Source organism: Peribacillus folii, assembly GCF_030271255.1.
Classification (GTDB): domain Bacteria; phylum Bacillota; class Bacilli; order Bacillales; family DSM-1321; genus Peribacillus.
Genome location: NZ_JASJOM010000020.1, coordinates 1 through 47,021 on the forward strand (window position 1 = coordinate 1; position 47,021 = coordinate 47,021).

36 protein-coding genes are annotated in these 47,021 nt (G+C 45.0%); 23 read left to right on the plus strand and 13 right to left on the minus strand.

Annotated features, from left to right (window positions below; all coding sequences use genetic code 11):
* The first annotated feature begins 301 nt into the window (after nt 1-301).
* Nucleotides 302-697 (plus strand): transposase, encoded by a 396-nt coding sequence (locus QNI08_RS21490; RefSeq protein ID WP_285769395.1) that lies wholly within the window; start codon nt 302-304, stop codon nt 695-697.
* Nucleotides 698-851: 154 nt separating this feature from the next.
* On the opposite strand, the gene QNI08_RS21495 is transcribed toward QNI08_RS21490, so the two are convergent.
* The 4 genes from QNI08_RS21495 to nagA form a co-directional block, all read right to left on the minus strand.
* Nucleotides 852-1,574 carry an SIS domain-containing protein gene (locus tag QNI08_RS21495; RefSeq protein WP_285769396.1) on the minus strand — a complete coding sequence of 241 codons (723 nt, stop codon included), beginning with the start codon at nt 1,572-1,574 and terminating at the stop codon, nt 852-854.
* 80 nt (nt 1,575-1,654) lie between these two features.
* On the minus strand, nt 1,655-2,377 hold the full coding sequence (locus QNI08_RS21500) for a GntR family transcriptional regulator (protein WP_285769397.1): 723 nt from the start codon (nt 2,375-2,377) through the stop codon (nt 1,655-1,657).
* Between the two features lie 15 nt (nt 2,378-2,392).
* The gene (nagB, locus tag QNI08_RS21505; RefSeq protein ID WP_285769398.1) at nt 2,393-3,127 is read right to left on the minus strand and encodes a glucosamine-6-phosphate deaminase; all 735 of its coding nucleotides are present in this window, start codon (nt 3,125-3,127) and stop codon (nt 2,393-2,395) included.
* Entirely contained in the window at nt 3,127-4,305 is a 1,179-nt protein-coding gene (gene nagA / locus QNI08_RS21510) for an N-acetylglucosamine-6-phosphate deacetylase (RefSeq protein WP_285769399.1), read from the minus strand. Before nagA ends, nagB begins: the two co-directional genes overlap by 1 nt.
* 292 nt (nt 4,306-4,597) lie before the next feature.
* On the opposite strand from nagA, the gene nagE reads away from it, so the two are divergent.
* Entirely contained in the window at nt 4,598-6,508 is a 1,911-nt protein-coding gene (gene nagE / locus QNI08_RS21515) for an N-acetylglucosamine-specific PTS transporter subunit IIBC (protein ID WP_285769425.1), read from the plus strand.
* A 52-nt stretch (nt 6,509-6,560) separates the two neighbouring features.
* Here nagE and QNI08_RS21520 read toward each other — a convergent pair whose 3' ends face one another.
* From QNI08_RS21520 to QNI08_RS21535, 4 genes are read right to left on the minus strand one after another with little or no spacing between them, the layout of a single operon-like run.
* A complete protein-coding gene (locus QNI08_RS21520) occupies nt 6,561-7,391 on the minus strand; it encodes an ABC transporter ATP-binding protein (protein WP_285769400.1) in 831 nt (276 codons plus the stop codon).
* 15 nt (nt 7,392-7,406) lie between these two features.
* Nucleotides 7,407-8,429 (minus strand): FecCD family ABC transporter permease, encoded by a 1,023-nt coding sequence (locus QNI08_RS21525; RefSeq protein ID WP_285769401.1) that lies wholly within the window; start codon nt 8,427-8,429, stop codon nt 7,407-7,409.
* Nucleotides 8,422-9,429, minus strand: a complete 1,008-nt coding sequence (locus tag QNI08_RS21530; protein WP_285769402.1) for a FecCD family ABC transporter permease — start codon at nt 9,427-9,429, stop codon at nt 8,422-8,424. The genes QNI08_RS21525 and QNI08_RS21530 overlap by 8 nt, the downstream gene beginning before the upstream one ends.
* A gap of 23 nt (nt 9,430-9,452) precedes the next feature.
* Nucleotides 9,453-10,430 (minus strand): iron-hydroxamate ABC transporter substrate-binding protein, encoded by a 978-nt coding sequence (locus QNI08_RS21535; RefSeq protein ID WP_285769403.1) that lies wholly within the window; start codon nt 10,428-10,430, stop codon nt 9,453-9,455.
* Between the two features lie 458 nt (nt 10,431-10,888).
* Here QNI08_RS21535 and QNI08_RS21540 point away from each other — a divergent pair, with 458 nt between their 5' ends.
* From QNI08_RS21540 to QNI08_RS21590, 11 genes are all read left to right on the plus strand, one after another.
* Complete coding sequence (locus tag QNI08_RS21540) at nt 10,889-11,758, plus strand: alpha/beta hydrolase (RefSeq protein WP_285769404.1); 870 nt, start codon at nt 10,889-10,891, stop codon at nt 11,756-11,758.
* Nucleotides 11,759-11,975: 217 nt separating this feature from the next.
* Nucleotides 11,976-12,761 (plus strand): 2,3-dihydro-2,3-dihydroxybenzoate dehydrogenase, encoded by a 786-nt coding sequence (locus tag QNI08_RS21545; RefSeq protein ID WP_285769405.1) that lies wholly within the window; start codon nt 11,976-11,978, stop codon nt 12,759-12,761.
* Between the two features lie 56 nt (nt 12,762-12,817).
* Nucleotides 12,818-14,038, plus strand: a complete 1,221-nt coding sequence (gene dhbC / locus QNI08_RS21550; protein WP_285769426.1) for an isochorismate synthase DhbC — start codon at nt 12,818-12,820, stop codon at nt 14,036-14,038.
* Between the two features lie 21 nt (nt 14,039-14,059).
* A complete protein-coding gene (locus QNI08_RS21555; protein WP_285769406.1) occupies nt 14,060-15,682 on the plus strand; it encodes a (2,3-dihydroxybenzoyl)adenylate synthase in 1,623 nt (540 codons plus the stop codon).
* Between the two features lie 31 nt (nt 15,683-15,713).
* Entirely contained in the window at nt 15,714-16,610 is an 897-nt protein-coding gene (locus tag QNI08_RS21560; RefSeq protein WP_285769407.1) for an isochorismatase, read from the plus strand.
* A gap of 37 nt (nt 16,611-16,647) precedes the next feature.
* On the plus strand, nt 16,648-23,838 hold the full coding sequence (locus QNI08_RS21565) for an amino acid adenylation domain-containing protein (protein WP_285769427.1): 7,191 nt from the start codon (nt 16,648-16,650) through the stop codon (nt 23,836-23,838).
* Nucleotides 23,838-24,059: an MbtH family protein gene (locus tag QNI08_RS21570; RefSeq protein ID WP_285769408.1), complete on the plus strand. Its 222-nt coding sequence runs from the start codon at nt 23,838-23,840 to the stop codon at nt 24,057-24,059. Before QNI08_RS21565 ends, QNI08_RS21570 begins: the two co-directional genes overlap by 1 nt.
* Nucleotides 24,059-25,513 carry a DHA2 family efflux MFS transporter permease subunit gene (locus tag QNI08_RS21575; protein ID WP_285769428.1) on the plus strand — a complete coding sequence of 485 codons (1,455 nt, stop codon included), beginning with the start codon at nt 24,059-24,061 and terminating at the stop codon, nt 25,511-25,513. Before QNI08_RS21570 ends, QNI08_RS21575 begins: the two co-directional genes overlap by 1 nt.
* A 92-nt stretch (nt 25,514-25,605) precedes the next feature.
* Nucleotides 25,606-26,322: a 4'-phosphopantetheinyl transferase family protein gene (locus tag QNI08_RS21580; protein WP_285769409.1), complete on the plus strand. Its 717-nt coding sequence runs from the start codon at nt 25,606-25,608 to the stop codon at nt 26,320-26,322.
* Between the two features lie 115 nt (nt 26,323-26,437).
* Complete coding sequence (locus QNI08_RS21585) at nt 26,438-27,799, plus strand: MFS transporter (protein WP_285769410.1); 1,362 nt, start codon at nt 26,438-26,440, stop codon at nt 27,797-27,799.
* A gap of 44 nt (nt 27,800-27,843) precedes the next feature.
* Nucleotides 27,844-28,095, plus strand: coding sequence for a hypothetical protein (locus QNI08_RS21590; protein ID WP_285769411.1), 252 nt, complete (start codon nt 27,844-27,846; stop codon nt 28,093-28,095).
* 78 nt (nt 28,096-28,173) lie between these two features.
* Here QNI08_RS21590 and QNI08_RS21595 read toward each other — a convergent pair whose 3' ends face one another.
* On the minus strand, nt 28,174-29,907 hold the full coding sequence (locus QNI08_RS21595) for an AAA family ATPase (protein WP_285769412.1): 1,734 nt from the start codon (nt 29,905-29,907) through the stop codon (nt 28,174-28,176).
* A gap of 246 nt (nt 29,908-30,153) precedes the next feature.
* On the opposite strand from QNI08_RS21595, the gene def reads away from it, so the two are divergent.
* Nucleotides 30,154-30,732: a peptide deformylase gene (def, locus tag QNI08_RS21600; RefSeq protein WP_285769413.1), complete on the plus strand. Its 579-nt coding sequence runs from the start codon at nt 30,154-30,156 to the stop codon at nt 30,730-30,732.
* 90 nt (nt 30,733-30,822) lie between these two features.
* Here the strand turns inward: def and QNI08_RS21605 are convergent, their stop codons facing one another.
* The gene (locus QNI08_RS21605; protein ID WP_285769414.1) at nt 30,823-32,328 is read right to left on the minus strand and encodes an MDR family MFS transporter; all 1,506 of its coding nucleotides are present in this window, start codon (nt 32,326-32,328) and stop codon (nt 30,823-30,825) included.
* A gap of 129 nt (nt 32,329-32,457) precedes the next feature.
* Here QNI08_RS21605 and QNI08_RS21610 point away from each other — a divergent pair, with 129 nt between their 5' ends.
* The 4 genes from QNI08_RS21610 (at nt 32,458) to QNI08_RS21625 (ending at nt 37,014) form a co-directional block, all read left to right on the plus strand.
* Complete coding sequence (locus tag QNI08_RS21610) at nt 32,458-32,937, plus strand: MarR family transcriptional regulator (RefSeq protein WP_285769415.1); 480 nt, start codon at nt 32,458-32,460, stop codon at nt 32,935-32,937.
* A 102-nt stretch (nt 32,938-33,039) separates the two neighbouring features.
* Nucleotides 33,040-33,885 carry an iron uptake system protein EfeO gene (gene efeO, locus QNI08_RS21615; RefSeq protein WP_285769416.1) on the plus strand — a complete coding sequence of 282 codons (846 nt, stop codon included), beginning with the start codon at nt 33,040-33,042 and terminating at the stop codon, nt 33,883-33,885.
* Nucleotides 33,886-35,172: an iron uptake transporter deferrochelatase/peroxidase subunit gene (gene efeB, locus QNI08_RS21620; protein WP_285769417.1), complete on the plus strand. Its 1,287-nt coding sequence runs from the start codon at nt 33,886-33,888 to the stop codon at nt 35,170-35,172. It begins immediately after the preceding gene.
* An 87-nt stretch (nt 35,173-35,259) separates the two neighbouring features.
* Nucleotides 35,260-37,014 (plus strand): FTR1 family iron permease, encoded by a 1,755-nt coding sequence (locus tag QNI08_RS21625; RefSeq protein WP_285769418.1) that lies wholly within the window; start codon nt 35,260-35,262, stop codon nt 37,012-37,014.
* A gap of 10 nt (nt 37,015-37,024) precedes the next feature.
* Here the strand turns inward: QNI08_RS21625 and QNI08_RS21630 are convergent, their stop codons facing one another.
* Entirely contained in the window at nt 37,025-37,450 is a 426-nt protein-coding gene (locus QNI08_RS21630) for a DUF4395 domain-containing protein (RefSeq protein ID WP_285769419.1), read from the minus strand.
* 521 nt (nt 37,451-37,971) lie between these two features.
* Here QNI08_RS21630 and QNI08_RS21635 point away from each other — a divergent pair.
* From QNI08_RS21635 to QNI08_RS21655, 5 genes are all read left to right on the plus strand, one after another.
* On the plus strand, nt 37,972-38,403 hold the full coding sequence (locus QNI08_RS21635) for a MerR family transcriptional regulator (RefSeq protein WP_285769420.1): 432 nt from the start codon (nt 37,972-37,974) through the stop codon (nt 38,401-38,403).
* A gap of 162 nt (nt 38,404-38,565) precedes the next feature.
* Nucleotides 38,566-39,882: a hemolysin family protein gene (locus QNI08_RS21640; RefSeq protein WP_483313808.1), complete on the plus strand. Its 1,317-nt coding sequence runs from the start codon at nt 38,566-38,568 to the stop codon at nt 39,880-39,882.
* Between the two features lie 304 nt (nt 39,883-40,186).
* The gene (locus QNI08_RS21645; protein WP_285769421.1) at nt 40,187-42,988 is read left to right on the plus strand and encodes a response regulator; all 2,802 of its coding nucleotides are present in this window, start codon (nt 40,187-40,189) and stop codon (nt 42,986-42,988) included.
* Nucleotides 42,989-43,016: 28 nt separating this feature from the next.
* On the plus strand, nt 43,017-43,850 hold the full coding sequence (locus tag QNI08_RS21650; protein ID WP_285769422.1) for a CheR family methyltransferase: 834 nt from the start codon (nt 43,017-43,019) through the stop codon (nt 43,848-43,850).
* Between the two features lie 265 nt (nt 43,851-44,115).
* A complete protein-coding gene (locus QNI08_RS21655; protein WP_285769423.1) occupies nt 44,116-45,258 on the plus strand; it encodes a PP2C family protein-serine/threonine phosphatase in 1,143 nt (380 codons plus the stop codon).
* Nucleotides 45,259-45,336: 78 nt separating this feature from the next.
* Here the strand turns inward: QNI08_RS21655 and QNI08_RS21660 are convergent, their stop codons facing one another.
* Together QNI08_RS21660 and QNI08_RS21665 are read right to left on the minus strand one after the other, a co-directional pair.
* The gene (locus QNI08_RS21660) at nt 45,337-45,510 is read right to left on the minus strand and encodes a CsbD family protein (RefSeq protein ID WP_483313807.1); all 174 of its coding nucleotides are present in this window, start codon (nt 45,508-45,510) and stop codon (nt 45,337-45,339) included.
* Nucleotides 45,511-45,568: 58 nt separating this feature from the next.
* Complete coding sequence (locus tag QNI08_RS21665) at nt 45,569-46,345, minus strand: alpha/beta hydrolase (RefSeq protein ID WP_285769424.1); 777 nt, start codon at nt 46,343-46,345, stop codon at nt 45,569-45,571.
* Nucleotides 46,346-47,021 lie beyond the last annotated feature (676 nt).

Genomic DNA, 47,021 nt, shown 5'->3' on the forward strand with positions numbered 1-47,021 from the left:
GGAAGGCATCCATGCGGATGCCTTCTTTCAGACTGTAGACAAACTCGATAAGAATCGAGTTTGTCTATTTTTATGGGTTATACAATGTGGCCGTTGGTTTCCTCTCCAGGCACTCGCTTTCCGCGGGCGGTCCGGGAGCCTCCTCAGCTTTCAGCCTCCGGTGTCTCCCGTGACTCGCACTTCCCGCAGGAGTCTCGTACCTTACGTTCCAACCAACTTTGTTTTACCTTTTAGTTTGAACTCTTTTGCCTAGAGTCATTTTTGTTTTAAAATAGAACGAATAAAACTTGAGGTAATGAGGATGCCTTCTGAACATGATTCTATTCAGCGAGATCAACTTGAAATGATTACGTTAGATCAACTGGTGCCACCGAACCATTTGGTTCGTAAAATAGAGGCTGCCATTGACTTCACTTTCATTTATAACTTGGTGAAAGATAGGTATTCAGAGGTAGGACGCCCAAGTATTGATCCCGTTATATTATTGAAACTGACTTTCATTCAATATACCTTCGGTATCCGTTCCATGCGTAAAACGATTGAGCGTGTATTCGCAGATGCAAAAGAAAAGCATGGTATGCGTTGGACTGTTTTAAGGGGACTTAAAAAATTGTCGATGCAGGCGATGCTTACTTTCGCTGCCATGAATGTAAAGCAGATGGCCAATTGGACATGGAAAGGTCCAAAAATGGCCTAACATAGTGGGCTCGTAGAGCCCACATCTTTTAACTATAGGAGAAAATTCAAAGGGAATTTCAAAAGGGGTTCGGAATTTTTTAATTCCGGCCCCCTTTTGTCTACATGTGAAAAAAGGCATCCATGCGGATGCCTTCTTTTACATGTATTCCATTTTATAATTGGGGAATTCTTGTTTTATATTTCGCGATGAGGCGTTGATTGTGTTCATCGGCTCCTTCAATATTGCTGCTGAGGAATACCGGGGGGGTCACTCCTGTATCGATGATCGTTTCAATGACTTGCGTGAAGATCATGTTTAGGAGGACGGCACCAGTTACAGTCGATCCAGATCCAAATGTAATATCGTTTGATTTGAGCAGGGTATCCCCTTTGGAAATATGATTGTCTATGACCAAATCCACGATATCATGGAGGTAAAGCTTATCTTTATGCCTGGAAGGGCAGCTGGAAGCATAAGCCGGTGAAGTCAACCCTATGACAAAGGCGCCTTTTTCCTTGGCGATTGCAGCAACATCAATCGGTACGGGATTGACACCAGAGGAAGAAATGACGATGCATACATCACCAGGTCGGATATCTTCATCCTGCATGAACTTTTCTGATAGGCCATTTTGCCGTTCAAGTTGCGATGCTCTTGATGCCCCTTTGAAAAGCATTAAATCTTCAACGAAGATGGGACGGATGGCGGCCAATCCGCCAGCCCTGTAAAATACCTCCTCCGTCAAAATGTGGGAATGTCCACTTCCGAATAAATGGACGATTCCGTCTGACATGATGGAAGCTGAAATCCTTTCCACAGCGTCATCCATGGCTTGCTTTTCCTTTTCTACAACAGAGGAAAGCAAAGCCTGTACTTCTTTGAAATATGAGTTCATATAAATCACTCTCCAATTACCTTTTGCATTGTTTATATGGATGGAATGTCCTTAATCTTTATTAGCCAAAACAAACGAGGTCATCTTGTGATGGTGATGGTGAACTTATACCTATCTGCCCGATATGCTGACCTGACAAATTCAAGAGGAGTTCCATCGATCAGGTACGTATTCCGTTGAATGAATAATATGGGCGAGTGTTTGGGAATAGCCAAATGGGCGATTTCCAAATCGGATGCAATAGATGATTCCAACGTCTGTGTCGCATAGTCTATTTTAAGTTTAACGTAATTCTCGACGTATTGGTAAAGGGAAAGGTTAATGATTTCTTCCGTTAACCCTTTAATTAAATTCGCTGACATGTAGACCGTCTCAAGTGCCATTGGGACATCATCAGCCAATCGGATCCGTTTGATTTCATAAACGGGAGCATATAGGGAAATATGCAATTCCTTGGCGATTTTCTGATTAGCGGGAATGATTTCGAAACTTAGCAGCCTGCTGCTCGGATTCAGGCCCCTTGCCTTCATATCCTCTGTAAAGCTAGTCAGCCCATTAAGCTGCTGCTCCAGCTTCTTATCTGCGACAAAGGTCCCCCGGCCTTTTTGCCGGTATAGATATCCATCATTAACCAAGTTGTTTATCGCTTGCCGCACGGTCATCCGGCTGATTTCGAATTGCTCGGCATATTCACGTTCGGACGGCAGGGCACTGTGCGCTTGGAACTCACCGTTTTCTATTTGTCTTTTAATTTGTTCTTCGATTTGAAAATAAATCGGAAGAGGTGAGTTTTTATCTATCATCCATCCTCGCTCCTTTTAGGGCATTACCACGCCTGATAATGCTTTTTGGTCTGCGATAATTGTAACATTATTATGTGTTTTCAGGATAGAGGCAGGGAATTGCTCCGTAATCTCCCCATCCATTAGCCTTTTCAAGGTTTCGGCTTTTTCTTCACCCGATATTAACAAGAGGATTTCCTTGCTCTTCATGATCGTGGAAATGCCCATTGTCACTGCATGAGTGGGAACTTCGTCAATGGAGTCGAAATAACGGGCATTCGCCTGGCGAGTCGAGTCCTCGAGTGTCACGACATGGGTACCTGAAGTGAAAGAAGTTCCAGGCTCATTAAACCCGATATGACCATTTTTGCCAATGCCAAGTATTTGAAGGTCAATTCCTCCCAAGGAATTGATTCTTTCATCATAACGTTTGCATTCTTCATCGGTGTTTTCCGGTGTGCCGTTTGGAACGAAGGTTTGCCCTTTATTGATATCAATATGGTTGAATAGGGAATCATTCATATAAAAATGATAACTGTTGGGATCATTTGGGTTTAACCCGATGTACTCATCAAGATTAAATGATGTTACCCGTTCATAGGATGTGCCTGTTTGGACATGGTCCTCGATCATGGAATCGTACATTCCCTTAGGTGTACCGCCCGTTGCCAGGCCAAGGATGATTTCCGGATTCTGTTTGACCTTTCCGGTAACGATTTCTGCAGCGGTCCGACTCATTTCTGTGTAGTCCTTTACTTTGATGATATTCATTATGCATTCTCCTTTTTATAAGCTAATTTCCCTCTGCAAAACGTCATTTCAACGTTCAATTCTTCATTAAGGATGACAAGATCTGCATCTTTCCCGACTTTAATGCTGCCTTTCCTATCAAAAATTTGAAGCTGCTTGGCAGGGTTTTCTGCTGTCATTTTTATGATGTCAGTCATGGAGCATCCCGTATACTGCAAAGTGTTCTTAATGGCATCGTTCATTTTCAATATGCTGCCGGCAAGTGTCCCATCTGCAAGCGTGGCTTTCGTTTCATCCACATTCACATCCTGGCCGCCCAAGTCGTAGGTGCCCTTTTCAAGCCATTTGGCCCGGAGCGAGTCGGTTATCAGGATCATGCGCTCACTTGTGATTTGGTCAAAAGCCAACTTTACCATTTCCGGTCGGCAATGGATGCCGTCCGTGATAAGTTCAACGTATAACTCATCACGAAGATAAGCGGCGCCCAATACGCCAGGCTCACGGTGATGGAGTCCTCGCATCCCGTTATAAAGGTGTGTCACATGTGTCGTGCCTGCTTCGATCGCTTCACTTATTTGGTCATATGTTGCATCGGAATGTCCAATGGAGGCGACGACGCCAGTTTCCTTTAAGTGTCGTGCAAGCTCCAAACCGTTTGGCTGTTCAGGAGCAAGCGTTACAAGCTTGATATGGTTTTGGGCAAGCACCTGCCATCGCTTGAAGAGGGATACATCAGGATCGACGATGAAATCTTCAGGCTGTGCCCCTTTACGGGCTGGTGAAATGAAGGGGCCCTCCAGGTGAATTCCGACTATTTCAGCAAGATCATTGTCTTGTTCTTCAATATAAGTCCCCGCATTGAGCAGTGCTGATTCGATGGCATCAGGGGATTGGGTCATTGTGGTTGCCAGGAAGCTGGTCGTTCCTTCTTTAGGAAGAGTTTTTGCCATCGTTGTCAATGCTTCGCTAGTGGCGTCCATTGCATCGGCCTTGGCAGCACCGTGGATATGGACATCGATGGCGCCGGGAATGATTTGATATCCGGATGAAAGAGTAATTACCTCGTCTTCGTCATCATGTGTACATTGACTGGCTGGGCCGACTTCGGCAATTTTTCCGTCCACAACTTTAACATACCCATCTTGGTAGGTTTCCTTTTCGCTATGGACCATTAGATTATTAATAATGAATGTTTTCATACATAATCTCCTTTATGAAAGTGAAACGTAATGAATGAGTCACGGATTGGTCTCACGTATTTTGCTCTAATTTTATCGCTTTTATTAAAAGTTGTCTAGACCAGTTATGGCATATAAGCGATAATAATGAAAAATTCGGTCTATTTTCGACAAATTTCAACTAAATTGGTATAGACATCTATATATTTTCTGTGCTAGTATATCCATGAAAAAGATATAATTTTGGCAAAATGAAAACGCTTAATACAACTTTTAGTTGCTCAAAGAAGATAGGTATAGGGAGATGAGAATGATGTTGAATTTTTTACAAAAGATCGGAAAAGCACTAATGCTGCCGATTGCCGTTTTACCAGCAGCGGCCATATTGCTTCGCCTAGGTCAGCCTGATTTACTGGATATCGCTTTTATGGCAGCTGCGGGAAAAGCGATATTTGATAACCTTGCCTTACTATTCGCTTTAGGGATAGCCATCGGGCTATCTAAAGATGGCAGCGGTGCCGCGGCATTGGCTGGACTTGTCGGTTATTTCGTATTGACGAATGGAACGCAAGCGATCAATAAAGATATCGATATGGCCGTTTTAGGCGGAATCATATCAGGTATAGTGGCTGCACTCCTTTATAATAGATTCTCTGATATAAGGCTTCCCGAATGGTTAGGGTTCTTCTCAGGGAAACGATTCGTCCCGATCGTCACATCTTTGGCGATGATCATACTTGCTGGGATATTCGGCATAGTATGGCCGCCGATTCAAGATGTCATCAATAATGTTGGTGATTGGATTACAGGGGCAGGCGCACTTGGTGCAGGCGTATTCGGCGTATTGAATCGCTTATTGCTGCCTGTTGGCCTGCATCATGTTTTGAATAGCATGGTTTGGTTCGTGTTTGGTGAATACAATGGTGCGACCGGTGATATAAACCGTTTCTTCGCTGGAGATCCAACTGCCGGACCTTTCATGACCGGATTCTTTCCAATCATGATGTTCGGACTGCCAGCAGCCGCTTTGGCAATGATCGCGGCTGCCAAAAAAGAGAAGCGTAAATTAGTAACGGGAATGCTTGTCGGGTTAGCTTTCACTTCATTCTTAACCGGTATCACTGAACCGATCGAGTTCCTGTTCATGTTCATTGCTCCAGTTTTATATGTCATCCATGCTCTATTAACAGGGCTTTCCATGGCACTTGCCGTCATGCTCGATATCCATCATGGATTCGGATTCTCGGCAGGGGCAATCGATTATGTGCTCAACTTCGGTATTGCTCAAAAACCATTGTGGTTAATACCAATCGGCTTAGTATACGCGGCCGTCTACTTCGTGATCTTCTATTTTGTCATCAAAGCCATGGATTTGAAAACACCGGGCCGTGAAGACGATGAGGAAGAAGCAGAAGATGAAGCGTTTGTGAAAACAGGGGATAAATATACCGACATGGGATCGCAATTCATCCAAGATCTTGGCGGTAAAGAAAACATAAAAGTGATCGATAACTGTGCAACCCGCTTACGCCTGGAAGTTGCCGATTCAGCAAATGTAAATGAAGCGGCACTGAAAAGGCACGGTGCACGCGGTGTGATGAAGTTAAATAAATCAAGTGTACAAGTCATTGTTGGAACGAACGTCGAATTCGTTGCCAATGCAATGAATCAACTTGTCAAAAACGGCGTCACTCCCAGCCAGGTGAAAGTTGCTCCGATTGCACAGCCTGCAGATGAAACAAGCGGAGGGAACACAGCTTTAGGCACAAATGATTTTGTCCTTCCGTTCGAAGGGAAAATTGTACCGATCGAAGAAGTGCCGGACCAGGTATTCGCGATGAAAATGATGGGTGACGGCTTTGCGATCGAGCCAGCCAATGGAAAACTATCATCGCCGATCGATGGGGAAGTGCTCAGTATCTTCCCGACCAATCATGCGTTGGGATTGAAAATGGAAAATGGCTTAGAAGTACTGATTCATGTAGGCCTGGATACGGTTAAATTAAATGGAGAAGGCTTTACGCCTCTTGTAAAGGAAGGCCAACGGGTAACAAAGGGAACGCCGCTTTTGGATATCGACCTTGATTTCGTGAAACGGAATGCCCCGTCTACGGTCACACCTATCATCTTCACTAATTTAGCGGAAGGAACGGCCGTTAAATTGCAAAAAACGGGCACTCAGAAACAAAACACACCAGACATCATCCGCTTGGAAAAGCAATGAAGGGGATGGCAATAAAAAAAGGCGGTCGACAATGTCGACTGCCTTTTCCTGGTCAATTGGATAAAACGGCTTCTTTAACTGTTTCTTGCGGCTCTTGCTGTGATAGATTATCATAACCGAAACAAACGGGGGAGCCATTAGCGGGATCGACCATGACCCTTGCATTAATCCGGAACACCTCTTCGAGAACGGCAGGTGTAATGATTTCTGATGGTGTACCGATCTTAATGATTTCCCCAGCTTTCATCGTAATGATTTCATGTGAAAACCGGGATGCGTGGTTAATATCATGCAATACCATGACGGTCGTGATTTTTTGTTCTTTATTAAGCTTTTCAACAATTTGTAAAACCTCTAGTTGGTGAGCCATATCGAGATAGGTAGTCGGCTCATCCAACAATAAAATCTCCGTTTTCTGGGCTAAAGCCATTGCCAGCCAAACTTTTTGTCTTTGACCGCCGGATAGATTGGCGATTTGCCGGTTTCGGAATGAAACGGTCTTGGTAATATCCATAGCCCATTCAATCGTTTCCACATCTTCCTTCGTCAGTTTATTTACATTATTGCGATGCGGGTACCTGCCATACGAAATAAGTTCCTCCACCTTCAATTGGGCGGGTGCGACCGGGTTTTGGGGGAGCAGCGCCAACTGCTTGGCAATTTGCTTTGTATGGATCTTATGTAAATCCTGCCCTTGTAAAAAAACGCTTCCGCTTTTTTGTTTCAAAATCCGGCCTATCGTTTTTAATAAGGTGGATTTACCGCAGCCATTGGGCCCGATGATGGTTGTGACCAATCCTTCTTTTATTTCCAGGTTCAGGTCTTTGAATACCGTGAATTTCTCGTAATTCGTTTCCAGGTTTTCCATACGCAGAATACTCACTGATCATCCCTCCTTCTAGGCTTTAGCTTTAATGAGTAAATAAAGAAAATAGGGAACGCCGATGATGGAGATGACGATTCCGACTGGCAATTCTGCCGGTGCAAAAACGGTTTTTGCAATGAAGTCTGATGCGATCACCAGCAGGGCGCCGATTGCACCGGAAACCGGGATGACCTGCTGGTGATGGATCCCGACGAGATGCTTGGCGATGTGGGGAGCCATTAAACCTACGAACCCGATGTTCCCAGACACGGAAACGGAGGCACCCACCAAACCGATGCTGCAAAGTAATAGGATGATCGTTTCCTTTTCTACGGAAATCCCCAAACTTTTAACGCTCGATTCTTCTAACTGGTACAAATCGAGTAAGTAAGCCTTTTTCTTAATGATCGGAATCAGGATTATCATCCATGGTAACATGGATGTGATATATTTCCAGTTTGCATCATATATCGTTCCCGAAAGCCAAACGGTTGCCATTTCAAAATCGGTTGATTTCATTTTTAACGATAAATATAAGGAAAGGGCGCCGAATGCAGAGCCTATTGCGATTCCTGTCAGTAAAAGGCGGCCCATGTCCAGGGTCCCGTTCTTCCAGGAAAAAAGGAAAATGACCAGGGCCGCCAAAAGCCCGCCCAAAAGCCCAAATAGCGGTAAACTCATGATCGACAACCAGTCCGAGCTGCTGGTTTGACCTTGATAGAAAAACATGAAGATGACGATGGCAGTACCAGCGCCGGCATTAATGCCAAGAATGCCGGAATCGGCCAAGCCATTTTTCGTAACACCTTGAATGACAGTACCGGCAATTCCTAAGCTCACTCCCACCAAACCGGCGATCACGATGCGGGGGAGCCGGAAATCAAAGATGACCAAATCAAATTCGGGTACCGGATTCACCCTGAATAAGGTCTGAAGGACAGTCTTGACGGTCATGTCGAATGTACCGGATATCAAGCTGAAATAGCTTGTAACTACGATCAAGCAGGAGATGATGGCCATCGTGAGGGTGAAGCGCCCTCGTGCATTCTTATCCATTCTTTTCTCCTCCTCTCGTTCTTATTAAGTACAGGAAGAAAGGGATGCCGATCAGGGAAGTCACGACTCCTATGGGGGTTTCGAATGGATAATTAACAAATCGGCTCAAGATGTCGCACAGAGCTAGAAAAACCGCCCCGATTACCCCTGCACAGGGAACGATCCACCTATAATCAATTCCGATCAAAAACCGGGTGATGTGGGGGATGATAAGGCCGACAAAACCGATTTTCCCTACAAGCGCCACGGCAATGCCCGTCAAGCAAATCACCGAAAGGAGGGCCAGGGCTTTCACCAAGTTCGTTCGCTGACCTAAATTGATAGAAATTTCTTCCCCTAAAGATAATATCGTAACGGATTTTGAGATGGAAAGGGCGAGTATGATCCCCACCATTCCACATGGTATCGCTAATTTGACTACATCGGGATCAATCTGGTGCAGCCTTGAGTTGTACCAAAAACTTACATTCTGGGAAATTTGGAAATAGGATGCTATGGCAGCAGAAATACTGCTTAAAAATGTCCCGATCACAGTCCCGATTATGGCTAATCGAACAGGAGATAACCCATTTGGGAGCAGCGATCCAAAACCAAAGACAATTCCGGCCCCCAATGCAGAACCCAACATGGAAAAGAGGATCATTTGGAATGAAGACATACCCGGAGCAAATACCATACATAGCGTAATCACGAATGCAGAGCCATCTGTCACTCCCATGATTGAAGGGGATGCAAGATAATTTCTTGTCATCCCCTGCATGAGTGCTCCTGATATGGCTAAAAATGCCCCGACTAGAAGGGCACCCAAAACTCTGGGCAAGCGGGAAGTCATGATGATCGTGTGATCGACGTTACCCGGGTCATAGTGGAAAATGGCATTCCATACCGTCATGGAATCTATATTTTTGGCACCATATAAGATTGATAAAACGATGGAAAAGCCAATCAATAGAGGTGCCATACAAAGAATTATTATGGGTAATGAATTTATTTTGGCCATATCAATCAACGCACCTTACCTGCTTATTCAGCTAATTTCTCGGTTGCAGCCTTCAAGAATGCAGTTTTGCTCCAAGCCGTTCCACCTTGAGCGAGAGGATCAACCGAGTTAACGAACACTTTGTTTTCTTTTACTGCCGTGATGCTCTTCCAAATCGAGTTGTTTTCCAAATCCTTTAACGCTTCCGGTTTTTGTGCATTTTCACTTTCAGTGAACTGCAAGAAAACATAATCTGGATCAAGTTCTGCGAATTTTTCCAATGAAATCATTTCTTGTGCTTTAACAGGTTTAATTTCTTCAGGGACACTCAAGCCTAGGTCTTTATAAACGACTGGGTTGAAGTAAACATCCTGAGGATATAGGAAGAGGCTGCCATTCCGGATTCTAACCACTAATACCTTTTTGTCCTTCAGCTTTTCACCGATTTCCACTTGTGCTTTAGCAGCATCATCATTATAGGTTGTGATGATTTTTTCGGCTTCATCTTTTTTACCTGTAAGACTGGCCATTAACCGCAGGTTCGCTTCCCAATTGGTCGAGATATGTGAATATGGGAATGTCGGCGCCACTTTGTTCAACTGCTCGGTTACATTTGCTGGGGATTTCGAAGACCACATGATCACATCAGGCTTCATTCCAAGAAGAGTTTCATAGTTTGGCTGCATTTTTTCACCGATTGATTTTGCACCTGCAAGGTCCTTCGCTAAATATTCCGGAATTTCACCGCCTACAGTAACCACACCTGTTGGCTTAACCCCCAATATGGCAGCATCCTCCATCGCTTCCAAACTAGCAGTGGCGATACTGTTAACTTTGGCTGGAATCGTATATTCCTTATCCAAATATGTAATGGTTTGCGTCTTTGCTTCTTTTTTTGCAGTAGTTTCTGTCGCTTTGTTTTTCTGTGAAGTGTCCTCGGAGGTCTTTTCGGCATTACCGCAAGCTCCAAGTCCTAAACTGAATACTGTTGCCATTCCAAGTACGAATAATTGCTTTTTCAATGGTTGATTCCCCTTTTTAATATATTTAAAAAAATTTACTGCTGTAAAGGATCAAAAAACTGATCCTAAATGTTGAAAATCTATTTTCACTTCCTTTGCCAATTGAAATTAAGTGTAGCTTAACATAAAAATGTGTATTAGTGATAACGATTATCATTATCATCATCACGCGATATTAAATATATAATTAATCTTTCAATAATTCAAGAATAATTTTCCAACCGATATTATTATTTAGTATTTTCCCTGCAAAATGTGGCAGTCAATAACAAGCAAAACACTGAAAGGACAGTCTTTTTTGTAAATGATTGTAAAAATAATCAGATGCATGGTTGATATATTCAGTGAGAAAGATTATCATTATCGAAGTCATGGTAATCTTTCTCAATTTAAATCTATCAAACCAGATGTTCGGTAGATTGGATTACTAGTAATAAATGGATGGGGGATTCGATTAGATGTTACATCAAAAAGTGGATATGCATGCAAAGGATATAACGGCTGGCAGCGAAGAAGTAACGATCAAAGGAACGGAACGGAGCATCATGCATTCAAGTACGGGGAATCGTGAGTTCCAAATCTTTGTATCAAAGCCGCAGGAGGAGCCGCCGCCGTCAGGATATCCCGTCATTTATTTACTCGATGCAAACTCCGTGTTTGGAACGATGGTCGAGGCGGTGCGGCTGCAATCACGACGGCCGGAGAAGTCCGGTGTAGTTCCTGCCATAATCGTGGGCATCGGTTATCGCACGAATGGACCATTTTCTCCTGAACGATATTTTGATTTTACATTGCCGGTAGCGGCTGCCGATTTACCTGTAAGGCCGGATGGAAGTCCTTGGCCAGCACATGGGGGGGCGGAAGGCTTCTTGAAATTCATTGAAGAGGATTTAAAACCTGAAATCGGTAAAAGGTTCAAGATTGACGAAAACAGCCAAACCCTCTTTGGGCATTCTCTCGGCGGCCTTTTCGCTTTATATGTTCTTTATACAAATCCATATGCATTCCAAAATTACATAGCTGGAAGCCCATCACTTCATTGGAACAAAAAGTGGTTCGACGACGAAGAGAAGAGGTTCCTTAGCCGGTTGAAACAAGGTAACGGGAATCTTTCACTGATGCTGGGAGTAGGGGAGCAAGAAGGCACGCATAAAAGCGGCATGAATGAAAATGCCCAGGTCTTTTCAAAACGTTTATCGATGATCGATAGCGGATTAAACGTACAATTCAAGGAGTTCGAAGAGGAGGGGCACCTATCCGTTTTGCCGCCTTTGATTAACAGGGCCTTGCGTTTTGCATTGAAGCGAAATGTGCCTGGCGGGGTATAGGACTTTCAGATTAAATCATCGAATGGCACTTGACCATCAAGTTTTTAATATATATCATTACCTTTAGATTCCAATTGATAATGATTATCATTATTAGTTGGAATCTTGCGTTTTCGCATAGATTAATGGGTTAAGCCGAGTACCTCCTCTTATCCGTACGGGATGGTAATTGGGCTACTATACATTGAGATCATGGAGTAGGAAAGGGAGTGTCAGGGTGGACTTTTTGGAATGCAGTGGGAAGGTTGCACTTGTAACGGGAGGTGCCCAAGGAATCGGAGCCGCAGTCGTTGAGGCTTTAGCAAAGCTGGGGATGGTGGTTGCGGCAATTGATTATAATGCCGAAAAGCTAAATGGCCATGTAAGTAATTTGAAGTCTCAAGGTTTGGACGTACATGCGTTTGCGGCTGATGTAAGTGATGGTCGTGCAATCGTTGGCATAGTCGATGGAATTGAACGTGACCTCGGTCCGATCGAGACACTGGTCAATGTCGCAGGGGTGCTGCGCACAGGATTAATTGAATCATTCAGTGATGAAGATTGGGCGAAGATCTTTGCCGTCAATACGACTGGTGTATTCAATGTCTCCCGTTCAGTGAGCACATACATGATGACGAGAAAAAGCGGTTCGATCGTCACAGTCGGATCCAATGCAGCAAGCGTCCCAAGAATTTCACTGGGAGCGTATGCAGCATCAAAGGCAGCAGCCGTCATGTTCACTAAATGTTTAGGGCTGGAATTGGCCCAATATAATATTCGCTGTAATATCGTCTCGCCTGGATCTACGGATACGGAGATGCAATGGTCTATGTGGAACGACGAAAATGGTGCACAAGCGGTTATCAATGGGATGCCTGAGACATTCAAAGTGGGGATACCATTGAACAAAATAGCTTCGCCTTCTGATATAGTCAACGCGATTCTGTTTTTCATATCCAATCAATCAAACCATATTACGATGAGTAATTTATGTGTGGATGGCGGGGCCACCTTAGGTGCATGATGCCGGCCATTCATACGGGTCTGAATATTACGTGAATTTGGAGGGTTTTTAAAATGATGAAGAGTAAAGAGAATTCAACCGTATTGGATAAACAGCTGTTGGACGATTATGAGGTCGGGGACTTTTACCTGGCATCGCCTTCTCAAACATTGCTTGGAAAAGGGTCCTTTCTGACAGTTCCTAGCGATACGGAAAGTCGTAATCAAATGACAAGCCTTGCAGCCCGGGTTGGGGATGCATTGAATAGGGCAAAAGCGCAAGGCCATCCCAATCCAATGGTAACGGGTGCTGTACCATTCGATTATAAAAAGGATGCGCAGCTCATCGTGCCCGAAATGATTAGGTCATCAGTTCCTCTGCAAGACTTAGGCACAGATCAGGCTGCCGGAACTTCGGTGCCAAACTATGAAATCGAGTCAGTACCGGAACCTTCTCGATATATGGCCGGTGTGGCACAAGGTATTGAATATATTAAAAGCGGCCATCTTGACAAAATCGTCCTATCAAGGTCCTTGCATCTCACTTCATCGGAATTGGTGAACATCAATCAGTTACTTCATAATTTGGCACGCCACAATAAGAGTGGCTATACCTTTGCTGTCAATTTGCCTCAGCCGGATACGGATCAAACCGATTCTGATAACGCGAAAACCTTGATCGGGGCTAGTCCTGAATTGCTTGTTTCAAGAACGGGATTACAAGTGGTGGCCAATCCTTTGGCAGGGTCGAGGCCTAGGAGTGACGATCCGATCGAGGATAAGAGAAGGGTGGAAGAGTTACTTTCCTCCGCAAAGGATTTACATGAACATGCGGTTGTCGTCCAGGCTGTGGCAGAGGCCCTGCGACCATTTTTCAAAAAGATGGACGTGCCGGAAAAACCATCCGTGATACATACAGAAACCATGTGGCACCTATCTACGGAAGTAACAGGAGAGCTTGAAGATCCTGCAACTTCTTCGTTGGAGCTGGCAATTGCACTTCAACCGACCCCAGCCGTTTGCGGCTCACCATCCGAATTGGCCCGGGAAGCGATTCAGGAAATCGAACCGTTCGATCGTGGTTTTTTCACGGGCATGGTCGGCTGGTGCAATGCAGAAGGAGACGGCGAATGGATCGTCACCATTCGATGTGCGGAGGTGGAGAAGCAAGCACTTCGCTTATTCGCTGGCGCAGGGGTCGTTGGGGAATCCAAACCGGAAGATGAGCTGGCGGAAACATCTGCTAAATTCCAGACGATGCTGCGTGCAATGGGAATAGATGCAAAGTCATTAAACTAAAAGTGAGTGGAGGGATGCAAAATGTTGACAGGGTGTTCTTCATGGCCAGAGGATTATGCGGATTTATATGAACGGGAGGGGTGCTGGAAAGGGGAAACCTTCGGGGAAATGCTGCGTGATCGTGCCGAGAGACAAGGTGACAGGATTGCCATTACCAGCGGAGACAGGAATATGAGCTATGCGGAATTGGATGATCGAGCCGATCGTTTGGCTGCAGGCTTTCAAGAACTGGGAATCAAGCAAATGGATAGGGTAGTCGTCCAGCTTCCCAACGTGATCGAGTTTTTTGAAGTTTGTTTTGCATTATTCAGGTTAGGCGCATTGCCTGTATTTGCCCTTCCAACCCATCGAAGCAGTGAAATCAACTATTTTTGCGAATTCGCTGAGGCTGTTGCCTATATCCTCCCTGATAAGCACGCTGGTTTCGACCATCGTACGCTTGCAAGAGGTGCAAAGGAAAAGAATGAAAAATTAAATGTGATTGTAACTGGTGATGCAGCGGAATTCGTGAATTTGGCAGATTTATATATCGATCCCAAAAAATTAGAAGTAAAAGTGAATTCGAGAGACGTTGCCTTCCTTCAGTTATCAGGGGGAAGTACAGGGCTCTCCAAGCTGATTCCAAGAACACATGATGATTATATGTACAGTTTGGAAGTTAGCGCCGAAGTTTGCCAGTTGGATAAGGATAGTGTTTATCTCGCAGTGCTGCCAATTGCCCATAACTTTCCTATGAGCTCGCCAGGCATCCTCGGGACGCTATATGCGGGAGGCAGGGTCGTTCTTTCACCAGGCCCAAGTCCTGACGAAGCCTTTCCGCTTATTGAGAAGCAAGGCGTGACGATTACCGCACTTGTACCGCCCCTTGCCTTGAGATGGCTTGATGCAGTATCGACGCGCGACCATGATTTATCCAGTCTTCAAGTGCTGCAAGTGGGAGGAGCGAAGTTCAGTGCGGAAGCTGCCCGTCGGGTCTTTCCTGCTTTTGGATGTAAATTACAACAAGTATTCGGGATGGCCGAAGGACTGGTTAACTATACAAGGCTGGATGATCCGGAAGAGATAATCATCAATACTCAAGGCAGGCCGATGTCAAAATATGACGAAGTCCGCATCGTTGATGAGGAAGATAGAGATATTGAGCAGGGCCAGGTGGGGCATTTGTTAACGCGGGGCCCATACACCATCCGTGGTTATTACAAAGCGGAAGAGCATAATGCGAAGGCATTCACGTTAGATGGTTTCTACAGAACGGGTGACCTGGTGAGTAAGACCGAATCGGGCTATATCGTCGTAGAAGGGCGGGACAAGGACCAAATCAATCGGGGCGGTGAGAAAATCGCCGCCGAGGAAGTGGAAAACCATCTCTTGGCACATGGAGCGGTGCATGATGTGGCCATCGTCTCCATGTCGGATGATTATTTAGGGGAAAGATCCTGTGCCTTTGTGATACCTCGCCAGGATGCTCCAACTTCAAAGGAACTCAAACTATTCCTGAAGGAGCGAGGGCTTGCCGCTTTCAAAATCCCTGATCGGTTTGAATTTACCGATTCCTTCCCAAAAACGCCGTTAGGGAAAGTGAGTAAAAAGGCTTTGCGGCAAATCATATCAGATAAACTGAACAATCAACTTACACTGAAGTGAATAAAAAACATATTTCGAAGGAGTGATTTTGATGGCTATTCCTGCTATCACACCATATGCAATGCCTGTAGAATCCGAGTTACCAAAGAATAAAGTTTCGTGGAAGGCTGATCCAGCGCGTGCAGTGTTACTCGTTCATGACATGCAACAATATTTCCTTGATTACTATACAGTAACCGAATCGCCGATAACGGAGCTGATATCGCATATTCAGGCAATAAAAAGCCGTTGTGTGGAACTAGGCATCCCTGTTGTCTATACAGCACAGCCTGGAAACCAAAACCCTGACGATCGTGCACTGCTTACCGATTTCTGGGGCCCAGGGCTTGATGATGATCTCAATCAAACTAAAGTCGTTGACGAGGTTGCTCCAAGCGAGGATGACATTGTCCTAACAAAATGGCGTTACAGTGCATTCAAACGGACGAATCTCCTTGAAATGATGAGGGAGCAGGGACGTGATCAACTGATCATCTGTGGCGTCTATGCACATATCGGCTGTCTACTGACGGCAAGTGAGGCCTTCATGCAGGATATTGAGCCATTCTTGATAACGGATGCAGTAGCGGACTTTTCGTTGGAAGAACATAAAATGGCGATCAAATACGCAGCTGAACGCTGTGCCTTCACAACACCCACAGCACGGTTGCTGGAGCAATTGAATAGCGGCAGAGAACAAGAAAAAGAGGATCATGGTTTGACGCTGGAGGGACTGAGGATTGCCATCGCTGAACTTCTGGGTGAATCTCCATCGGATATAGATGAGACCGAGGATCTTGTGGACTTAGGAATGGATTCAATTAGAATGATGAGCCTTGTTGAAATCCTGAGAGGTAAGGGTGCAGAAATCAATTTCATGCAGATGGCAGAAAAACCGACGCTTGCCGCGTGGTGGGAACTATTATCATCACAAAAAGTGTTGGCTTGAAACAAAACTGGGAAGGTGGTAATTAGGAGTGCTTAATATTCAGGATCAAGATGTGCGCTGGGCGTTGTCCGGCGCGCAATCCGGTATCTGGTTCGCCCAGCAGCTGGAGCCGGATAACCCGATTTATAATACAGGCGAATACATAGAAATTGCTGGGATGATCGATATCGGTCATTTCGAACAGGCATTGAGGCAGGCCGTCAAGGAAGCGGAATTTTTACATGTCCGTTTTGGCGAGGATTATGATGGACCATTTCAAATGAGCGGGGAGTCTCTTGATATCCCCTTTACATTCGTCGATTTGAATGGTGAGGAAGACTCCCAGGAAAAGGCCATACAATGGATGAAAGAAGATTTGGCTCAACCAATCGATTTGAAAAATGACCCGCTCTTCAATCAAGTACTATTCAAGGTGGACTCGGACCGGTTTTTCTGGTATCAGCGCATCCACCATATTGTCATGGATGCATTTGGATTTTCCCTTATTTCACAGCGCGTAGCCAAACTGTACTCAGCCCTTCAGAATGGGGAAGGTGTGAACGAAGGCGCCTTTTCTCCTTTACGGGCCCTTCTTGAGGAAGATAAGGCGTACAGGAAATCCGAAAAGTTCGAAATCGATCGCCGATTTTGGCAAGAGCGTTTTGCAGATCAGCCGGAGGTCATGAGCCTAGCCGATCGGGCACCCAGGACCTCCAAAGGGTTCCTGAGCCAAACGGGTTATCTGTCATCTTCCGCTACACAAGCTTTAAAAATGAATGCCCACAAATATTCGGGAAGCTGGCATGAAGTGATTATGGCAGTGGCCGCTGTTTATGTGAACCGTTTGACAGGTTCGGAAGATGTCATCCTCAGTTTACCGATGATGGGCCGTTTGGGGTCATCCTCATTGAATATCCCCAGCATGGTCATGAATCTGTTGCCGCTGCGGTTGTCCGTAAAGCCTGAGATGAACTTCAAAGAGCTGGTGCAGCAAGTTTCCAAGGAGGTCCGCACCATCAGGCGACATCAAAATTACCGCCATGAAGAATTGCGCCGTGATCTTAAGTTGCTCGGCGACAACCAGCGATTATTCGGACCGCAAATCAATGTCATGCCTTTTGATTATGGACTCGATTTTTCTGGATGCAGGGCGATCACACATAAGCTTGCCACAGGCCCTGTCGATGATTTGTCGATTAATATCTATGATAAGTCCGATGGCAAAGGGCTGCGGATCGATATAGATGCGAACCCGGAAGTATATAGCCTAGAAGATCTAGGTACACATCATGCACGTTTTTTACGTTTTCTTGGAAAGATCGCGATTGCGGAGGCGGATCAGGCGATCGGGGAAGTCGATCTTCTTTTGCCTGAGGAACGCCAGCAAGTCCTGCTTGAATGGAATGAAACGGAAACAGAGCTTCCAACTGTGCCTTTACCTCGATTGTTTGAGGAGCAAGTGCGCAAAACGCCTGATTGGCCGGCCGTAATCGATGATAACGAAGTTCTTACTTATAAAGATTTAAACGGACGGGTCAACCAACTGTCGCACCTCCTTTTAGAGAAGGGGCTGGGACCTGAGAAATTCGTGGCCATTGCTTTGACTCGTTCAGTGGATATGGTCATTTCCATGTTGGCAGTGCTAAAAACCGGAGCGGCTTATTTACCGATCGACCCGGATTATCCATCGGATCGGATCGAATTCATGCTTGAGGATGCCCGTCCTGCCGCCATCATAACCAGTAAAGGAATTGGCGCGAAATTAGCTGATGCAAAAGGAGCGGAGCGCATCGTATTGGATGAGGAAGAGATTGTTCTCTCGCTTGGGAATCAGCCGGATATAAATGTGGAGGATGAAAAAAGGAAGGGAATCATGTCAACGCTTAACCCGGCTTATATGATTTACACTTCGGGTTCTACAGGAAGACCGAAAGGCGTCGTGATTCAATCGGCAAGCCTTATCAATTTCTTATCTTCGATGCAAAATGAATTTTGCCTCGATCATCGCGATCGGCTTCTGGCTGTTACGACCATTGCCTTTGATATATCCGGTTTGGAAATCTTCCTGCCGCTGCTGAACGGGGCAAGCTGTGTCATAGCCGCCAAGGAAACGATTCAAGATCCGAAGACCTTGTCCGAGATGATCGTTCACCATGAGATAAGCATCATGCAGGCCACACCGACGCTTTGGCATTCGCTTGTGGCGAATTATCCTGATGTGATTAAGAATTTCAGGGTGTTGGTAGGAGGTGAGGCCCTTTCGATCAGCCTGACTAATGCTTTACATGAATTAGGTTGTGAAGTGACGAACCTGTACGGACCGACGGAAACGACAATATGGTCCTCAGCCATTACGCTCGATTCGGACCAAAGCGGGATGCCATCGATCGGCAAGCCTCTTTGGAATACACAGGTCTATGTGCTGGATGCAGCTTTGAAGCCTGTTCCTAGAGGGACTGTCGGGGAGTTGTATATTGCAGGTGCAGGGCTGGCGCGTGGATACTTAGGGCGCCCGGATTTAACGGCCGATCGTTTTGTCGCTAATCCTTATGGTCCAAAGGGCAGCCGTATGTATCGCACTGGCGATCTTGTCCGTTGGAGCGGCAATGGCACGCTGGATTATATCAGCCGTGCCGATCATCAGATCAAAATAAGAGGGTTTCGCATTGAATTAGGTGAAATCGAAGCAAGGCTTACCCGGCATCCTGACATTGAACAGGCTGCAGTCATCGTCCGCGAAGATCAACCCGGGGATAAACGCATCGTTGCGTATATCGTTCCTTCTTTGGGCGTGGCAGCGGATGTTGTGGAAATACGTGAATTTGCAGGCAGCACTTTGCCGGAATACATGGTTCCATCCGCCATCGTAGAGCTGGATGAGTTGCCTTTGACTCCGAATGGGAAACTTAACCGGAAGGAATTGCCTGCGCCTGATCTTTCTGCACTTGTTTCAGATCGCTCTCCTAGAACTCCACAGGAGGAAATCGTACGTGATCTTTTCGCCGAGGTTCTTGGTCTTTCACGTGTGGGAATCGATGATAGCTTCTTTAATCTAGGCGGTCACTCCCTGCTTGCCTCGACTTTGATGGCAAGAATAAGAGATACATTCGGTGTTGAAATAGGGATTGCCAAGTTATTTGAAACACCAACCGTTTCCGGCCTGGTCAAACAGCTTTCCAATGGTAGGAGTGCACGGCTGCCTGTCAAAAAGGCACAAAGGCCGAAACAGGTACCGCTTTCCTTTGCCCAGAGGCGGTTATGGTTCCTTCATAGCCTTGAGGGTCCAAGCCCCACATATAACATACCACTCGTTGTTGAATTGTCAGGTGAACTCGATACCGGGGCACTCGAAGCGGCGCTTAATGATGTAGTCGAGCGTCATGAAGCTCTGCGTACACTCTTTCCCGTCACCTCAGGTACAGCGCATCAATATGTGCTCGATCCTTCCGAGGCGCAGGTGGAATTATTGGTATCGCATATTAATGAGGCGGAGCTTGATGCGGAAATCGCAACTGCCACGAGATATAGCTTCAATCTTGCGAAAGAACCCGCCATCTGTGCCCAGCTTTTCACAATGGCTCCCGACAAGCATGTGTTGGTTCTATTATTACATCATATTGCAGGAGATGGATGGTCGTTAACACCGCTTACTCGTGATCTGACTGCGGCATATGCGGAGCGAAGGAAAGGTGCCGAACCGAACCTGCCTCCATTGCCTGTACAGTATGCGGATTATGCGCTCTGGCAGGAAAACCTGTTAGGAAGCGAAAGTGATGAAGCAAGTTTAGCCACTGAACAAGTTGATTACTGGAAAGAAACATTAGCCAACCTGCCAGACCAATTGGAATTGTCAACCGATTTTCCGCGTCCCCTGGAATCCAGCTATCGCGGGGATACGATAGACTTCTCGATAAATCCGGAAATGCATCAACGGTTATTGGAGTTGGCCCGTGACAATGGCGTCAGTTTATTCATGGTCTTGCAAGCAGGCCTGACTGCGCTCCTCACTCGCCTTGGCGCCGGTCATGATATTCCAATCGGAAGTCCGATAGCGGGACGGAGTGATGATGCATTGAGCGACCTGGTCGGGATGTTCATCAACACCTTGGTGTTACGGACGGATACCTCAGGCGATCCTACTTTCCGGGAGCTGCTTGAGCGGGTGCGAAGGGTCAACTTACATGCTTATGAGCATCAGGACTTGCCGTTCGAGCGTTTGGTGGAAGTATTGAATCCAGTTCGATCACGCTCTAGACATCCGTTATTCCAAATCATGCTTGCGCTGCAAAATACACCAGATCCCAAATTGGAGCTCCCAGGATTGCAATCCAGCCTGAAGCTATACAGCGTAGGTGCTTCGAAATTCGATTTGACCATGGAATTCCGTGAAGTGCATGCAGAGAATGGCAGCCCGTTCGGAATCAGCGGGTTCCTTGAATATAGTACCGATCTCTTTAAGCGGGAGACTGCCGAAATGCTAATATATCGCTTATTGAGGCTATTGGATGGCGCCGTTTCGGAGCCTGACCAGCATATAGGGCTTTTGGATATACTGTCATCTCAAGAACGTCAAAAGATCCTTGTCGACTGGAATGGTAGTACCGAAGAGATAGCACAAACGAGCATCCCTTCACTGCTTGAAGAACAGGTGAGAATGTATCCTCATAACATTGCCTTGGTATATGGCGGCTCTTCGTTGTCATATGAAGAGGTAAACAAAAAGGCGAACCAGCTTGCCCACCTGCTGATAGCTAAAGGGATAGGGCCAGAGCAATTCGTTGCATTGGCCATGCCTAGATCATTGGAAATGGTTATAGGGCTGCTGGCTGTACTCAAGGCAGGAGCCGCCTACCTGCCTCTGGATCCGGAATACCCAGCGGACCGGTTGTCGTTCATGCTTTCTGATGCCAAGCCTGCATGTGTCCTGACGAATTCGAGTGTAGCTTCGAAGCTATCCGAGATGACTGATATCAGTCAAGTCATCCTGGATGAAGCGGGCACCATGGAAGAATTGTTGCATCATTCAACACTCAATCCAACGGATCGTGACCGCATCCAGCCTTTATCGCCGTTGAATTCAGCGTATATCATCTATACTTCCGGTTCGACTGGTGTACCAAAAGGGGTCGTCGTTCCGCACCAGAATGTAATCAGACTTTTCGGATCGACGCAGCATTGGTACGATTTCGATTCCAAGGATGTGTGGACGATGTTCCACTCCTATGCCTTTGATTTTTCCGTTTGGGAGATTTGGGGAGCGTTACTTCACGGAGGCAAGCTTGTAGTCGTTCCGCACTCGATCAGCCGGTCGCCAATGGAATTTCTAGAGCTATTGGTCAAAGAAGGAGTGACGGTTCTGAATCAGACTCCATCGGCGTTTTATCAGTTGATGCAGGCAGACCGGGAAATGCCGGAAATCGGTCAGAAGCTTGCTTTACGCTACGTGATCTATGGCGGAGAAGCACTTGAACTAAGCCGTTTGGAGGATTGGTACAGCCGCCATCCAGAAAATGCGCCATATCTCATCAATATGTATGGAATAACGGAAACGACCGTTCATGTCAGCTATCTTGAGCTTAATCGGGACATTACATCCATAAAAGCAAATAGTCTGATTGGCCGTGCGATACCCGATCTCGGGGTGTATGTATTGGATGCTGTCTTACAGCCGGTGCCGCCGGGAGTGGTGGGGGAGCTCTATGTTTCCGGTTCTGGTCTTGCCCGGGGATATTTAGGACGGCCAGGCCTGACGGCGGATCGTTTTGTCGCCAACCCATTTAGTGCATCAGGTGAGAGGATGTACCGTACCGGAGACTTGGCCCGCTGGCGCGAAGATGGATCTTTGGATTATATGGGGCGTGCCGATCATCAGATCAAAATCCGCGGCTTCCGTATCGAATTGGGTGAAATCGAGGCCGCGGTCGCCCAGCATGGCGAAATTGAACAAGTTGCGGTGGTGGTTCGTGAAGATAACCCGGGTGATAAACGTCTGGTTGCTTATGTGGTACCGGCGTCGAATGTGTCCTTTGCTCCGGCAAATGTTCGCCGTTTCGTTGCGGAAGGCCTTCCTGATTACATGGTCCCTTCCGCGTTCGTTGAAATGGAAGAACTGCCTTTGACACCGAACGGCAAATTGGACCGAAAAGCATTGCCGGCACCGCAATTCGGTGCCATACAATCGGGGCGCGGGCCGAGAACGCCCCAGGAGGAGATTCTTTGCGATCTATTCATGGAAGTTCTCGATTTGCCTCATGTCGGAATAGACGATGGATTCTTCGACCTAGGGGGCCACTCGCTGCTAGCCGTGCACTTGATGAGCAAAATCCGTGAAGCGCTTGGTGTCGAGCTTAGCATTGGCAACCTATTCGAAGCACCGACCGTTGCGGGTCTAGCTGAACGATTGGAAATGGGCACAAGCCAAAGTGCATTGGACGTTCTCCTGCCGCTTAGGAAAAACGGGATGGAGCTTCCGTTGTTTTGTGTACATCCGGCAGGCGGACTTAGCTGGTGCTATGCTGGATTGATGACTGCGCTCGGGCCTGACTATCCAATCTATGGGCTGCAAGCTCGCGGCATAGCCCAGAAAGAACCATTCCCAAAAACGCTGATTGAAATGGCAGCTGATTATATCGATCAGTTGCGGACGATCCAGCCAAAAGGTCCTTACCATCTGTTGGGTTGGTCTCTAGGGGGCAATGTCGTTCATGCGATGGCGACACAGCTTCAAAATGAGGGAGAGGACGTTCGCCTTGTTGCAATCCTTGATGCATATCCAAGTCATTTCCTGCCCATTAAGGAGGCACCGGATGATGAAGAAGCTTTGATTGCGTTGCTTGCACTGGGTGGATACGATCCGGATAGTTTAGGAGAACAACCGCTGGATGATGCTAGTGCCATAGAAATACTGCGGCGGGATGGAAGTGCATTGGCCAGTTTGGAAGAGGTAACGATCTTGAACCTCAAAGAGACATATGTCAACTCAGTCCGGATCATGAGTGAGTATAAACCAAAAACCTTTAAAGGGGATGTTCTCTTCTTTAGGTCGACGATCATTCCGGATTGGTTCGATCCAATCGAGCCAGAGACCTGGAACCCGTTCATTCATGGCGAAATAGAACAGCATAATATCGAGTGCCGCCATAAGGATATGTGCCAGCCAGGACCGCTTGCTGAAATTGGCCAGGTGATTGCTGAAAAGCTCACCGATCTTAAGAAGTCAGCCAAGACTAATGAAGGAGGAGATAATTGATGACCAACCCTTTCGAGAATGAAAACGGCATCTACAATGTGTTAATAAATGAAGAAGGTCAGCATTCCCTTTGGCCCGCCTTTCTGGATATTCCAAGAGGCTGGTCCGTCATCTACCGGGAGGAAAGCCGGCAGGATTGCTTGGAGTACATCAACACGAACTGGACGGACTTGCAGCCAAAAAGCTTGAAACTGGTTGCCAGCAGTGACGGGACAAAGTGATAGCCAGGATACAGCTTGATCCTAAATTAGTGGTGAGCATCGTTTATGTCATAGCGATGTTCATGGTCTCCATGGACGGGACGATCGTCAATGTGATCCTGCCCACGATCAGTCAGGAGTTCAATATCGATCCCTCGTCAACAAGTGGCATTAACGTCGGATATTTAGTAAGTCTGGCCGTGTTCCTTCCGGTAGCTGGCTGGCTTGGTGACCGCTTTGGTACCAAGAAAATCTTCTTGATGGCCTTGGGCGTCTTCACGGGCGCCTCCCTTTTATGCGGCTTCGCTAATGATTTGCAAACGCTGAACTTGTTCCGGGTTCTGCAGGGGGCAGGAGGCGGCATCCTGACACCGGTTGGAATGGCCCTTTTATTTCGGACATTCTCTCCTGAGGAACGTCCTAGGGTATCGAGATCGCTTGTGCTTCCGATTGCCTTCGCACCAGCCATCGGTCCCATAGTTGGCGGATTCTTTGCGGAGCAGCTGTCATGGCGCTGGGCGTTTTATATAAATGTCCCTTTCGGCATTCTCGTTTTAGTATTCGGCTTACTGTTTTTGAAAGAACATAAGGAACCAGCCGCAGGCAGGTTGGATGTGCCGGGATTCCTGCTATCGGCAGCCGGATTTTCCATGCTGATGTATGCATTGAACGTAGGGCCGGCTAAAGGGTGGGATTCCGCCGTGATCCTGTTTACAGGAATTACGGGAGTTGTGCTTGTTTGTATATTCATTTTATTGGAGTTGAAAGTGGACAAACCGATGCTGGATTTGCGTTTATTATCCGATCGATTATTTCGGACGTTGGGCATCATTTCTTTATTTTCAATGGCAGGCTTACTGGGCATGCTCTTCGTATTCCCGTTAATGTATCAAAGTTCGCTTCAGGCCTCGGCATTGGAAAGCGGCTTGACGACTTTTCCGGAAGCGCTCGGTTTGATGGTGTCATCGCGGCTGATGCCTTGGACCACAAAAAAACTGGGGATCCATCAGGTGATCCGGTTTGGTCTGCTTGGCACGATCATCATATTTACATTGATAAGCCTTGTAGGACCGACAGCCAATCCGTGGTTCCTTCGTGCTTTATTATTTAGCATAGGGATCTGTTTGGGACATACGGTCGTTGCGGTACAATTCTCTACTTTCACAAATATCGGTCCGGCTTCCATGGGAAGGGCAACCACATTGTTCAATGTGCAAAACCGGATTGGTTCGGCCATTGGTGTAGCCATCCTGGCCAGCATCCTTGGGGCAGTCGGCACGAGCACGATGGTAGCGAACGGTGAGACGGAGGTTCATTTAGCTTCCTATCAAATCGCCCTCCTCGGTTCAGCGGCGTTCCTTTTCGCAGCCTTATTGTTTGCGCTGCGTCTGACGAAGGATGATTTCAAAGCCATGTCAGCGAAGGCTGCTGCAAAGCCCCGTGATGTAAAACAGGTCAGAAGCGTCAGCGAGTGATTCATCCAGTTGGTCTTGGTTTCATTAAAGGGAAGGTCGCTGTAATCCTACAGTGACCTCCTATTCATTTTTGCTAGAGAGGAGTGGGAAGAATGGTAGAAGTGTATATATGTAATTTGCCTGCCAAGAGAGATGAGGGGGCATTGGAGGAACTGCTGGCACACGTTTCACCCGACCGGCGAATTCGCCTGAAAAGATATTATAAGATGGATGATGCATACCGGTCCCTTATAGGCGATTTACTGCTGCGATTCATTCTTGAAAAACAGTTCGGAACGGTTATGGAAACTTTGGAAGTGGAGACTACTGCATATGGTAAGCCTTTTTTATCCAAGCACCCATCGGTACATTATAATATTTCCCATTCCGGGGATTATGTGGTCTGTGCCATCCATGATAAGGAAGTTGGCGTGGATATCGAGAATACCGGGCCGTTTGATCTGGAGCTGGCTAAAGGTTTTCTAACGGAAGAAGAATACGGGCAGGTATGGGAGGCCGAAGACAGACTTTCAGCCTTTTATGATATGTGGACCTTGAAGGAAAGCTATATCAAGGCAGTCGGTAAAGGCTTATCCATCCCTTTACGCGATTTTACTGTGATTAAAAATGGCACGGAAGATATTGAACTGATAGATGTACATAGCAAGGAAAGGATAACTGATTATGCTTATAAGCAGTATTCGGTGAACAGTGAATATAGCTTGGCCGTTTGCGCACAGCAAGTAAGTGCCGCAGGATTCAACGACCAGCCCATATTTGTCACCTTTGAAGGGATATGTGAGGGTCTTGAAATAACCCCTGAAATATAAAGGGGGAGGCGGTTTTCGGTTTTCAAGTACATTAAATGTCAGTCGGTATCCGCTAGCTTCCTTTGGCCTGACCTTAGGGAGCTGGCGGATACCAAACATATACGGGGGAATACACTTGCAGAATATTCATATCGCACAAGTCATCGAAACTAGTAAATTCAATTTTTTTCACCTTTCCGTTTTATTATGGTGCATTTTTCTCATTCTTTTTGATGGGTTTGATTTAGTCGCATACGGCGCTGTCATCCCGAGTTTAGGTGAAGCTTGGGGCACCTCGCCAAGTGTTTTGGGGTTGATTGGAAGTTTGACTTTGGTTGGCGGTCTTATCGGTTCGCTTTTCTGTGGGATTTTGGCAGATAAAGTGGGGAGAAAGGCAGTCATCATTATCTGTGTCGCTTTTTTTGGCACATTCACATTATTGACAGGCTTTGCACAAGGGCCGGTTGATTTTGCCGTATTCCGGTTCCTGGCAGGGTTGGGACTGGGCGGGATTCCTCCGCTGTTAGTCGTCCTGACGTCAGAGTATTCACCAAAATCGCTGAAAAATATCATGGTGGCCATCATGTTTAGCGGTTATTCGATAGGCGGCATTATGGTCTCGCTGCTAGGCATGAATGTGATACCGGCTTTAGGCTGGCGGTGGATGTTCTTCATAGGAGCGATTCCGCTATTATCCATCCCTTTATTAATTAAATTTTTACCGGAATCTCTCTATTATTATGTTGAAAAAGGGGAATACAAAAAGGCGAGTGCGATAGTGAAGCGCTTGAACCCGTCCTACCTCCCTCATGAAAATGATAGATTCATAAACGAATTATCGACATCGGGCGTGCCAGTCGCCAAGCTGTTTGAAAACCGTCGAGGAAGGTCGACCATCATGTTCTGGATTGCCTGCTTCATGGGGTTATTGATGGTTTACGGATTGGGGACTTGGTTACCTCAATTGATGGTTGAAGCAGGTTATCCATTAAAGTCCAGCTTGCTGTTCCTTTTCAGCTTGAATATCGGGGCGATAATCGGGTCGATTAGCGGTGGCTGGCTGGCTGATAGGGTTGGATCGAAAAGGGTGCTTATTAGTCTGTTTACCTTTGGAGCCATTTGCTTGACCTTACTTGGCTTCAAACCCGGCACGATCATTTTATATATCTTGGTTGCAATTGCCGGAGCAGCCTCGATCGGATCACAAAATTTAAACAATGCATTCATATCAATCTTCTATCCTACTGATATTAAATCAACAGCCCTGGGGTGGGCCCTTGGAATAGGCAGGTTCGGTGCCATTCTCGGACCTGCGATGGGAGGCATGTTAATCGAGCTGAAGCTGCCGATTTATATGAACTTCATTTGCTTCGCGATTCCAGCCGTGGTTGCGGCAATAGCGATAAGTTTCATTCAGGAGAAGTATAAAAGCTCGGGTAAGCTAAGGGATGATGCTTTTAATGGTGAGCTTTTGCAGCAATATGAAAAAATTGATTGATTGAAGGTTCCCTGCTATTAGATTTTTAATCTGGAGGAAAAATAATGGCTCTATTTGATTGCATGGTGTGTGGCCGCGAATTTAAAAGCTACAATGAAAATGCTAAATACTGTTCCCAAACCTGCAAAGGGACAGCCTATATAAAATATCAATGGAAGAAATGTGAACAATGTGGGGAAGAGTTTAAACCAAGAAAGGCGAGCAGTAAATATTGTTCATTGAACTGCAGCAATGTGGGCAGGAAAAATAAAGCTGCCCATAAACAAGCGGAGCACATAAGCATTCCGTTTGAATGAATCCCCCTTAATATGGGACATTCAAAGAAGGGGCCTGTTCGTTTTGAACTGGCCCCTCAATTCATGCAAATTAAACTGTTAAGCGTTGGAGCATGCCTTGGTGAATTCGGTAGCATCAACGATTTGCTGTACAACCGATCCCTCGAGCGTTTCATTTTTCAATAGCTCCTCAACGAGTTCTTCAAATTGTGGGCGATGCTCGTCAATCAACATTTCCGTTTCGGAAATCGCTCTCGTGAATAATTCCTGCATCTTGTGTTCCTTATCGCTTTTATTGAAAGTAAGGGTGAAGCCGTCTTGAAGCATTCCGGTATCGACCATTTGCTCCAGCAGATGTTTTGCCTGCTGGACATCGCCGCCCACTCCAATGCTGTGCTCCCCTAGATACATTCTTTCAGCTACGCCGCCAGCCAAAATCATTTTCACTTGATCGAGCAATTCACTTGCCGTAGCCAGGTGGAGTTCTTTTGGTATCGGTGCGACATATCCAAGGGCCTCGCCACGGGGGATGATGGTTGCTTTTCGAACAGAGCCGGGCTTTGTCAACGCTGCAATCAGGGCATGTCCACTTTCATGGATCGCCACACGCCGTTTTGTATCCATATCGTTCATCGTCCGTGATGTGGCCCCAAGAATCGTACGGTCAATTGCATAGTCAAGATCTTGTTTCCTGATCATATCTTGTTCATTTCTAAGGGCATGGCGTGATGCCGTATCGAACAGGGAGCTTAAGTCTGCACCGGAGAATCCGGATGTACTTTCAGCCAATTCATCAAGGGAAGCCAAGACATCCGTCGCCAGGCGTTTTCCCTTCGTATGGATATCGATGATTTCCTTTCTTCCTTGCGTATCAGGTAGTGGTACCTGGAAGGAGAAATCAATTCTGCCCGGTCGCAGGAACGCTTCATCAAGCATATCTTTCCGGTTGGTTGCGGCAATGAAAAGAATTCCTTCATTCGGATGGCCTCCATCCAATTGTACCAGCAGTTCCGTTAAGGTTTTCTCGGCTTCTTCCCCGCCATGTGCTTTCCTTTTACCAGCCAATGCATCCACTTCATCAATGAAAATGACTGCCGGCGATTGCTTGCGTGCATTTTGGAAAAGGCTGCGGACACGGGCTGCACCGACCCCGACAAACATTTCGTTGAAGGCTGAGCCGCTCGTTGAGAAGAAATTGGCACCCAGCTCTTTGGCGATGGCCTGTGCAAGAAGCGTTTTCCCGGTTCCGGGAGGACCGTATAATAAAATGCCTTGAGGCGGTTTGATTCCAATCTTTTCCGAACGCTCAGGCTCCTTTAGTGTAGTGAGAGTCTGGAGGATTTCCTGCTTGATCTCGTTCTGCAAGCCTCCTACATCAGCCAAGGTTATTTCTGGTAAAGGCCTGGGGGCGGATAGGCTTTGTTTCTTGCTGCCGATGCGCAGTCCGCCTTTGGATCTTTTTTGTATGATCACTGCGGTTGCGGCAAGGGCGGCCATCAATACCCCCAGAATCCACATTGCCGATTTGTTTGTTGATGAAAAAGAATATCGAACGTTATAAGTTTCAACTAGTTTATTGATCATTTGACTGTTGGGCGGGATGCTAGAAACGTATTCCCCATCAGGTGTAGTGATGTGGAGAGTGCCGTTTCTTTTTTCTTCTATGGAGACAAGGGCACCATTTTGGGCCTTGATCGTCTTTTCAACCGAAGAAAAGGGAATGACCATATCCTTTGACTGAGTTACAACATACCAACTGATACCACCAATAATCACAATGAAAGCCGTCAGGAACGGCAGCAGCTTCGAAACTAATTTTGAGTTCGAATTCAATTTTTCATCTCCTTTTTGAATATAACTTCAGTATAAAATTTTTAAACCTGTAATCTATAGGTCTTTATGCCCTAAAATAAAGGTAAATAATGCTAAAGTCAAGAAATAGTATTTATAGTGGAAGAGAAGCATGAAGTCAGTGCGATTGGACCTCCAACCTGTACATTAGACTTTTTAAATCCGAAATGCTAAAGTGAAATGGTCTAAGTCATGAAAAAATAAAATGGTAGAAGAGTGTGAATTTCTATGGGTAAATTTACGAAAGACTATATGATCACGATGAAGGATATCGTCAGGGAAGGTGATCCCATCCTGCGGCAAGTGACGGAGGAAGTCAGCCTGCCGATTTCGGATGAGGATCGTGAAACATTGGAATGCATGATGCAATATCTAAAAAATAGTCAGGATCCGAAGCTTCAAAAGAAATATAACCTGCGGGAAGGTGTTGGCTTGTCTGCCAATCAGATTGGCCTGAACAAGCGCATGTTCGTCATGTATTTTCCGGATGAAAAGGGAAAGCAGTATGAATATGCCTTGGTAAATCCGAGAATTGTCAGTCATTCGGCGACGATGATCTACTTACCTCAAAGTGAAGGCTGCCTTTCTGTCGACCGCGATATCAAGGGGTATGTTCCGCGATATGAACGGGTTAAAATCAAAGCGATTGATGCCAATGGTGCGGAATTGGAAATGCGGCTGAAGGGCTTTGCCGCCATCGTGTTCCAGCATGAGCTAGATCATTTGAATGGGTTGATGTTTTATGACCGAATCAATGCTGACAACCCTTTTAAGCTTCCGGAAAATGTGGAAGTGAAAAGTCTGTAACGTAAAAAAAGGCAAAGCGCCATGCTTTGCCTTTTTACGTTACCCTTCATCTCAAATGAATGCAGTCGCTGCAAGCTTTATTAGTTATTGTCATGCTTCCTTTTTTGCGGACGTTTCCACTCTCGTTTTTCCCATAAAGAACACGGTGATGGCTGCAAGTCCGATCGGGATGAGAGCCAAGGTGAATATCAATGAAATGGAATCGGACATCGCATGAACGATTTTATTCAAGATAAAGTCCGGAATCTCGGCCCGTGCATCGGATTGGAAGAGCTGGCGCGGATCCTTCAGTAATCCTGGATCCGGACCGCCTTGCATCCCTTTGAATGCGTCCTCCATCTTACTGGAAAATACATTATTTTGGATCGCTCCATAAATCGTGACACCGAGCGTCATTCCAAATGAACGAAGGAATGAGTTCGTAGAGTTGGCCGATCCGCGGAATCTTGGTTCCAGGTTGTGAATGGAGGCAATAGGCAATAGGGAAAAGGAGAAGCCCATGCCAAAACCAGTCAGGATCATGAACAAAGTCAACGAGGTCCTGCTCGTTTCCGGTGTGATTGTCCCTAAGAGCAGCATTCCGACAAAATAGCAGATGACGGAAATTGTCATGAGGTTGCGAAAGCTTGTTTTTGTATTGAAAATCCCGCCCATTGCACTGCCGACTACGGAACCGAGCATCATCGGAGTGAGGATCAATCCGGCGTTTGTGGCAGATCCCCCATAAACGGCCTGGACGAAAATCGGGATATAGACCGTTAAAATGATAAATGTCCCGCCATAAAGAATGGCGAGGATCTGGGACGTGGCAAACAATCGCCTTTTGAATAGCCACAATGAAATGATCGGATCTTTTGCTCTTCTTTCGAAAAAGAAAAAAGCGATGAAGAAAACGACAAAGCTGGCAAACAGTCCAATGATCGGAGAAGAAGACCAACCGTACTCCCCGCCCAATTCCAGTGCAAACATCAAGCTAATAACAGCAACGACCAGTGTTGCCGCGCCACCCCAATCGATTTTTTGCTCTTGGGTATTTGCCGACTCCTTGTAATATCTCCAGATGAAGAACAACGAAATGATCCCAATCGGGACATTGACGTAAAATATCCAGTTCCAGCTGGAATATTCAGTGATATACGCACCTAAAAGCGGGCCCAATACACTTGAGGCGCCGAATACCGCACCAAAAAGGCCTGTTAACTTCCCGCGCTTCTCAGGCGGGAATATATCGAAGATGATGGTAAAGGCAATGGGCATAAGGGCGCCCCCGCCTATTCCCTGAATCGCACGGAAGATGCTTAATTGCACGATGCTTTGGGCCATGCCGCATAAAGCCGACCCGATTAGAAAGACAATCAGTCCAAAAATAAAAAATCTTTTTCTTCCATACATATCGGAAAGCTTACCGAAAATCGGCATGCTCGCCATCGTCGCAACCATATAGGCAGATGTCACCCAGACAAACTTATCGAACCCGCCCAAATCGGAAACGATCGTTCCCATGGCAGTCGCAACGATCGTATTATCCATCGCTGACATCAAGATGCCCAATAATAGCCCGGCAACGATGAATTTCTGTTTTTTTTGGTTGTTCATTTATTTCCCTCCTTCGTTTCACCCGATTCATGAATGTACTTTACATGGTTGAAAGGTAAACGTTAAGATTAAAAAAAATATTTATCTTGAAAATCAAGATAAATTTAAGTTTAAAAGGGGTGGCATTTTATGTCAAGCGGCAATGAAGTAAATGGAGCCTTAATAAAGAGTTTAGCCAAGGGCATGCAAAGGTTCGGGATGAGATCCGTGTTATTCCAGCAAAACATGGCCCAAAAGATAGGCGTGAGCCATACTGACTTGAAGACTGCTGAAATATTGAAAGAAACAGGACCGATCACAGCAGGTGAGCTGGCGAAAATTACAGGGTTGAGCACTGGTTCGGTTACGGCACTGATCAATCGTCTTGAGAAATCCGGGTATGTAAGAAGGGAACGAGATCAACTCGATGGCAGGCGGGTCATGATTGAACCTATACCTGAAAGGCAGGAACAGATCAAATCGCATTATCAGTCATTGTCGACGGCCACGAAAGATTTATGCTCTTCTTATAATGAACAAGAGCTGAATTTTGCCATCCAATTTATTGAGGACATCATTACAATCATGGATAAAGAAATCGACATACTAATGAGAGAGCGTGAAGGATAGTTAGCCTGAAAAATATTCCCTATTACATAAAATATATATTGATAATGATTTTCATTATCTGCTAATATGAATCTACAAATCATGTTAAAGGGAGAATGCATTATGAAGAACGCAAAGGCGTCATTAGCAGTTCTGCTATCTACGAGTCTATTATTCGGATGTGCACAGGAAAACGAAGGGACTAAGCCGGCAGAAGACAAAGCCAAAGAAAAAAGTGTGAGTAAGCTGAATGACGTATCGAATGAGTACCGCGAATATGCAATCAATGAAATAGAAGAGTTCGTTAAAGGGACGGAAGAGTTTACAGAGGCTGTATCAGCAGGTGACCTTGAAAAGGCCAAGGAAGTGTACGCGCCAGCTCGTATGCATTATGAAAGAGCCGAACCGATTGCCGAAGTATTCGGTGACCTAGATCCGAAAATCGATGCACGTAAAGGTGATGTCAAGGATGAAGAATGGGGTGGGTACCACCGCATTGAAATGGGATTATGGCAAGAAAACACGACAAAAGGATATGAAAAATATGCAAAGCAGCTGATGGACGATGTCAATTTGCTACGTGCCAAGGTTGAAACGGTTGAGGTCACGCCGGATTTATTGATCACGGGTGCGGTCGATTTATTGAATGAGGTTTCTACAAGTAAGGTAACAGGAGAAGAGGATAGGTATTCTCATACCGATCTATATGATTTCGTTGCCAATGTTCAAGGAGCAGAAAAGATTTATCAATTGCTCACTCCCGCGTTAAAGGAAAAGGATGCAAAGCTTGCCGAGGAAATCCAACAGCGGTTTGACGAAGTATACGTCCTGCTCGATAAGCATAAAGACGGTGATGGATACATCCCATATACGGATTTAAAGAAATCTGAAGTTAAAGAGTTGAGTCAAGCGATCGATGCCTTGGCCGAACCGCTTTCGCAAATAGGGATTGTAACGGAGGAATCATAATTGAAGGAAAATACGCCGAAAGATGAAACCGGGCTTTTCACTAAAAAAGTGAGCCGCCGCAATATGTTGAAGACGGCAGGGGTCGGTGGAATCGGGGTCGTGATAGGAGCATCCGGAATTGGCGGGCTGATGACGCTCTCCGATTCAAGGGCAAAGGGACAAACGAAGGATATTGTCCCTTTTTACGGAGCGCATCAAGCGGGAATAACCACCGAAACGCAGGATAACCTGTATTTCGCATCGTTGGAAATCACCACGGATAAAAGATCTGATTTAATTCAGTTATTCAAGGACTGGACGGAGGCCGCCGCCCAGATGACAGTGGGAAACTTGGTAGGAGAAGCATCGCTTAATCCGAATATGCCGCCAAAGGACACCGGAGAAGCAATAGAACTATCACCTTCCAATTTAACGATTACCTTTGGCGTCGGACCGACCCTGTTTTTGAAGGGTGGCAAAGATCGGTTTGGTTTGAATTCGAAAAAACCTGCTGAATTGAAGGACCTGCCTAAATTCCCTTTGGATGCATTGGAAGATTCATGGAACGGCGGGGATATTTGCATTCAAGCATGTGCCGATGATTTGCAAGTTGCCTTTCATGCGGTTCGGAACCTGGTTAGGATTGGCAGAGGGAAAACGATCATCCATTGGGCACAGACAGGTTTCCAGCGGACCAAGCAAGCTGATACAAAAAAGACGACACCGCGAAATTTATTCGGTTTTAAGGATGGGACGGTCAATCCAGATACGAATGATCGCGGTGAAATGAATGAGCACGTTTGGGTAAAGGCCGGGGACGGGCCTGACTGGCTTGTTGGCGGCAGTTATATGGTGGTGCGCCGAATTCAAATGTATATAGAGGTTTGGGACCGTACCATATTGAAAGAACAGGAAAACACATTTGGACGCCACCGGGACAGCGGAGCTCCATTAGGGATGAAGAATGAGTTTGATCGCGTCGATTTAGAAGCTAAAGACACAAATGGAAACCTGATTATTCCGGGAAATTCCCATATGAGCCTAGCCAGGGGAGATGGGACAGCGAAGATCCTGCGACGTCCGTATTCATATGCTGATGGCATGGATCCTAAAACAGGCAGTTTCAATGCTGGTTTACTATTCATTTGTTTTCAGCGCAGTCCGAGTAAACAATTCATACCCATGCAGGAGCGGCTCGCAAATAACGACAAGCTTAATGAATATATCGTTCACAGGGGAAGTGCCATGTTCGCTTGTTTACCAGGCGTCAAAAAGGGCGGGTATATAGGAGAATCCCTTTTTGGATAAATTGAATTTCAGATAGAGGATGTATAATCGCCAGCATGGATTCAATCCGGGTTGGCGATTTTCTTTCATGAATGAGGAGGGGCGAATATGAACGTTTCCAAATGGAAAAGCGGGGCAGTAGTTTTCATCGTCAGTCTTTTATTGATTTTACCTGCTGGCAGGTTGGTCTCGGCAGGTGAAGATCACGATCAGCTTTTTGTCTATATTGGTGATAGTTTAATGAAGATAAAAGCAGGCGAAGTTGAGCAAGTATCGAAAAACATCGATTCATTCGAGCGAGAATGGGAAACGGTCAAAACGGACAGCAAAGGTGCGAAGAAAGTGAGCAAAGAGCTGCAATCCGTAAAAAGCGCCTTGAAGGATCAAGCCGCAACAGCTGACATCAAAAAGCGGCTCTCGGCTTTATCAAGTGCGCTTGTCATCTATGACACGAACGAAAACCCGGTTGACAAGACAGATTATAAAGAACGGCTGCAATCCCTTCTGCCTTTAATCGATGAATTGGACGCTTCGATCACGGCAAAGGACTTTGTTCAAGCTAACGTTCAATATGCTAACCTGCTGAATCGGTGGACAGACGCGGAGGTTGTGGTCAGGGAAAAAAGTGTGGCTGCATATGGTGAGATCGAAACGAAAATGGCGTTTGTGCGGATCGCGATAACACAGGATCCGCCCGATCAGGAAAAGGCCAAAAAGAGTTTAGCTGAATTAAGAGGGATAATGGAGGATTTCCTCGCTGGCAAAGTTGAAAATGGAAGCAAGAAGACAACCTATTCCCTTGCGGATGTAACACAGCTGTTACAAGGGAGTGTAAAAAATATTGAAAAAGAGGACATGAATTCGGCAGTTGACCGGTTAAATGAAATTTTAACGATTTGGCCCAATGTCGAAGGGGAAGTCTCTACAAGGGATAGCAAGCTTTACAGTGATATGGAAACGAAAGTCCCGACTGCCATCAGCCTCTTGCAATCGAAGAATATAAAGGCGGAGGAAGCCAAGGTGATCGTATCCGATTTAAACAAAAGGTTACTTCCGCTAATTGATGATACAAGTTATACAACATGGGATGCGGACCTGATTCTTTTACGGGAGGGATTGGAAGCGCTTTTGATTGTAGCTACATTATTATCTTTCTTGAACAAAATCGGGCAAGCGGACAAACAAAAATGGATTTGGACAGGTGTTGGGGCAGGCTTAGTTGCCAGTTCCATACTGGCTGTGATCATTAACATCGTTTTCTCTCAGATTACCGCTGCGTCAAGCAGGGAATATATTGAGGGGATCACTGGAATAATGGCTGTATTGATGATGCTGACAATCGGCATTTGGCTTCATGGAAAATCGAACGTCCGTGCATGGAACCGCTATATCAACAAGCAAATGAACCAGGCCATTGCGACGGGAAGCGTCATCTCTTTCGCGTTGATTAGTTTTTTATCCATTTTCAGAGAGGGTGCAGAGACCATTATCTTTTATGCAGGTATGGCCCCTTATATGGAAGTGAAGCAGCTGTTAAGCGGCATTTTGCTAGCCTTCCTCATCCTAGCCGTGATTGGTTTCATCATGCTGCGCTACAGTGTGAAATTACCGATGACCGTATTCTTTAAAGTGGCAACGATATTGATATACGCACTAGCTTTCAAAATACTCGGCGTCTCGATCCATTCGCTTCAGGTTTCGCAAGTGATGCCGACAAGTACGATCAGCTCATTCCCGTTCGTTGAAGCCATTGGCCTTTTCCCAACGGTCGAAACGCTTATGCCGCAAGCTGTATTAATTTTGTTGATAGCCCTTGCTTCTTATTGGATTAAAAGGAATACAGCCATAAGCGCAGCAGGATGAAAGTGCAGGTTCAGCGAAGAGTTCTTTTATAGGTATATTGCTTCCATTGATACAGGATAAAGCAGCCGATGCAAAACCCAAGAATGGCTATGAAGGAGGCTACTCCGACCAACAAGGTGAATAGATAGCCGATGATGTTCCAGCCAAGCAGGAAAGAAGCATATCCAAGTCCTAAGCAAACCACAGCAATCAGCTGATTGAATTGCTGCTGTGAATGTTCTTCAGGAATATATTCTGACGGTTTCTTTTTCAAAAAGAGTTTTGCTAGGCGCATAAAGGGATTGAAATCAAAGAAAAGCCCCAAAAGTCCGGCAGTTAAAGGAATCAGTAAAAATCCCATTTGTCCGGTCAACAAGGCAGCGCCGACACTTAACAGGATGATCCATTGATTCGTGCGTACCAAGGGACGGGGGATGGAGCGGATTTCATCGGTCATGGAAATACCAACTTTCCTGGTAAGATTTGTTGCAATCATCATATCCTTATTTCGAGCAATTGTGAAGCTGCAAGATGTGTCAGCAACTGGCATTGCTTTATTTGTAATTATTTTAATTTAGTATTGATTATAATGATGGAAGTGTTATAATAAATGTATTAACAAGTTTAAATGAGGAGGGGCGGTATAAATGATAGCTAAACTCTGTGAAACTTGCGGGACACCAATAAAAAAACTAAAGCATTCTTCCTTATGCCAATGCGGTCCTAAAATATTGAGCACACAATTTTCCGTGAAAACAAAAAAATAAAGCAGCATGCCTATATATAGATAAAACCGATTATCCATTAATCGGTTTTTTTAGTTTCCCTCTTGGGTAAAGGATTAACAGAAATAAAATAATCGGATTATCGAATAAAATATTTTTCATTTCAAGTAAAATAATGTACGATTAAAGCAGAGAATAAAAGGTCAGCGGGTGGCTTGGGCATGTTTTTTAAAAAAAATGCCTAAACCATCACGTGGCGGTTGGGAGGGGTTCTATTGGGAACGGGACATTAAAAATTGGCGAGTTGGCGGAAATGGCGAACGTTACGAAACGAACCGTTGATTATTATACGAACTTAGGTTTGCTTAAAGCGGAACGTTCCGCTTCCAATTACCGGTATTATTCGATTGGTGAACTGGAAAGGCTTCGCCTGATTGAGCGTTATAAAAGAAAAAACCTATCATTGGAAGATATAAAGGAATTGTTCAAACAAGACACGGAAGCGGCATCGGCGATTGAAGAAACAAGCCTGAAGCTTAAAAGCAAAATGGATGGCTTGAACGAGGAACTTCAAGAAGTCATTACCATGATCAAGAAGGACGAAAAAAATGAGCTTCTTTTGAAAAAACAGATTTCCCATGAAAGCATGGCCTTAATCCAATCATTATTGATTTTGCTGGGATGATTGAAATTTATCCCCTATAGTTTAGTGCGCAAAGGTGCATGATAACGATATAGGCTAAATGGTTTTGGTGCATGCAGTAATGAAACTAACCATTTATACAGGAGGTGCTTGGGATTATACCGTGCATGTCCATTCCTTCTGTTCGAAGGATCGGTGACTTGCATGGTCAGCCCGCACATATTGGAGATATTTATAAAATTATTAGCAGTAGCTGTATTAATAGCATTGACCGCATTTTTCGTGGCGTCGGAATTTGCCATCGTTAAAGTCAGAAGTTCCCGCATCAATCAACTGATCGAAGAGAGGCATAGAAGTGCCCTGGCAGCCAAGAAAGTAACAACCCATATCGATGAGTATTTATCAGCCTGCCAATTGGGAATCACCGTAACGGCTTTAGGATTAGGGGTGTTGGGGGAGCCTACCGTAGAGGCAATTCTAAAGCCTTTGTTCACGAAATGGGGACTTGAGGAATCCATAGGTCATATCGTCTCTTTCATAATCGCTTTTGGTTCAGTGACTTTTCTTCATGTTGTCGTCGGAGAATTGGCGCCAAAAACCGTAGCGATTCAAAAGGCGGAGCAAGTTACCCTGCTTTTTGCTAAACCATTAATCCTTTTTTACCGTATTTTATATCCCTTCATATGGTTGCTGAATGGTTCTGCCCGTCTTTTGACAGGCATATTCGGATTAAAGCCAGCTTCTGAGTCGGAAATGGCCCATTCGGAAGAAGAGCTTCGCATCATTTTATCGGAAAGCTATAAAAGCGGTGAAATCAATCAATCCGAATACAAATATGTCAATCAGATATTCGAATTCGATGAACGTATAGCGAATGAGATCATGGTTCCTCGTACGGAAATGACCGTTATTGAAAAGGGCATGCCGCTATTGGAAGTAGTCGAGCTGATTCAAGAGGAGCAGTATACGAGGTACCCTGTCATAGATGGTGATAAGGATAATGTCATCGGCATGGTCAATATCAAACGTTTATATACGGCAACGATAACAGAAGAGAATGTATCGGCGTTGACGGTTGATTCATTTGTAACGCCGATCATCCGTGTGCTTGAAACGATTGCTATTCATGATCTGCTGCTTAAAATGCAGAAGGAACGGATTCATATGGCGGTTTTGACTGATGAGTATGGCGGAACGGCAGGTCTTGTTACAGTTGAAGATATTCTTGAAGAAATCGTTGGCGAAATCCGTGATGAATTCGATCAGGACGAACGTCCGCTCATTCAAAAAATCAATGATGGCCATTATGTTTTCGATGCGAAAACCTTGATCGAGGATGTCAATGATACGCTTGCGATAGATTTACCTGAGGAAGATATCGATACACTTGGGGGTTGGGTCCTGACTGGAAGGTTTGAAATTGCAGTCGGTGATAAAATGGAATACGCCGGCTGTGAGTTTACCGTAAAAGAAATGGATGGTCACCATGTATTATATGTTGAAGCCAAGAAAATTCAATAAGCAGCACAGTAAAAACCGAAGGTGCATACTTTCGGTTTTTTTTCTGCGTTTCAAACTTAAAAGGCACAGGGGCGCTAAAATGGAAAAGGAATTTATGTAAAATAATTATGTAGGTAACCTTTTTCGCTTCGGAAATGTTAAAATGGAAAATAGGCAATGAATCTACCTATTTATCATTTTTTTAATTGAAAAGCATATAATTAATTTTCTCCAAAAAGTATTACTGATAATGGGGTCAGGATTTATCTTTAAATGCCATTTATTAATGGCTGGACATAATTAAGTATTGAAGGTGGGCGGAAAAATGGGTTTTAAGAAGAAGCAAATGCTCGGGTTCGGTTTAATTTTGCTTTTCTTGGCGATATTACTAACTTTCATGATGCTTACGCTTAACAATTTAAAGAGCAGCATGACCGAAATAGTCGAAAATCGCTATGAAAAAGTTCAAGCCTCGATGGAAATCCGGCAGCTGTTTTCAAGATCGGATCGAGAAATATTGTTCGCGGCCAATGATGCCAATAAAGAGGAAAGAGCAGAAAGCCTTGAAATCATCAATGATAATCATAGTTTGATTGAATCGAAGGTTGCCAAACTATCTGGTACGTTAAACAAGGTGAGGGCAAAGCAGCTATTGAAAGAGTTTGAAACGCAATATGCATCATACTCGGTAACGGAAGCAGAAATCCTGCAAAAAATACAATCAGGAAATTCTGCCGATAATCTTTCAAGCTTGATGAATGATCAAAAGGAAAAACGGACGAAAGTCATCCGGACGATGGACGAATTCAAGGATTATCAAGAAGGTGTCATGAAGGAAACCTTAAGGAATTCGAAACAAACCTACGAAGATATGATCGGTTTCATCATCTTTGCGGTTATTCTTAGCATTTTGGTTATTGCGATTACGATGGCTTGGATGATTCGCAGCACGTCAAAAGATTTGCAATCGATCACGAAGGTCATTAAAAATATCAACTTCAAGGATTTATCTGTAGTGCCGCGGGTTCCGGTGAAAACCAAGGATGAGATCGGCGATATTGCCCGTTCCTTCAATGATATGGCGGAATCGCTTGAAGTTTATAATCGAAAAGAGAAGGATTTCACGGAAAAAATCAGTGAGCAGAACTGGATCCAAACCCGTGTTGCCGATATCGCGACCATGTATCAGCGCATAGTCGATGTCGAGGTTCTCGGTGATCGGTTCATTACAAGGCTTGCCCCGATGATGGGCGCTTCGATCGGAGCTTTTTATGTCAAGCGGGGTGATGGTTCCGATATGCGTTTCGTGAAGCTTGCCAGCTTTGCGGGAGATGGCAAAGACTCAGGACGACGTGAATTCCGCTTGGGAGAGGGCTTGATTGGGCAGTGTGCCCTTGAAAAACAATCGAAAGTCATTGAAGATATCCCTGAGGATTTTCAGTTGGTAACGACAGGACTGGGCGAAGTCAGTCCGAAAAGCATTGTCATTGCTCCGGTCCTTTTCGAGGGTGAAGTTGTGGCAATGGTGGAACTGGCTAGCTTGGAGGCCTTTACCAAGATGCAAAAAGACTTCCTCAACAATGTCCTTGATACATTGGGCATCACGATTAATAATGTCGAGGGCCGAATGGAAATCGAGCGCTTATTGAAGGAATCACAGGCACAGACGGAAGAATTACAGGCTCAATCGGAAGAATTGCAATCACAGTCAGAAGAAATGCAGGCCCAATCAGAGGAGCTGCAAACACAGGCTGAAGAGCTCCGGATGATCAATGAGCAATTGGAAGAGAGAAACCGTGAAACGGAAGAGAAGTCAAAAGAGCTACAGGTTGCGAAGCTGAACCTTGAAAAGCAAGCGGAGGAATTGAAGCTAAGCTCTAAATATAAATCAGAGTTCATGGCCAATATGTCCCATGAATTGCGGACACCTCTCAATAGTATTTTGATACTATCGGAAATGCTTTCCGATCCGAATGATAGTAAGTTGAATGAAGAGCAGCAGGAGTTCGCTCGTGTCATTAATTCTTCAGGTCAGGACTTACTGACGTTGATCAATGATATTTTGGATTTATCCAAGGTGGAAGTTGGAAAGCTGGAAGTGGTATTCGACGAAATGAACATGAGTGAGCTTCCCGAATTATTGCACCGTAACTTTGATCATGTAGCGAAGAAAAAGAACATCGACTTTATAATAGAAAAAGATAAAAATGTCCCTGATATTTTCTTTACAGATGAGCAGCGCTTCCAGCAAATCTTGAAAAATCTGCTGTCCAATGCATTTAAATTCACCGAAAAAGGCTCGGTTTCCGTCCAAATCAAAAAAGCGGATGAAGAAAATGTAGCGCAATGGATACAAACTAAAGGGGCAAACAATTGGGTCCAAATCAAGGTGACCGACACGGGCATCGGGATTTCTAAAGAGAAGCAGAAAATCATTTTTGATGCGTTCCAGCAAGGCGATGGAGCTACTATGAGGAAATATGGCGGTACAGGATTAGGGCTATCCATTTGCCGTGAGTTCGCTAAGCTTCTAGGCGGCTGGGTCGTCGTCGATAGCGAGGAAGGCAAAGGCAGTACCTTCACGTTCTTCATCCCGAGCATGCCAGAGGGCTTTAAAAATGTCGGTGAAGCGATAGCTGCTTCCCCGGAAGTGGCAGCAGCCACCCATGAGGAATCTGTCTCCGCGATTGTCGGCCAAGAAGAACCGGAAGCGGAAGTGATGGGCGAAGATAACCAAGATAATTCCAAGCCGTTCTGCAATAAAACCGTCCTGGTCGTCGATGATGACCACAGAAATATATTTGCGCTTAAAAATGCCCTTAAGCATGAGGGAATGGAAATCCTTGTAGCTGAAAACGGCTATGAATGTTTGGATATTCTTGAAAAAGGAAATAATATAGATGCGATATTGATGGATATCATGATGCCGGGCATGGACGGTTATGAGACGATGACAAGGATTCGCAAGCAGAATCAGTTCGAAAACCTTCCGATCATAGCGCTGACGGCTAAAGCGATGAAGGGCGATAGGGAAAAATGCCTGAAGGCAGGAGCCTCCGATTATGTCAGCAAGCCATTAAAATTAGATCAGCTATTATCGGTTTTAAGGGTTTGGCTAACTAATTGATTGATAGTAAAGGTAAGGAAGGTTTTGCATGAAGGATACTTTAACGATTGAAGAACGAGAAGATATAGAAATCGAATTATTGTTGCAAGCCATCTATTCCGTTTCCGGCTTTGATTTTCGGAAATACATGCGATCTTCCATAAAACGAAGAGTTGAAAATCGAATGAGGCTTGACCATGTCCGGAGGATAAGCGGATTGATTGAAATGGTTTTATATGAAAAGGGATATGTCGAGAAGCTGTTGAAAGATTTTTCGATAAATGTTACTGAAATGTTCCGCGATCCCGATTTCTTTAAAGCTTTCCGATTGAACATCGTCCCGCTCCTGAAAAACCTTCCGGAAATCAGAATTTGGCATGCTGGTTGCTCGACTGGCGAGGAGGCATTTTCCATGGCCATCATCCTTAAGGAAGAAGGTCTTTATGATAAGGCAAGGATTTATGCCACTGATATGAACGAAGACGTCCTCCGGCATGCTGAAAAAGGGATATTGCCCTTAAATCGCATGCAATCTTATACGAAAAACTATTTGTATGCTGGCGGTAACCAAGAATTTTCGGAGTATTATACAACCGATTATCAATATGCCTATCTTGATCCAACGCTTCTGAAAAACATTGAGTTTTTCCAGCATAACTTGGTTACAGATGGTTCATTCAATGAATTTCATATCATCATGTGCAGGAATGTGATGATTTACTTTACCAGTGAATTGCAAACTTATGTAAATCAGTTGTTTTATGACAGTCTATGTAAAGATGGGTTCCTTGCGGTTGGCAGCAAGGAAACGCTCCATACATCCTCCTTTTCGGAAGTTTACGAGGACTTTGACTCGAAGGAACGGATTTATCGAAAGTTATAATGAAGGGTCCGTTCCCATGCGGGCTCTTCATTTTTTTTGTTTTCTTTCGCTTTTCATGTTTATGGCACGAAGAGATGGGGTATATGTAATCAGTTAGTCTGCAGGTGTAATTGCCATCATTGCTTATTATTATTATTAAATGAGTCTGAACTTCGTTATAATGGAATAGAAACATCCCGGAAAATGGGAGCTTTATTTATGTAACGATCCAGATGATAAAGGAAAAATATTGCCGCTCGATATAAGCCAAAAGGGGAATGAAAGAATGACGATTTTAATCGTAGATGATAACCAGGTTAACCTTTTCGTTATAGAAAAAATTCTAAAACGGGCTGGCTATACGGATTTTCTATCATTAACTTCAGCTGTTGAGATGTTTGAATATTTACAGGTGGATAGTCCGCAACCTAAAGAGACTTCCGTTGATATAATCCTGCTTGATATCATGATGCCGGACATCGATGGGATAGAGGCATGCAGAAAATTGCAAAGCATTCCTCACCTTAAAGATATACCCGTAATTTTCGTCACCGCTCTAGAAGATTCAAATAAGGTGGCCGAGGCACTTGATGTGGGCGGAATCGATTATATTATGAAGCCTATTAATAAAATAGATTTGCTTGCAAGGATCCGCGTAGGATTAAGGCTAAAATATGAAAAAGATTGGCACAAGATGCAGGACGAAAAGATACGCAATGAATTGGATCTTTCCATGCAGGTCCAAAGCAGCTTGTTAAGTGAACCGATTATTAATGATCACTTAACCATCAGAGCTTCATACTTACCTGCAAATAAATTGGCAGGGGATATGTATTATTGGCATCGGATCGATGAAAATCGATATGGGATCATCCTTTTGGATATGATGGGGCATGGAATATCCTCTTCGCTTGTTTGTATGTTCATCTCTTCCGTCTTAAGGGATGCGATCAGGACCCATTCCGATCCGGTAGCGGTCATAAGCGAAATGAATCGCTGGATGAACACGCTCAATAAAGAAGATAACCAAGTGCATTATTACTTTACCGCAATTTATTTGATCATTGATACGGAGAAAAAAACAGTGGAGTATGTCAATGCTGGACATCCGCCAGGCTTTGCGCTTATGGATGATGGTACGGCGACCTCGCTTTCAAAAGGAACATGTCCGGTCGGTTTCTTTACCGAAATGAAAATTGAGAAATCGATCATTCATTATGAAGAGAGGATTCAGATCCTGCTCTTTACGGATGGAGTGATGGAGGCCATAGACGGGGAAGGGACGGAAGGATTGGATCAAATACAGCAGGCTGTCTCGACGAGGTGGCTGGAATGTAAGGAAACGGCTCCGATTGATTTTGTGATGTCCCCGGGAATGCAGCAAGATCAACCTGATGATATGTGTGTGGTTGTCATCCAGGCTAATTGAACATACGAAAAGGCGGCAAATTATCTGCCGCCTTTTTTTATGCACACGATGTGTTCGCGTTTATCTAAAGCAAAAATATCATTTATTATTTTTTAATTTGCCTAGACCTTCCTGGAGGTTGCCTTTTAATTTATCGATTTTGCCTTCTGTTTGTAAGTGAGGATCATTTTTCGCGTTTCCGACCTGGTCTTTTGTTTCACCTTTTACCTTATTTACGGTACCTTTTATTTTGTCTGATAAGCCGCTCATCATGTTACCTCCTTTTTCGTTATATCGTATATATACCCGTGGAGTTCATGTGTAAACCATTTTATATGGTTAAGGAGGTCAGTGGATCGCTGTTTGCCTGCTTGATTTGCTTTAGAATGAATCGGTGAGACTGTTCGATGATGTAATCTTTATCATGATCCAAAGAAGCCACGTGATATGAATTATGAAGGGAAACCATTTCTTTATCTTCTGACATGACAGTTTCATATATTTGGTGGGAGCAACGATCTGGTACAACGTGATCCTCAGGGGAGTGGAAGAGCATGAGCGGACATGTGATCTTTTGAAGTTGTAAACAGGTATGCTGCATGATTTCAAGCAATTGATTAATCGCTTTTGTTGGAACCTTGTCATAAACGATTTCATCCACATTATCGGCTTTTATGTCAGGTTTGCCTTCAGGAATGAAGCGTGGGGTTGATTGGTTGCGATATTTTTCATATTCAGGAACTTCGAGAGCGGCATTAATCGTAAGAACTCCATCACAAGCGAATTTAGCTGCCAAATCGAGGACAAGAGCACCCCCCATTGATTGCCCGATGGCGAATACATTAGTGCAGGTTTTCCTTAATTTTGCATAAGCCGCTGCAACACCTTCCGTCCATTGCTGGTAATGGCTCGTTTCCATTTCCGTCTCGTTCGTTCCATGACCGGCCAGACGAGGGGCGAAGACCGTGAATCCCCTGGCCGCTAAGCTTTCGCCTAAATACCTTACGCTTTGTGGTGTCCCGTTAAAACCATGGCAAATTAGGATGCCTATAGAATTGCCTGGAAAGAAAAAATGTTCCGCACCTGATATTACCTTTGCAGCTCTCATATTCCCATCCTCCTTAAACGACGTTTTGTGAAACTCCGTGCAAAAAACTATAAATAAAACTATTCCGATTATAATACTTGGTTATATACTAGCATAGCTACATTTATGAAGTCAACTTGAATAGCGCGCTGGATTCTTGAGTGAGGTCCGCATGAATCCGGCGATGCGTCCTTCCTTGTGTAATCCCTGAAGGCTGGGTCCGTTGATCAATTCCTTTCGGTTTTGAATCGGCACAGTCTGTCGCAAGATAAAAATTCATCATACTATAGATTTTCTTTATAATATTTATCTTAAAAAATCCGTTGACTTTAAAGTGAAATAGGATTAATATAAATAAGCACCAGGAAAAACAAATCAAAATTTCATCAGCTTTTGGTAGATTACTGAAAGAAAAAATAACTGTTGACTTCTTACTGTGAAAATGATAAGATGAAATGGTCGCTGAGAAACACAGCGATTTAAAATAAGTTAAAAACTTCGCAGAAGTTGACAACTAATCAGCAGTGTGGTATGATGAATAAGCAAGCCGCCGAGTGAGGCGATTGCGATGATTGCTCTTTGAAAACTGAACAAAACAAAGCGCCAACGTTTTTTAAAGTGAGCACACACTATTAAAAAAAGCAAATGAGCAAGTCAAACATTTCTTCGGAGAGTTTGATCCTGGCTCAGGACGAAC

What these genes read in the sequence shown, in the direction of transcription:
- QNI08_RS21490 (WP_285769395.1), top strand. Translation starts at nt 302, where the DNA reads ATGCCTTCTGAACATGATTCTATTCAGCGAGATCAACTTGAAATGATT.
- QNI08_RS21495 (WP_285769396.1), bottom strand. Translation starts at nt 1,574, where the DNA reads ATGAACTCATATTTCAAAGAAGTACAGGCTTTGCTTTCCTCTGTTGTA.
- QNI08_RS21500 (WP_285769397.1), bottom strand. Translation starts at nt 2,377, where the DNA reads ATGATAGATAAAAACTCACCTCTTCCGATTTATTTTCAAATCGAAGAA.
- nagB (WP_285769398.1), bottom strand. Translation starts at nt 3,127, where the DNA reads ATGAATATCATCAAAGTAAAGGACTACACAGAAATGAGTCGGACCGCT.
- nagA (WP_285769399.1), bottom strand. Translation starts at nt 4,305, where the DNA reads ATGAAAACATTCATTATTAATAATCTAATGGTCCATAGCGAAAAGGAA.
- nagE (WP_285769425.1), top strand. Translation starts at nt 4,598, where the DNA reads ATGTTGAATTTTTTACAAAAGATCGGAAAAGCACTAATGCTGCCGATT.
- QNI08_RS21525 (WP_285769401.1), bottom strand. Translation starts at nt 8,429, where the DNA reads ATGGATAAGAATGCACGAGGGCGCTTCACCCTCACGATGGCCATCATC.
- QNI08_RS21530 (WP_285769402.1), bottom strand. Translation starts at nt 9,429, where the DNA reads ATGGCCAAAATAAATTCATTACCCATAATAATTCTTTGTATGGCACCT.
- QNI08_RS21540 (WP_285769404.1), top strand. Translation starts at nt 10,889, where the DNA reads ATGTTACATCAAAAAGTGGATATGCATGCAAAGGATATAACGGCTGGC.
- dhbC (WP_285769426.1), top strand. Translation starts at nt 12,818, where the DNA reads ATGAAGAGTAAAGAGAATTCAACCGTATTGGATAAACAGCTGTTGGAC.
- QNI08_RS21555 (WP_285769406.1), top strand. Translation starts at nt 14,060, where the DNA reads ATGTTGACAGGGTGTTCTTCATGGCCAGAGGATTATGCGGATTTATAT.
- QNI08_RS21560 (WP_285769407.1), top strand. Translation starts at nt 15,714, where the DNA reads ATGGCTATTCCTGCTATCACACCATATGCAATGCCTGTAGAATCCGAG.
- QNI08_RS21570 (WP_285769408.1), top strand. Translation starts at nt 23,838, where the DNA reads ATGACCAACCCTTTCGAGAATGAAAACGGCATCTACAATGTGTTAATA.
- QNI08_RS21580 (WP_285769409.1), top strand. Translation starts at nt 25,606, where the DNA reads ATGGTAGAAGTGTATATATGTAATTTGCCTGCCAAGAGAGATGAGGGG.
- QNI08_RS21590 (WP_285769411.1), top strand. Translation starts at nt 27,844, where the DNA reads ATGGCTCTATTTGATTGCATGGTGTGTGGCCGCGAATTTAAAAGCTAC.
- def (WP_285769413.1), top strand. Translation starts at nt 30,154, where the DNA reads ATGGGTAAATTTACGAAAGACTATATGATCACGATGAAGGATATCGTC.
- QNI08_RS21605 (WP_285769414.1), bottom strand. Translation starts at nt 32,328, where the DNA reads ATGAACAACCAAAAAAAACAGAAATTCATCGTTGCCGGGCTATTATTG.
- QNI08_RS21610 (WP_285769415.1), top strand. Translation starts at nt 32,458, where the DNA reads ATGTCAAGCGGCAATGAAGTAAATGGAGCCTTAATAAAGAGTTTAGCC.
- efeO (WP_285769416.1), top strand. Translation starts at nt 33,040, where the DNA reads ATGAAGAACGCAAAGGCGTCATTAGCAGTTCTGCTATCTACGAGTCTA.
- QNI08_RS21625 (WP_285769418.1), top strand. Translation starts at nt 35,260, where the DNA reads ATGAACGTTTCCAAATGGAAAAGCGGGGCAGTAGTTTTCATCGTCAGT.
- QNI08_RS21630 (WP_285769419.1), bottom strand. Translation starts at nt 37,450, where the DNA reads ATGACCGATGAAATCCGCTCCATCCCCCGTCCCTTGGTACGCACGAAT.
- QNI08_RS21640 (WP_483313808.1), top strand. Translation starts at nt 38,566, where the DNA reads ATGGTCAGCCCGCACATATTGGAGATATTTATAAAATTATTAGCAGTA.
- QNI08_RS21645 (WP_285769421.1), top strand. Translation starts at nt 40,187, where the DNA reads ATGGGTTTTAAGAAGAAGCAAATGCTCGGGTTCGGTTTAATTTTGCTT.
- QNI08_RS21650 (WP_285769422.1), top strand. Translation starts at nt 43,017, where the DNA reads ATGAAGGATACTTTAACGATTGAAGAACGAGAAGATATAGAAATCGAA.
- QNI08_RS21655 (WP_285769423.1), top strand. Translation starts at nt 44,116, where the DNA reads ATGACGATTTTAATCGTAGATGATAACCAGGTTAACCTTTTCGTTATA.
- QNI08_RS21660 (WP_483313807.1), bottom strand. Translation starts at nt 45,510, where the DNA reads ATGATGAGCGGCTTATCAGACAAAATAAAAGGTACCGTAAATAAGGTA.
- QNI08_RS21665 (WP_285769424.1), bottom strand. Translation starts at nt 46,345, where the DNA reads ATGAGAGCTGCAAAGGTAATATCAGGTGCGGAACATTTTTTCTTTCCA.